Consider the following 57,671-nt stretch of genomic DNA (forward strand, 5'->3'; position numbering starts at 1 on the left):
GATACGGTGTATCTTGAGCCCATCGCGGCCCAGGGTAAGCTTTATGTCCTGACGGACGAGGCGCGCCTGATCGCCATCAGATAATTCCGGCCGGGGGCAGTCCTTCCGGCCTTAGCCGCTGCGGAGGGCTTTTGCCTTGCCATTGAAGCTCGCCATTGTCGGCCGGCCAAATGTCGGTAAATCGACGCTTTTCAACCGTCTGGTTGGAAAGAAGATTGCGCTTGTGGATGACCAGCCGGGCGTGACCCGCGACCGCAAGATGGCAGACGGGCGCCTCGCGTCCCTGCCTCTGTCGCTGATTGATACCGCCGGTTTCGACAATGTGAACGATGACAGTCTTGAGGCGCGGATGCGTGCCCAGACTGAAGCGGCCATCGCCGAGGCCGATCTGGTTCTCTTTCTGGTGGATGCCCGCGTGGGCGTGACCCCGGAAGACGAGACCTTTGCCGGCCTGCTGCGCAAGGCAAACATTCCCGTGGTTCTGGCGGCCAACAAGGCGGAAGGCCGCGCCGGGGAAGCGGGCGTATTCGATGCATTCCGTCTGGGCTTTGGAGAACCTGTCGGCCTGTCGGCTGAGCATGGCGAAGGCATGGCGGAGCTGTATGAATCAATCCGCAACGCGCTCGGCCCGGAAGCCTATGAGCGCGCGCTGGAAGAAGCCGAACCCGATTATGAGCGCGGCGCCGGGGAAGACATCCTCGAAAAGCTCGCCCATATCGACATCGAAGACACGACGCTTTCCGATGATGATCTCGTAGCGGCCATCGAAGCGGCAGACATCGACGCCGATGTCGCCGAAGCGCCGGTCCAGTCTGACCGCCCGATCCGCCTGGCCATCGTCGGGCGCCCCAATGCGGGCAAGTCGACGCTGATCAACCAGCTTCTCCAGTCAGACCGCATGCTGACGGGACCTGAAGCGGGCATCACGCGCGATTCCATCACCGTGAACTGGGAGTGGGAAGGCCGCCAGATCCGTCTGGTCGATACCGCAGGTCTGCGCCGGAAGAACAAGGTTCAGGAACGCCTCGAGCGGATGTCGACGGCGGAAACGATCCGGTCCCTGAAATATGCCGACATTGTTGCGCTCGTGATGGACGCGCATGAGGCGATGGAGAAGCAGGACCTGCAGATCGCGGACCTCGCGCTGCGCGAAGGCCGGGGCGTCGTGCTCGTCATCTCCAAATGGGATACGGTCGAAGATACGGACGGCGCCGCGCGCCATATCCGCGATCTGGCCAACCGGCTGATGCCAAATGCAGGCGGCGCGCCGGTCGTATTCCTCTCGGGTCTGACGGGTCGCAATATCGAGAAGCTGATGCCGGCGGTCGTGAAGGTCTACAAGGACTGGACCGCGCGCGCGAAGACCGGCGACCTCAATCGCTGGCTGCGTCACACGGTAGAGCATCACCCGCCGCCGAGCGTGCAGGGCAAGCGGATCAAGCCGCGCTACATGGCCCAGATGAAAGCCCGCCCGCCGACCTTCGTTCTGATTGCCTCACGCGGCGATCAGATGCCGGAGGGCTACAAGCGCTATCTGGTCAACGGCATCCGCGAGGCGTTCGACATGCATGGCGTGCCGATCCGGCTTTTCGTGCGGCAGGGCAAGAACCCGTATGCCGGCAAGGTGGGGGCTGATGGCCCGCCGCGCCACAAGCGCCGAAATAACTGACAACGATCCGCCGTCGGACGGATGATAATCGCTTATTTCGGTTGGAGCGGCGCGGTATCTGATATCATAGATAGGCGTCAAGACCTCGTGCCCTGAGTTCCTGAACCACTTTCCCAACATCCTGGGAGCGCTCTTTGGTAGTGATCAGAACGCGGTTTCCATCGGCGACCACGATAAGATTCTCGACGCCGACCAGTGCGACGAGGATCCCCTCAGCGGCATGTACAAGGCATTCACCCGACGCAACGCTGATCGCTTCAGGTGAGTTAGCGCGATCAGATACATCACCGATCATCGCCCAGGTGCCGATATCACTCCACGCACATTCGAGCGGCGCGTACACGGCGGCCCGGTGGGTCTTTTCCATTATGGCATAGTCGATCGATGTACTGCGAATGCTGGTAAAGTAGCCTGGATCGAGGAAAATTTTATTGCCGTCGTGTCGTGCCTTGCTGAGTGCCAGGCCAGAAATCTCCAGAATATCTGGTGCGTGGGCTTCCAGCTCGATGAGCAGGGTGTCCGCTTCAAAGAGAAAAATTCCCGCATTCCAGCTATAATCGCCAGCAGCCAGATAGCTGGCGGCCGTTGCTGAATCCGGCTTCTCGCGAAATGCAGCAACCGTTGAGACCGGCCCGTCCAGAGGTGAGCCAGCGTGAATATATCCAAAGCCCGTTTCCGGTCGGCTCACGGCGATACCAAAGGTTGTGATGTAGCCTTTCTGAGCCGTTTCTGCGGCTTTTCGGATAGCATTAATAAAGACAGATGGCTGACCGATATAATGATCGGATGGAAGAAGCAGGCCCAATCCACCGGGAAACTTTCCGGCGATGAAGCGCGCGGCCAAGGCGGCCACCGCGGCGGTATTCTTGCCCTCCGGCTCCAGCAGGATTGCGCAGGCCTCCACACCGATTTCAGCGAGTTGTGTTTCGATGAGTTCGATGTAAGCGGCATTACTGATTATGATCGGGGCAGCAAAGACCTCTTCGTCCTCTGCGGCGCGGAAACGCAGCACTGTTTCCTGAAAAACAGAATGATTCGAGACGAGTCGGTGAAACTGTTTGGGACAGGCCTTATCAGATGCCGGCCAAAGACGTGTGCCAGCACCGCCGCACATAATCACAGGGTGAATACTCATGCTTTACTCATCTAATCAAACTGAAGGCGGGATGGCGCATTTGCGCCCTTCATGCAACACTTTGCCTGAGCGCAATCAGCACCTGTTTCAGATGCCGCTGCCGGGGCCGTCCCAGACGCTGAGGAATCCGTGCGTCTCGAGATAAGTGAAAATCTCCTCAGCGGCGTCTTCCGCCGTGCGATCAGCCGTACTGATTCGGATTTCGGCATTGCGCGGGGGCTCATACGGGCTGTCGATACCGGTGAAGTTGCGGATCTCACCGGCGCGGGCCTTCTTGTAGAGGCCTTTGACATCCCGGCTTTCGGCAATTTCGATAGGCGTATCGACATGGATCTCGATGAACTCGCCCTCAGGCATCAGGCTGCGTGCCAGCTGGCGTTCGGCCCGGAAGGGAGAGATGAACGAGACCAGCGTGATAAGACCGGCATCTGACATAAGGCGGGCGACATTGGCGACGCGGCGGATGTTTTCCACGCGGTCGGCGTCGGTAAAGCCGAGGTCGCGGTTAAGGCCGTGGCGCACATTGTCCCCGTCGAGGATGAATGTGTGCCGGCCATAGGCGAAGAGGCGCTTCTGCAGGGCGTTGGCGATAGTGGATTTACCCGAGCCGGAAAGGCCTGTGAACCAGAGCACCGCCGGGCGTTGGCCCTTCTGCTCGGCGAGGGCATCGCGGCTGATGTCGATGGCTTGCCAATGGATGTTTGAGGCCCGGCGCAGCGCAAAGTCGATCAGGCCGAGGGCGACCGTATCATTGGACTGGCGGTCAATCAGGATGAAGCCGCCGGTCTCCCGGTTATCCTTATAGGGATCAAACGGGATCGGCTGGTCGAGGGAAAGGGTGGTCACCACGATCTGGTTAAGCTCGGCGGCGCGGGCGGGCGTTTCGGCGAGCGTGTTGACGTCAATGCCGTGCTTGGGCGCGTTGACCGTCGCCGTCACGGTTTTTGCTCCGGCCTTGAGGATGTAGCGGCGGCCCGGCAGCAGGGCCTGCTCGCTCATCCAGAGCAGGTGAACCTGGAACTGGTCGGAAACTTCCGCAGGCTGATCGGCGGAGACGATCATGTCGCCGCGGGAGGTGTCGATTTCGTCAGCAAAGGTCAGAGTCACGGATTGGCCCGCAACCGCTTCGTCCAGGTCGCCGCCTGCGGTCACGATCCGGGTGATCGTGGTTTCACGCCCGGAGGGAAGCGAGCGCACGCGATCCCCGGGGCGAACGGCGCCGCTGGAAATCTGGCCGGCAAAGCCGCGGAAATCGAGATTGGGCCGGTTGACCCACTGGACCGGCAGGCGGAACGGCCGCGCGGTATCTTCTGCTTCGATCTCGACCGTTTCGAGATATTCGATGAGGCTTGGACCCTCATACCAGGGCGTCTCGGGCGAGCGCTCAGTCATGTTGGTGCCCGCCAGCGCCGAGAGCGGAATAGGCTGGATATTGACCTTACCCGGAAGACCTTCGGCAAAAGTCCTGTAATCTGCCACGATGTCGTCGAACACATCCTGATTGTATCCGACAAGGTCCATCTTGTTCACGGCCAGGACGAGATGTTTGATCCCGAGAAGGCTGGCAATGAAGCTGTGGCGGCGCGTCTGGGTAAGGATGCCCTTGCGCGCGTCGATCATCAGGATGGCCGCGTCAGCGGTCGAGGCGCCGGTCGCCATATTGCGCGTATACTGTTCATGTCCCGGCGTATCGGCGACGATGAACTTGCGGTTGGGTGTTGCGAAGAAGCGGTAGGCGACATCAATCGTGATACCTTGCTCCCGCTCGGCCGCGAGGCCGTCCACGAGGAGGGCAAAGTCGATGCCTTCGCCTTGCGTGCCGACCTTTTTGGAATCGTTTTCCAGCGCGGCCAGCTGATCTTCGAAGATCATTTTCGAATCGTAGAGCAGGCGACCGATCAGCGTGGACTTGCCGTCATCGACTGAGCCGCAGGTGATGAACCGCAGGAGCGATTTGTTCTCGTGCGCCTCCAGATACGCGCCGATATCCGAAGCAATGAGATCGTCGTTGAGGCGCATCAGAAATAGCCTTCCTGCTTCTTCTTCTCCATGGAGGCGGTCTGATCCTTGTCGATGGCGCGGCCCTGGCGCTCGGACGTGGTGGTGAGGAGAATTTCCTGGATAACATCATCCAGTGTCGTGGCGGTGCTTTCCACCGCGCCGGTCAGCGGGTAGCAGCCAAGCGTCCGGAAACGGACGGATTTAACTTCCGCTTTCGCGGCGATCTCGGCGGGCACGCGGTCGTCATCGACCATGATCAGCGTGTCGTTCCAGGTGACCACGGGGCGCGGCGCGGCCAGATAGAGCGGGACGAGCTCGATGCCTTCGCGGCGAATGTACTGCCAGATGTCGAGCTCGGTCCAGTTGGACAGCGGGAAGGCGCGCAGGCTTTCGCCCTTGTGCATCCGGGTGTTGTAGAGGTTCCAGATTTCCGGGCGCTGGCGTTTGGGGTCCCAGCGGTGGCCGGCCGAGCGGAAGGAGATGACGCGCTCCTTGGCGCGGGACTTCTCTTCGTCGCGCCGGGCGCCGCCAAAGGCGGCGTCAAAGCCGTACTTGTCGAGCGCCTGTTTCAGCGCGGCGGTTTTCATCACATCTGTATGGTAGGCCGAGCCATGCGTGAAGGGGCCAACGCCTTCGCGCACGCCGTCCTCATTCATATGGACGAGCAGTTCCAGGCCCAGCTCTTTAACCTTGCGGTCGCGGAACGCGATCATCTCCCGGAACTTCCAGCCGGTATCGACATGCAGCAGCGGGAAGGGCGGCCTGGCCGGATAGAATGCCTTCATCGCCAGATGCAGCATCACGGCCGAATCCTTGCCGATCGAATACAGCATCACCGGCTTTTCGCATTCGGCCGCGACTTCCCGGAGGATGTGCAGGCTTTCGGCTTCCAGCCGGTCAAGATGGGTCAGGGTGGGCAAGGTGTACTGATCCTGTTCTGGCGTGTGAGCGCGTTCCGTAGCGGGCCTTGCCAGCAGAAGAAAGGCTCCGTGTCGGGTCCGCATTCACCCTTCAGTAAAGCTAAACGAAAGCCGAGCCGACGCCAGACCTGAATCCGCCGCAATTGGTGTCACAAATGCACATAAATCGTCATTGTGCAGCCTGACTCGCGAGGTTTATGGAGACGATCAGATTGTTGGCTGGGGCCAGAGAACCGGAGCACCGTTTAAATGTGTGGCATCGTCGCAATTGCAGGGAAAGATGAAGTCGCTGGCCGCCTGGTCGATGGCCTCAAGCGGCTCGAGTATCGCGGATATGACAGCGCAGGCATCGCGGTCGCTGCCGAAGGCGGCGTCGAGCGCCGCCGGGCCAAGGGCAAGATCGTCAACTTGCAGGAGCGCCTGACGGAAAACCCCCTGAAAGGGCTCACCGGAATCGCCCACACCCGCTGGGCCACACATGGCGCGCCAAACGAGACAAATGCCCACCCGCATATGTCAGGCTCGGTCGCCATCGTGCACAACGGCATCATCGAGAATTACCGCGAGCTGCGCGAGGACCTTGAGGGGCGGGGCCGCAAATTCGAGTCTGAAACCGACAGCGAAGTCATCGCCCAGCTGATCGATGCCTATATGGAAGAGGGCAAAGACCCGGTTGCCGCCTTTGAAGAGGCGCTGAAGCATTTCCATGGCGCATTCGCCATTGCCGCCATTTTCTCGAATGACCCGGAGCTGGTGATCGGCGCCCGCAAGGGCTCGCCCCTGGTGCTCGGCTATGGCGAGGACGAGATGTATCTCGGCTCCGACGCCATCGCGCTGGCCCCGCTGACGCGGGACGTTACCTATCTGGAGGAGGGCGACTGGGTTGTCCTTCGCCGCAACAGCTTTGACATCCGCAATGTGCGCGGCGAGCGGGTCAACCGCGCGCGCGTGACGTCGGCGGTCAATGATGCCCTGATCGAGCGCGGCGAGTATGATCACTTCATGCTCAAGGAAATCCATGAGCAGTCTGAATCGCTGGCGCGTTCGATTATGCCTTACATCAATCAGGCGACCCAGACAGTCAGCGTGCCCGAGGCAGCCGAGACGCTGTTTGCCGACGCTGACCGCGCCGTGGCCATTGCCTGCGGCACGGCATTCTATGCGGCCTTCACGGCGAAATACTGGTTTGAGCAGATCGCGCGCCTGGCCTTCGAGCCCGACATTGCCTCGGAGTTCCGCTATCGCCGCCCGGTGTTGCCGCAGAAGGGGTTTTCCCTGTTTGTCAGCCAGTCCGGCGAGACGGCCGATACGCTGGCCGCGCTGCGCTATTGCCGGGAAAACCGCACGCCGGCGATTGCGGTCGTGAACGTGCCGGAAAGCTCGATTGCGCGGGAAGCCGCCTCCATCGTGCCCACCCATGCCGGGCCGGAGATCGGCGTGGCCTCGACCAAGGCCTTTACCGCGCAATTGTCCGTACTCGCCGTTCTGGCGCTGTCGGCTGCCAAGGCGCGCGGGCATCTGCTGCCGGGTGACGAGATGAACTATGTCCGCAGCCTGCTGGCCCTGCCGCGCAAGGTGACCGAGGCGCTCGAATGCGCCGGTCAGGTCAGGGAGATTGCCAGGCATATCGCCGGCAAGCGCGACGTGCTGTTCCTGGGCCGGGGCCGGTATTATCCCCTCGCGCTGGAAGGCGCGCTGAAGCTGAAGGAAGTCTCCTATATCCATGCCGAAGGCTATGCGGCGGGCGAGCTGAAGCATGGCCCCATCGCGCTGATCGAGAAGGGGCTTCCGGTCGTCGTGGTGGCGCCGAAGGATGAGCTGTTCGAGAAGACGATTTCCAATGTCGAGGAAGTGCGCGCGCGCGGCGCAGAGATCATCCTGATCTCCGACGCGGCGGGCATCAAGGCGGCAGGCAAGCGGGCCGATCATGTGATCCTGCTGCCGGATGGCGACGATATTTCCCTGCCGATCCTTTCGGCCGTGCCGCTGCAATTGCTGGCCTATTATGTGGCCCTGACACGCGGAACCGATGTCGACCAGCCGCGCAATCTGGCCAAATCGGTGACGGTGGAATAGGGCTCGCTCCGCATTGAAGGCTTGCTGCGCTATGATATAGCGCAGCAATGACCTTGATTGTGACATCCGACGATGCACTTCCCGAAGTGCTCCATGTGCTGCCGGCCCGCCATACTGACGGGCGCGGCTGGTTCAGCGAGACCTATAACCGGTCTGCGTTCTTCGCAGCTGGTATCGATTTTGAGTTCGTTCAGGACAACCAGTCGAGGTCCGAGAAGGCCGGAACGGTTAGGGGACTTCATTTTCAAAAGCCGCCCCACGAACAGGTCAAGCTTGTGCGCTGTTTGCAGGGCCGGATCCTGGATCTTGTTGTAGACATCAGGCCCGGATCTCCGAGATTCGGGAAGTTCACCGCGGTAGAACTTTCTGCAATTAATGGCCGGCAACTGCTGATACCGGCTGGCTTTGCACACGGGTTTTGCTCGCTCGATGATGGCTGTGAGATATACTATAAAGTATCGGCCCATTATGCGCCGCAAAGTGATGCCGGAGTTGCATTTGACGATCCGGAAATCGGCATTCACTGGCCATTTCCAACGGACTCCCTCATCTTGTCTGATAAAGACCGGAGGCTGCCTGCACTTAAAGATTGTTCAGATTTGGTCTGGCCAGCTGCCGTGGGCCTGAACCGATGACAGCTCGCTCCGGGCCAATTCTTGTCATCGGCAGCAGCGGGCAGCTGGCCCAAAGCCTGCGCGCAATGGGCCGCGAGGATGTGGTGTGTGTGGGCCGGCCGGACGCGGATCTGGCAGACCCCATCAAGCTTGCCGATCTGGTGGCGAAGATGACGCCGCGCCTCGTGCTGAACGCGGGCGGCTATACCAAGGTTGACCCGGCCGAGACCCAGACAAGTGAAGCCTTTGCGCTGAACCGGGACGGCCCTGCCACGCTCGCCCGGCTTTGCGCGTCTGCGGACATTCCGTTGATCCACATTTCGACCGATTGTGTCTTTGATGGCCGCAAAGAGGCGCCGTACACGCCCGAAGACCTGGCGGAGCCGATAAATGCCTATGGCCGATCAAAGCTGGCCGGCGAAGAAGCCGTTGCCCTGTCCTGCCGGAAACACCTTATTGTGCGTGTGTCTTGGGTGTTCTCCGAACATGCAGACAACTTCGTCCGTACAATGCTGAAGATTGCGCGCCAGCGCGACGAGATTTCGGTTGTCCGCGACCAGATCGGATACCCGACTTACTGCCCTGATCTTGCGGCGGGGCTGCTTGAGATTGCCGGCCAGGTGCTTCAGCCCGGATTTGAGGATTGGGGCATCTACCATCTGGCGGGCGGCAGCGAGGTGGACCGGGCCAGTATGGCAGAAGCCATCTTTGCGGAAAGCCGCACAATTGGCGGGCCGGCGGCGCGGGTGTTGCCGGTTCTGACGCAGGATTATCCCACACCGGCCGAGCGGCCATTGAATGCGCGGCTGGACGCGGGCAAGGCTAACCGCGTATTCGGCGTGGCTTTGCCAAACTGGCAGATTGGTCTTCAGAAATCTGTCAGGGTTCTTGTGGCACAAGACAGCTGATTGCGGGCAGGACGGGCGAGGCAGAAAATGAACTCCATCGGTGACATCGAGCAGCGGATATTCCTGACCCTCAAGGAGAAAGGGCCCCAGATCGGCAAGGAGCTGGCGTTCGCGATGCCCGACGTGCCGGTGCTGGCCTTGTGGCAGGCCTGTTTCCGGAGCCAGTCTTTCCTGATCTCTCACTTTGCCAGCTATTACCTGCGATATGATATTACGCGGGAAGATCAGGTGCGGCTGAGCCCGTCGATCCTGCGGGATTTTCTTTCCTTCACCCTCTTTGGCCTGCCGGGGCAGCGCGAGCAGATGATCGAGCGACAGGGCTCGCTGTCGAACATGCACCGGGAAATAAGCCGCGAGAAAATTGCGGTTGCCCAAAGCGCGATGAAGGGCGTTTTCCTCAAGCTGACGCGGGAAATCCGCAGCCAGCTCTGCGCGTTCATTGCCGGTGATCTTGCCTATTTCCTGGCCCACAATGAGCCGCGCGAGCATGCCGCGTCCGGAGAGATGGTGAAGGGGTCGGATGTCGACATTGTCATCATCCTGTCGGACTTCCTGCCCGATGAGGTGAAGGAGACGATTGATGCGGAGATGATCCGGCTGAAATCCATCTACCTGCGCCATCCCGACCACAGGCAGGAAATCGACTTCATCACCAAGCGCCAGTCCGTGATGGAGCGCCAGTTTGGATACGCCGACATTCACGACAAGATTGCCAGCAAGATTGCTTATGAATCAATGTTTCTGGGCGGATCTCTGACGCTTTATATGGAAGTGCGCGATGCGATGTCGCGCCTTGGCGTCGACAAGCTGATCGAGGGGGATTTCGAGCATGCGCTGAAGGATCGCAAGAATGCGATGCGCAAGCTGTTGCATGTCGATGCCTCGACGATTGATGACGAGACCCGTTCGCTGTTTTACTTCTCGCAGGAGCGCGTGGAGTTTTCCTGAGCCGGATAAAGCCTTAGGATCTCGCTGAATGCCAGCAACAGATGATAAAGTGTGGATGCGGGCACTGTGTCTGTGATCGCCAGTCCTTGCTCTGAGATTGTATCATGCCACAGTCCGCGGGGGGCACCAGGTCCCAGATGATATTTGAAAAGGGTGTCGCAGGCGCTCTCCACCTTCTTCCAGGGATCTTCACCTGTAACTTCGGAAAGGCCGAGCCATCCTTTAATCCGTTCCGTGTTCGGCCAGGTTCGTGAGCCGGGATCAAGCACAGCGCCGTTGGTGGCTACAGCATTAAATGTGAGCCCGCTCGTTTGGCTGACGCCCAACTGTTCAGCCCCCGCCACAAGGCGGCGGATAAGGTCGCTGTGATCAGCTCCTGACTGCTTCTGATGTTGCGCCAGTATCCAGGCCCATTCGAATTGGTGGCCCGGCTCAAAACGAAAACAGCCTGTCGCCTCGCGAAGAGGCTCAAGGTCGGATGTAAAGAATTCGGGCAGGCAGTCGTACTCGCAACTGAAAAATTTGTCCGAAAACAGAGCGACGAGCTCTGAAGCGAGCGATGACAGCTGTTGGCTGGGCGCCACAGCATTAAGTTTCAAGACAGCTTCCAACAGATGCATATGAGGGTTTTGCTGACGGGGGAGCATGCCTGGAAGCGCATTGTGGTATCCCATTCCCGACGGATGCCGGAAATCGCGCTCGACGATCTCAAGAGTCTGGAGCGCCAGGCTAAGCGCTTGGGCACTGCCAGTTGCTTCATAATACCACGCCAGCCCAAAGAGACAGAAGCTGAAATCGTAGAGATCCGGCTGGAGGTCCAGCGGCTGGCCAGCGGAGGATAAGGTCCTGCACCAACCTTTTTCCGCGCCGAGCCAGATACGGCGCCTCAGAAAATCAAACATCTGGTCGGCTGCGGCAAGACTGTCCGGTACGCCCATCAGGTGAGCATGGCTGAAGGCGTAGAGTTGCCGACCGGTCACCCGGGTGCGCATCGGGGCGGCGAGGGGCTGTGGATCATCGTCCAGAGCGAAAACTTCGACCGGTCCGCCATGCGTTGAGTTGATCCCATGCCGGACCCACAATGGCATCGCCTCATCCAGAACCCAGCTCCGCACCTTTTCGACTGCAGAGGAGGCGGCTGTCCGATGGGGCACTTTAAAGGCTTCTATCATGGGGCGGGACCTCCCAGGCGCGTCGGCCAGGAGAAAGCTCTGGCCGCCATAGTCATTGTAAGCAGCCGCGTCCGAAGGGAATCGAGCCAAGCATGCTATCACCTGTTGTCTGCCCGATCACTGGCGATGGAACAACATTAAGAGTGCGTCAGATGCAGCCATCGTTGGACATAAGTTGAAACCAAGTGTGACTGGCCTAAAGCGCCCGTGCGCGCCAGACATCGGGCAGGGTCTGAGACTGGCCCGGGGATCAGGATACAAGAAACATGCAGTTCATTGACCTTCAGGCCCAGCGCCGCCGTATCGAGAGCCAGATCAATTCGGCCGTTCAGGCGGTGATCGAGAGCGGGCGGTATGTGCTTGGCCCGGAAGTGGGCGAAGTGGAGAAGCAGCTGGCGGCCTGGTGCGGGGCCAAACATGCCGTTTCCTGCGCCAACGGAACCGACGCGCTGGCGCTGGCGCTGATGGCGTGGGCGTTGAAACCGGGCGACGCAGTGTTCTGTCCGAGCTTTACCTTTGTGGCGACCGCGCAGGTTGTGCCCTGGCTGGGGGCAACGCCGGTGTTTGTCGACATCCATGCCGAGACTTACAATATGGACCCGGCGAGCCTTGAGGCGCAGATTGCGCGCGTGAAGGCGGAGGGCAGACTGACACCTAAGGTGGTGATTGCGGTGGACCTCTTTGGTCAGCCAGCGGATTATCCCGCCATCAAGGCGATCTGTGACCGGGAAGGGATGAAGCTTATTGCCGACACGGCGCAGGGCTATGGCTGCACGCTGAATGGCAAGCATCCTTCTGACTGGGCCGACATTGCCACGACGAGTTTCTTTCCCGCAAAGCCGCTGGGCTGTTATGGCGATGGCGGGGCGATTGTGACCAATGACAGCGCGCTGGCCGAGCTGATCGAGTCGCTGCGGGTTTATGGCAAGGTGACGCCGACCGATGCGGCGCAGCGGAACTTTCATCATGACCCGAAATACCTCTCGCTCCGGGTGGGGATGAATTCACGGCTGGATACAATCCAGGCAGCGATCCTGCTGGAGAAGCTGAAGATCTTTGCCGATGAAATCGAGAAGCGCGAAGCGGTTGCGCAGCGCTATTCGCAGGCGCTGCGCGGCAAGGTGCGCCGTGTGCCGGGCGTGATTGCGGGCGGGCAGAGTGTCTGGGCGCAATATGTGATCGAGCATGACCAGCGCGATGGCCTGCAGGCCCATCTGACCGCCAACGGCATTCCCAGCATGGTCTACTACCCCGTGCCAATCCATCAGCAGGACTTTGCGGCCCGCTTTGCGCCGCCGGACGGCACGTTGCCGGTGACCGAGACGGCGAGCCGGCATGTGCTGGCCCTGCCGATGCACCCTTATCTGTCTGCGGAAGACCAGGACCGGATTGTTGAAGCGATGCTCGGGTTCAACGGGTGATCAGGGCTGAGCTCTGCACGGTGAGGCCAGCGCAGACCCCCAATTGTATTCAGGTAGTTCGTCGCCCGACTGTGGGCCGAAATTGCGAGAGATCGTTGCTGATTGCACTGAATGCAAGATCGGTAGATCACTCGGTCGGAACCTGCCAAAAAAGGCTGCTGCCTCTTCAGGTTTAGTTCCGCCGACTCTTCAATAGAAGTTCGTGGGGCTCAACATCGAGTGCTTTGGCAATACTTGCGACGACATCCAGAGAGGCACTGTATACACTTCGTTCAAGCGCGCTCACATAGGTCCTGTCGATATTTGCAAGAGACGCTAATTCCTCCTGAGAGACCCCTCTCTGGCGACGGACCCTTCTGATGTTCTGAGCGAAGATATCCCGAATATCCATAGTCGAGATTCTTCGATGTCGAAGAGTATATAACCACGGAGTATACTCTACAAAATAATCGCATACTTTTAGATGGACGCTCAGTGCCGATACAGGTTTAGGACTTGAAAAGAGAAAGCACCTGAATTTTGGGAATGCTTCACAATTCAGACCTGTCTCATGAAAAGGGAAATCGCTTCGCCTATCATTCGATGTCTTGGCTGTGGTCCAATAGCGTCACTTTGAATTTTTTGAGAGCCTGAAACAGTCGGTAGAGCAGTGCAGGTGCGGGTGCAGCAATCCCATGGCTTTTCAGACGCGTTATGCAGGAACGCCCGGTTCTTGGGTTTGAACTCCGCCCGCGGAACCATTGATCCTCCTGAAACAATTTTAGGAGATGCAGATTCAAGATCTGGTTGAAGAAAATACAAGCACGGAGTATACTCTGCAAATCAAATTGAGGTGGCTGGCCGAAACTGTCAGGTCGAACCTGTCTCTGGAACGTTTGCGGAGTAGTGGCTGTGATTGAACAAAGGTCCGACGTGCCTCCAAAGTCAGCGAATTTGCAAAGCAAAGCTGCCGGAGACTATGCTGAAAAGACTCTAGAAGCAGGAACTTCGTCCGCCGTTTCCCCGCTCACCTATATCTTCCGCACACAGTATCGCCAGCTTCTGCGCTTCTGCCGCATACGGGTGCGTAATGATGCAGATGCCGAAGATATCGTGCAGGGCGCATTCCTGGCGGCGCGGAGGGCGTACCCTGACAAAGGGACAGACGAGCTGCGGCCGCTATTGTTCACGCTGGTGCGGAACACGGCGCTGAGCCACCTCCGGGCGCCCTGGAGCAAACGGCACCAGGGAGAGGATATCGGCGCGATAGGCGAGCAGCTGGCATGTCCGGCCAGCCCGAACCCGGAAAAACAGCTCATGGACGCGGAGCGGCTAGCCATTGCTGAAGCCGTGGTGTCGGGCATGAGCGCGCGGCGGCAGGCCGCGTTGCGGCTCCACCGGTATGAAGGTCTTTCCTATGAAGAGATTGCCCGGCGTCTGTCGATCTCCTCAACCGCCGTCAAAAAACATGTGGCGCGGGCCGTTGCCGAAATTGCCGCGCGCCTGGCCGAAGCCGAAGATCCGGCCGCTCACCACGGAGACGTGACAGAGAAGGGCACGCGGCCACGTCCGAAGCCGTAAATCGGCCGAGGCCGCCTGCGCTCAACCGTTTTCAGGCAGGACACCGCGGATCGGTTACACGCCGACCGGGGAAGTGCGTCCCGGGGGTGAAGAGTTGCCCTCAGCAAGGCAGAGCGGTGGGAAGGAGGGGCGTGAACTGCTCCGGCAGAGGGCGATGCACGAGCTTGCCTCTTCCCGGATGCCTTTCCTGACCTTAGGCAGGGAGAGGCGTGCGGGGGACAGGGCAGGGCCTGTCCCCCCAAATCGCTTAGTTGACGAGGCGTTTCAGTTCGCCGGCCAGGTCGGTTTTTTCCCAGGTGAAGGTGCCACCCTCGCCGGGGATGCGGCCGAAATGTCCGTAGGCGGCTGTTGGCCCGTAGATCGGGTTGGACAGCTTCAGATGCGTGCGGATGCCTTTGGGCGAGAGGTCGAAAAGCTCCCGCACGGCTTTGGCGATGCGGGCTTCGTCGGCCTGGCCGGTGCCGTGGGTGTCGACATAGATCGACAGCGGCTGGGCAACGCCGATCGCGTAGGACACCTGGATGGTGCAGCGCGTGGCGAGGCCCGCGGCAACGATGTTCTTGGCGAGGTAGCGCGTGGCATAGGCGGCCGAGCGGTCAACCTTGGACGGGTCTTTACCCGAGAACGCGCCGCCGCCATGGGGGGCTGCGCCGCCATAGGTGTCGACGATGATCTTGCGGCCGGTGAGACCACAGTCGCCATCGGGGCCGCCGATGACGAAGCTGCCGGTGGGGTTGACGTAGAATTTCTCTTCGGGCGGGAACCAGCCCTCGGGGAGGACGGCTTTTACCACCGGGCGGATGACCTCGCGCAGCTCTTCCTGGCTGACGCCGGCCTTGTGCTGGTGAGAAACAACGACCGCGTTGACGCCAACCGGACGGGAGCCTTCATACTGGAGCGTCACCTGGCTTTTGGCGTCGGGCTCAAGCTGCGGGTTCTTGCCTGAATGGCGCAGCTCCGCCAGTTTCTGGAGGATCTGGTGAGAGTAGACGAGCGTGGCGGGCATCAGCTCGGGCGTTTCATCGGTGGCATAGCCGAACATGATGCCCTGGTCGCCGGCGCCTTCTTCCTTGAAGAGGCCCTGACCTTCTTCAACGCCCTGGGCAATCTCGGCAGATTGTCCGTGGACGTGGTTTTCAACCGCCATCTTTTCCCAATGGAAGCCGTCCTGCTCATAGCCGATTTTTTTTACAACGGCGCGGGCCGCAGCGTTCATTTCGTCAGGCGTGACGACGGAGCCGTTATTGGTGCGCACTTCGCCGGCCAGGACCACGCGATTGGTCGTGCACAGCGTTTCGACGGCGACTTTCGAGGTCGGGTCCTTGCTCAGGAACAGATCGACAATCGCGTCGGAAATCTGGTCGGCAACCTTGTCGGGATGGCCTTCGGCGACGCTCTCGCTGGTGAACTCATGGGACTTCAGGGGCATTCTTGGCTCCTCTTGGAATGGCTTACCGGGCGAACACGACTGTGCGGCCGGAATTCAGGAAAATGCGGTGCTCGGCATGGGCTTTTACCGCCCGCAGAAGGGCAATGCCTTCGATGTGGCGGCCGGTTTCGACCATGTCTTCTGGCGTGAATGTGTGGTCGATGGTTTCGGTGGCCTGGGTGATGATCGGGCCTTCATCGAGATCGGCGGTGACATAATGGGCCGTAGCGCCGATGACTTTTACGCCGCGGGCATGCGCCTGGTGATAGGGCTGGGCGCCCTTGAAACCGGGCAGGAAGGAATGGTGGATGTTGATGACGCGGCCTTCAAGACGGCGGCAGGCCTCCTCGCTGAGCACCTGCATGTAGCGTGCAAGGACGACCAGTTCGGAGCGGGTCTCTTCAATGATACTGTAGAGGAGCGCTTCGGCGTCGGGCTTGGATGCGGCCGTGACCGGGACATGGAACCAGGGCAGGCCCCAATGGGCAAAAGCCGGCTTGAGGCTGTCATGATTGGAGACGATGCCGGTAATCTCGATGGGCAGTTCATGGCGCCGCGCCGCGTAGAGCAGCGTGTTGGCGCAATGGTCTGACTTCGAGACCAGCAGCAGGGTGCGCAGCTTTTCGTCCGACGAGCGGATCTGCCAGTCGGCTTCGATCTCTGCGGCGAGCGGCGCCATCGCGGCCTTCACGGCGTCGAGCGAACCGCCATTGCCCGGCGGGCTGAACACCAGCCGGGCAAAGAAACGGTTCGTCTGCGGATCACCGAAGGTGCGCGAGGTGACGATGAAGCAGCCATGCTCCTCCATGAGCCGTGCAAGGCTGGCCACGAGGCCAACCCTGTCCGGGCAACTCAGGGTAAGGATGAAGGTCTGCGACAAGGCTGTCCCCGCTGCCGGATCAGTAGCGGTAATGTTCCGGCTTGAACGGGCCGGTCTGTTCCACGCCGATATACGCGGCCTGTTCACCCGACAGCTTGGTCAGCTGGACGCCGAGCTTGTCGAGGTGGAGACGGGCGACTTTCTCGTCGAGGTGCTTGGGCAGGGTGTAGACCTTGTTGTCATATTCGTTGCCGCGCAGGTGAAGCTCGATCTGGGCGAGCGTCTGGTTGGTGAAGGAGGCCGACATCACGAAGGAGGGGTGGCCGGTGGCGTTGCCAAGGTTTACCAGGCGGCCTTCGGAGAGGAGGATGATGCGTTTCCCGTCCGGGAAGGTGATCATGTCGACCTGCGGCTTGATGTTGGTCCACTGGAAATTGCGCAGGCCTTCGACCTGAATTTCGTTGTCGAAGTGGCCGATATTGCAGACGATGGCCATGTCTTTCATGGCGCGCATGTGGTCGACGGTGAGGATGTCCTTGTTACCGGTCGCGGTGACGAAGATGTCAAATTTGGGCGCGGCTTCGTCCATGGTCAGGACTTCAAACCCGTCCATGGCGGCCTGCAGGGCGCAGATCGGATCGACTTCCGAAACGCCGACGCGGGCGCCCGAGCCGGCGAGCGAGGCGGCCGAGCCTTTGCCGACATCGCCATAGCCGGCGACGAAGGCTTTCTTGCCGGCCATCATGACGTCCGTGCCGCGGCGGATCGCGTCGACGAGCGACTCTTTACAGCCATACTTATTGTCGAACTTCGACTTGGTGACCGAGTCGTTGACGTTGATTGCCGGGAAAGGCAGTTCGCCGCGCTTTTCCAGCTGGTAGAGGCGGTTGACGCCTGTGGTGGTCTCTTCCGAGACGCCGCGGACGCCGGCCTTGGTTTTCTTGAACCAGCCGGGCGAGGCCGTCAGGCGCTTTTTGATCTGGGCAAAGAAATACTTCTCTTCTTCCGAGGTGGGCTTTTCGAGGAAGGAGGGATCGGATTCGGCCTTTTCGCCGAGGATCAGGTACATCGTGGCGTCGCCGCCATCATCGAGGATGAGGTTGGGGCCTTCGCCATCGGGCCATTGGAACATGCGGTCGGTGTAGTCCCAGTATTCTTCCAGCGTCTCGCCTTTGTAGGCGAAGACGGCGGTGCCGGCGTCCGCGATGGCTGCGGCGGCGTGGTCCTGCGTGGAGTAGATGTTGCAGGAAACCCAGCGCACCTGGGCGCCAAGGGCTTCGAGGGTCTGGATCAGCACGGCGGTCTGGATCGTCATGTGCAGGGAGCCGCAGATGCGGGCGCCTTTGAGCGGCTGGCTGGGGCCGAACTCTTCGCGGGCAGCCATCAGGCCCGGCATTTCGGTTTCGGCAATCGCGATCTCTTTCCGGCCGTACTCTGCCAGCGAGATGTCCTTCACGAAATAGTCCTGGGGGGCGGCTTTGGCGCTCATATCAACGATCCTTTATATGTTGGGCTGCGGTTAACATGGCCGGTGGGCACGCGCAAGGTTTTGCCGCTGCAAGCTGCGTTGAATTGGCCGGATGGTCTGTTGGGGCGCGACCCTATTCCCGGAAAGGCGCGGTGAGCAGGCTTTGCAGGTATTGGCCGTACTCATTGCGGTAGCCGGCGGCGAGCTTTTCGAGCTGCGCGTCGTCGATGAAGCGCTTGCGCCAGGCGACTTCCTCGGGGCAGGCGATCTTCATGCCCTGGCGCTTTTCGACCGTCTGCACGAACTGGGACGCCTGGATGAGGCCGTCAAAAGTGCCGGCGTCGAGCCAGGCGGTGCCGCGGGCGAGGCGATGGACGTTGAGGTTGCCGCGCTGGAGGTAAACTTCGTTGACCGAGGTGATTTCCAGCTCGCCGCGGGCGGAGGACTGGACGTCCTTTGCAATGTCGACCACGTCCTTGTCGTAGAAATAGAGGCCGGTGACCGCCCAGTTGCTTTTGGGGCGGGCGGGTTTTTCCTCGATGGAGATGGCTTTGCCGTCGGCGCCCATTTCAACGATGCCGAAGTCGGAGGGGTTGTTGACCTGGCAGGCGAGCACCGTGGCGCCGGTTTCAAGCTTTCCGAACTTTTCCAGCTCCCCGCCGAGGCCGGCGCCGTAGAACATGTTGTCCCCAAGGGCCAGCGCGCTGCTCTGGCCGTTCACGAAGCCGGCGCCGATGATGTAGGCCTCTGCAAGGCCGCGTGGCTCTGGCTGGGGGGCGTAGGTGAAGCTCATGCCCCAATCCTCGCCGGTGCCCAGCAGCCGCTGATAGGCTGTCAGGGAATCGGGCATGGCGATCACGAGGATTTCGCGAATGCCCGCAAGCATCAGCGTCGTGATCGGATGGTAGACCATCGGCTTGTCATAGATCGGCAGCAATTGTTTGGAGGTGCCGCGCGTGATCGGATAGAGGCGCGTACCTTTTCCGCCCGCCAGAATGATGCCCTTCATTGAATCTACAATCCTGTTTTACCCGCCGGCAGCACTGGCCGCGCAAGCTATCGCGGCGTGCGGGCATTGCAATCGCCTATGTGTGCATTCTGCAGCGTATCGGGAGGCGTGTCAGTCTTTTGCGGCCGGCTCGCCGGAGGCGGCGAGGAGGCCGAGCCGGTCTCCGGAATATACCGATTTGCGCAACGGCCCCCACCATTCGGGGTGATCGATATACCATTCGACCGTTTTCCGGATGCCGGTGTCGAAGGTTTCCTCCGCTTTCCAGCCGAGCTCGGTCTGAAGTTTGGCTGCGTCAATCGCATAGCGCTGATCGTGGCCGGGCCGGTCGGAAACAAATTCGATCAGCTCCCGGCGCGGCCGGTTTGCGGGCCGCAGTTCGTCGAGGAGGTCACAGATCGTGTGAACGACCTGGAGATTGGTGCGCTCGTTCAGCCCGCCGACATTATAGGTTTCGCCGGGCCGTCCCGTCGTGGCGATCCTCCACAGCGCGCGGGCATGATCTTCCACATGCAGCCAGTCGCGTATGTTCGATCCATCGCCATAGACCGGCAGCCTCTGTCCCTCGAGCGCGTTCAGAATGATCAGCGGAATGAGCTTTTCGGGAAAGTGATACGGGCCGTAATTGTTTGAGCAGTTCGACACAATGACCGGCAGGCCATAGGTGCGGTGCCAGGCCTTGGCCAGATGGTCTGACGCGGCCTTTGAGGCCGAATAGGGCGAGGACGGATCATAGGCTGTGGTCTCGCTGAAGAGACCGTCGGGCCCGAGCGAGCCGTACACTTCATCGGTGGACACATGAAGGAAGCGAAACCGGCTGCGCAGGTCGCCGGAGCGCTCTGCCTGCAAGGCGCGGGCGGCCTCAAGAAGATTGTAGGTACCGTTGATATTGGTCTGAATGAATTGCTGCGAGCCGGAAATGGAGCGGTCTACATGCGTTTCAGCGGCAAGGTGGAGGACATAATCGGGACGTTCGGCTAGGAATATGTCGCGCATCGCGGGGGCATTGCAGATGTCTTCGCGGATGAATGTGTAGCGCGGCGAGGCGGAGACCGGCGCGAGGGAGTCCAGATTGGCCGCGTAAGTGAGCTTGTCCACCACGGTTACACGGGCGTGCGTGGTATCAATAAGATGACGGACGAGCGCGGACCCGATGAAGCCGGCGCCGCCTGTTACTAGGACTTTCACAGGAGGACTGTTGGTCTGCATCTAGCTTCTGGAATACTGGAAATAGTCGGGAAGGTCCGACAGGTTGGGCTGCGCGGCGACTTTTTCGGACTGGATGGGGGCGTTCCCCTGGAGGGGCCAGTCAATGGCAATCGAGGGGGCGTTCCAGGCGAGGCAGCGATCAAGTGCGCGGTCAGCCATTTTTTGCCGATAAACCGACGCCAATGTGTCCCGGATGTTGGACAGCTTTGCCTGACCGGACGGAACTATCTGAACATGCAACCAGCGAAGCAAACTGCGTGCGTGCGGAAGCGGCTGGTTATCTTGGAGGATGGGACCGGATGGTCCGTTCTGATCGTAGGGGGCCTGACGGTAAACTTCGAAACGCCGAACCTTTACCAGAAAGATTTCCGGAATCGATTGGGAGAAGAGCATCTAAGTCCTTTCAGAGCGGAAGCCCATGGAAAGCCGTAAACTAGCATTCTTGCAGTCCGTTTGGCCGAGAGGTCGCCAAGCAGGGCGTAGTTGTCAAGTCGTCTAGCGGAAGGGCAGTTGTCATGCGCGCGGATTTGCGAACTAAGTCGCTGGCGCCGTGGATGCGGCTACATTCCGGGTTTTTGATCGCACGCTCATGTGGGGTTGCAAGATTTCTTTACCCACTTGCCTTGGGGCGATGATGTTCCGCCTGATTGACCTTCTGGGCACAGCTCCGAAGATTGATCTTTCGTTGCATTGGTCCAAAAAGCGATAACAAGGCCGTCCGTGACAAAAAAAGGAGCGAGAAGTTGGATTTGAATGCGCCGGGACTGGGCGACCGCCTTCTCTGGAGAATGAGGAATCTTGTGTTGCAACGCCCCGGCAACGGCGCTGATTGGGCGCCAGGAGAGCTGGTATATGTCGCGGGCCTTTTCAGCACGGCAAGTGGTATAGGCCAGTCTGCGCGCGCGTGCGCAGATGCGCTTGAGGTGTCCGGGGTTAATGTCATCAGGATCGATCTGAGCGCTGGGTTCGGCCAAGTGGACCTTCACGCGCCTATGGGAGCGTTGCTCAGCCATCGTCTGTCGCAATGCCCGCGCGGAGGCACGCTGATCGTTCATCTGAACGCCCCTGAGCTGGAGCGCGCCCTCTTTCTGTGCCGCAACTGGAGGGGGGCGGGCAGACGCCTAATCGCTGCATGGGTGTGGGAGCTGCCTATCGCGCCCGCCTCTTGGGACAAAGCAGTCGATTTGTTTGATGAGCTCTGGGTACCGAGCACTTTTACACAAGCCTCAATGAAATCTCTGTGCGGGAAGCCCATCCGCGTGGTGCCCTACTATCTCGGGGATCTGTCCGGATTCCGGGCTGCTACAGGAAGTCATCGAGGAGTTCGCTGTGTGGCATTTGCCGATGGCCGGTCTTCATTCGAGCGGAAGAACGTGCTCGGCGCGGTACGTGCTTTCCGGCAGGCGCACCTACCTGAAGGATCGATGCTAACAGTTAAGACACGGAATTTGTACTTATCCGAAGAATTCCGGCTACATATTAGCCAAGCAGTGGAAAGCGACGAGCGCATCAACATCATTGATGAATCCATGCCTAGGAGCACGCTTCTACAGCTGGTTGCTGACCATGATATATTGCTTTCGCTGCATAGGGCCGAAGGCTTCGGGCTGCCGATTGCTGAAGCGATGGCGATGGGCAAAGTTGTTATCGCAACGGGTTGGTCGGGCAATATGGATTTCATGGATGAAACCTGCTCAGTTCCGGTGCCATACGAACTGGTGGAAGTGGCGGATAAATACAACGTTTATACCGGACATACAGGCGCAGTCTGGGCCGACCCAGATGTTGGCGCTGCCGCTGCTGCACTGACACAGATTGCAGATGACCCTGCGCTACGCCTGCGGCTTGGGGAGACGGCAAGATCCAAAATGAAGAGCCTATCTTCAGGAGAGCACTATCTGGCTGCTCTGCGGCCAAATAAATCGTGATGGCAGGATGCCTTTTAGGGTTTCAGGCGATGGCTAGCTTTTTTATCACCATCATCTGTGCTTGGCGAAAATTAATCCGCCTGGGGATTAAATGCGAGTTTGCCGCACAGTTGACGGAGCGAGGTATCGTGGCGGTGAGGAAGCTTTCATTGGAGGCTGTGAACTCTAGTGAACTTATGAGCAGAAGACTCCCTCATTCTGAGAATGGATCGAAAATCCATGAAGCAAAATCCGTCAGCTAATCTATGCTATTATGTGTGAATGTCGGGGAATCTGGAAACCTCTGCGCGGATTGATTAATGAACGGCGGATCACCTGCATGACTAGTGCCCGAGTATTGATCAGCTTACCCTCAAAATGACACTAATGGACTTGGATTATCAGTCGTTTTCAACCCTGTGTCTCAGGCTTGACAAGGACTGAGTGGCCGCTGACAACGGCTCAAAATTGATCGGGATCAACCATGACGCGTAAGACCGCTTTCATCACAGGCATAACCGGGCAGGACGGGGCTTATCTGTCCGCGTTGCTGCTAAGTAAAGGCTACCGGGTGACCGGACTTGTTCGCAGGTCTTCAACGGCTGAAATCAACAACTTGCGCCTGCGCTGGCTTGGTATCGAGAACGATGTCGAATTGATCGACGGCGACCTGACGGATCTTTCTGGACTGTTGCGTTCTGTCAAAGAAATCCGGCCCGATGAAATTTACAACCTGGGTGCCCAGTCCTTTGTGAAATCGTCTTGGCAGCAGCCCATCCTGACGGGGCAGGTGACGGGGCTTGCGGTCACCAATATTCTTGAGGCTATGCGCATCGAAGCGCCGGAGGCGCGTCTCTATCAGGCATCGTCCTCCGAGATGTACGGCCTTATCCAAGAAGACATGCAGTCGGAGACGACACCATTCTATCCCCGGTCGCCTTACGCCGTCGCTAAGCTGTATGGGCATTGGATCACCGTGAACTATCGCGAGAGCTTCGGTTTGCACGCTTCCAGCGGTATCTTGTTCAACCACGAAAGCCCGCTGCGCGGAATCGAGTTCGTGACACGAAAAGTGACTGATGGAGTTGCCCGAATCAAACTTGGCCTCTCCAGCGAGCTTCGCCTTGGAAACATCGATGCCAAGCGCGATTGGGGCCACGCAAAGGATTATGTTCGGGCAATGTGGTTGATGTTGCAGCAGGAAACGCCAGACGATTACGTGGTGGCCACCGGTGTAACCACGACCGTTCGTGATATGTGCCTTATCGCGTTCGATCATGTTGGCCTTGAGATTGACAAGCACTTAGTGATCGACCCCGCACTTTTTCGTCCGGCCGAGGTGGACGTGTTGCTTGGCAATCCGGCCAAGGCAAAGGCAAAATTGGGGTGGGAGCCGGAAATTTCGCTTGAAAAGCTCATCCGTGAGATGGTCGATGCGGATATGGAACGGCTGAAGCCGTAAACGGTTCAGGCTGACAGAAAGGCATCTGCGAAATGACAGGTCGCCGTATCCTCATCACAGGCGCAAATGGCTTTGTCGGCGGATATATGATCCGCGAACTTGTCGCAGCAGGTTATCAGCATTCAGAGTTGCACACATTAACAGTTTCGGGAGCTGAGCAGTCTCTGAGAATAGGGCAGGCTCATCGGTGCGATCTCAGGGATAGCGCTTCGATCCACCGTCTGCTGCAGGAGGTGCAGCCTACAGGAATTGTGCACCTTGCTGCGATTGCTCTGCCTTCTCAAGCCAAGGCTGATCCCTCTGCGGCCTGGGCTGTGAATTTTGAAGCTGTGCGCCAGTTGGGGGAGGCGGTTCTGGCTTGTTCGCCACATGCCGTTCTCGTATTTGCAGGCAGCTCCGAAAGCTATGGTGCAAGCTTCAATACTGTTGCCGGGGCAGTCAATGAGGGGACCGCGCTGCGCCCTCTGACACCCTATGCAGCGACCAAGGCGGCGGCGGATGTTGCGTTGGGGCAGATGCGTAATGACGGCCTGAACGCAGTACGTTTCCGGGCCTTCAATCACACGGGGCCAGGCCAATCGCCGGACTATGTCGTTGCAAGTTTTGCCGCTCAGATTGCCCAGATAATTGCGGGTGATCATCCCCCGGTTATTCGCGTAGGCAATCTTGATGCAATGCGGGATTTCGTGGATGTTCGAGATGTTGTGCGCGGCTACAGGCTTGCTCTTGAGACGGAGCTTGATCCGGTCTCTGAGGGAGTATTCAATCTCGCATCGGGCACGCCTCGTTCCATCCGCTCGATACTCAACACGTTAATAGACATTGCTGGCGTAGACATTGCAATCGAGACAGATCCGGCAAAGTTGCGCAAGAATGACGTACCGCGGACATGGGGAGATGCTAACCGGGCTCGCACGGAGCTGGGCTGGGTCCCATATCTTGCCTTCGAACAGACCTTGGTCGATACCCTCTCCAGTGCGGGTGCCAAAATTTCCGGCTGCACCTAGACGTTGGTTTGGAACGTTGGGAAATTTTCGGTCGTTTTCTTCCAGAGTCGGTTAGAGAGGTAGCAAGTTGGAGCAACAGATTCAGTCGGCTTGGAACTATCGGCATTTCATCCTGGCGGCCATCCGAGCAGAGTTCAAGGGACGAGTCGCGCGATCAAAGATAGGTGCGCTGTGGTTTGTTCTGCATCCTCTGGCCATCGCCCTGATCTACGCTCTTGTTTTGTCGGAAGTGCTGAGCGCGAAATTGGCGGGCACTGAGCGAGAAGGCGCTTACGGGATTTATCTTCTTGCCGGGATCTCAGTTTGGACGATTTTCTCGGAAGTGACCAATCGATGCCTGAACATATTCATCGAATACTCCAGCGCCATCAAGAAAATAAACTTTCCGAAGATTGCGCTACCGTTGATCGTGCTCGGCGGCGCGCTTTTTTCACACCTCTTACTATTGAGCGCGGTTGGCCTAATTGCGTCTTTCTACGGGTTCTCGATACAATTGGCCTGGCTTTACTTGCCGATCCCTTTGGTGCTCGCTTGCCTTATGGCGGGAGGATTAGGGGTCTGCTTGGGCGTGCTGAACGTGTTTTCGAGAGACGTGTCGCATGTAATGTCAGTCGCGATGAATATGTGGTTCTGGCTAACGCCGATTGTTTACGCAACCAACATGCTGCCTGAATATATGCAGAGTTTTATAGCGCTTAACCCTATGACCGGGGTCGTTGCGGCGTATCAGGACATCATCGTGTTTGGCCGCGCGCCCGAGTGGCAGACACTGCTGTATCCGCTGATTGCCGGAGTGCTGTTCAGTGCCCTGTCTCTTTTCATTTTCAGGCGGGCAAGCTCCGAACTGGTGGACGCACTATGACAGCTCCGGATGTGGTCCTGCGAATTGAAAATGTGTCCAAACACTATAGGTCCTACAAATCCAGCGCTGGCCGAATTGGCGGCTGGCTGGGCATGTCGCGCACGCCCGCTAGTCACGGTGTAGCGCTCGACTCAATAAACCTGTCCTTGCACCGGGGCGAGGCTATCGCACTGATCGGTCAAAATGGCGCGGGCAAAAGCACGCTGCTAAAGATAATCACCGGTACGGTTCGCCCAACAGTGGGCGCTGTGCATGTTGGTGGTCGCATCAGTGCGATCCTAGAGCTTGGCCTGGGGTTTAATCCAGAATTCTCCGGCCGCGAGAATATAATGAACTCTGGCGGGCTGCTTGGCTTCACGTCGAGCCAGCTCCGGGAACTGATGCCGGAAATTGAGTCATTCGCTGAGATTGGTCCCTATTTCGATGCGCCGGTGCGGACCTATTCCAGCGGGATGCAAGCACGTTTGGCGTTTGCGCTTGCGACCGCAGTTCGTCCTGAAATCCTCATTGTCGATGAGGTGCTCTCAGTCGGTGACGCTTATTTTCAGCATAAAAGTTTCGCCCGGATTAGACAATTCCGGGATGCCGGTACGACACTCATTCTAGTCTCGCACAGCCTCGGTGATGTGCGTGAGTTGTGCAATCGAGTCGTTCTTATTGATAAGGGGCGCATCCTTCGCGATGGCCTACCGGATGAAGTTATAGATTATTACAATGGCATGATTGCCGAGCGCGAGAATGCTAAGCTCAGCATAGAGCAAAGACGCAGCAGTCAAGGGTGGAGTGTTACTCGCTCAGGTGATTTTCGAGCGGTTGTCACTGACATATCACTTTATTCGGCTGAAAGCGGCGATGAAGTCACGACTGCGCGAACAGGAGAGATGCTTCAGCTAAAGGTAAATGTTCAGATCAATGATGATTTACCGACACTAGTGTTTGGTCTGATGATTAGAGATCGAACTGGGCATGTTGTTTGGGGTAGTAATACTTGGCACACACGGCAGGTTTTGTCGGATATCAAGTGTGGTTCTAACCTATCCTTCACGCTCGATTTCCCTTGTATATTGGGTCCGGGCTCGTATTCAATTTCGCCCGCGTTGGTGAACTCAGACACCCATCTCGATCAAAATTTCGAATGGACCGACAACCTATTTGTATTCAACGTAATTAATGCGGACAAGGATTACTTTGTGGGAACCACGCTACTCGATGCGAAATTCGGAGTAGAGTATATCAGTAAAATACAATGATTTCACATGCTCAACAGTTTGAAGATATAATACTTTGGCGTGCGTTCAAGGACGTGCTGAACGGCACTTATATAGATATTGGCGCCAACGATCCAATCGTAGACTCTGTTTCTTTGCTTTTTTACGAACGGGGTTGGCGGGGGGTGCACGTCGAACCTATGCCGAATTACGCTCGGCGTCTGCGCGAGATGCGTCCAGACGAAGTTGTTTTTGAAGTTGCTGTTGGCAATAGCCGAGAGCCAATTACGCTTTTCCTTTTTGAGGGTACAGGGCTTAGTACCGGCGTTGCAGAATATGCGAGGCGTCATGAGGATGGCGGGCGTAGCGTTCAAACGGTTCAAGTTCCCTGTATTCCGTTGTCGGATCTTTTCGATCGAATTGATCAGCCCACTATCCACTGGTTGAAGGTGGATGTAGAGGGCATGGAAGCGTCCGTCTTGCAAAGTTGGGCAGACCATCCAGCTCGCCCTTGGGTGGTGGTCGTCGAATCTACCGTGCCAAACTCACCGGAGCCTAATTATGATGGCTGGGAAGATGAGTTATTTCGGCGGGAATATAAGTTTGCATATTTTGATGGGTTAAGTCGGTTCTACGTACACGAGAATCGTTGCTCGCTATTAGATGCGTTCAAGGTGCCCCCAAATGTCTTCGACAACTTTTTTCTAAGTGATACATCGCCTTTTTCTGGGCTTCTTGCGTCCAAACTTCGACAATCGGAGCAGGATGCGGCTTCCAAAGCGACGGCTCTTGGCGTTCTCCAGGGAGAGCTTGAGAATAAAGCATCAGAAATTGGTATTATACGTGCTGAGCTTAACGCTAAAGCCATCGCTCAAGGTGTGCTGCAGGGCGAGATTGAACAGAAGACATCTGAAGTAGTTCTACTGCTTGCAGAACTCGCGGACAGAACGGCAGCGCTCAGAGCCGAGCAAGCCCTCCAAGAGCAACGGGCAGTAACCATTATTCAGCTTGAAGAAGAGCAACATCGCTTGACGTCCCATATTGCTTGGCAGGGCGCGCAGCTTGACGCTGTATGGCGATCTACTTCGTGGAAAGTCACCGCTCCGCTGCGAGCGGCGCGGCGAGTCTATCGTCAGTGCACGACAAGACCAAGAGCTCTGATTAAGTCCGCTCTTCGCCGCGGCCTGATAGCCGGCGTTGGTGCTTCGCGACGAGCACCCTTTCTGAAGAAATCTCTTTCGAGACTCATAAAACTTGTTCCTCCGCTAGAGCGCCGTCTCATGCAGATCGTCGCCGTTCGCCGGGCGGGCTCCCAGTATGGACCTGAGTCTGAAAGGGCAACGTCTTCTCAGCAACCCATTCCCCCATGGTCGGGATCGATGGAAGACGATGTCGCCATCGCATTAGAGGTTCTAGAGCTCAATATTCGCGGGTAGGTCTGACTGTGGTATTATCGCGTGTATTTCACAGATGAGGCTGTTCCCTGGAGAAGTGCCTCACTGACATTTGGATTTTGGCCAAGTCTATTTGCCTGGACGAATGGTAAGGCTGGTCGCGCGGATTGTGGTATTTTCATCCACCCTGATGCGCACTTCTAGATCTTTGACGGAATCCAGCAGGGTAAAGTCAATCGATCCAATCAGATTGCCGGACTCTGAAGCGGATATCACGATACGCTTCTCTGCATGAACGGATTTTCCGAGGTCGGATACGACGTCAACATGCACCGTTGCTGCCTGGTCCGCGGCGAAGGATATTTCCGCAGTATATTGGCCGGCCTCTATATTGATATAGGGGCCGAATAAAAGGTATCCGGACACACCAGTGGTAGTAGTCACGCCGTCCATATCAAATTGGCCAACCATGGTGCCGAAGCCCATGTCGGGGCGGATGTTCAAGCGCGCACAGACTTCCTGCGGGCATGCTGTCATCTGCGCTGCCTCTGTCTTGGAGATACGCCGGATAACAATGCCCCTCGGAATCTCTGATACTAGGAAGGCATCGTCCGCCATAAGGAGTGTTCGGAGCGTATTGATTTCCTTGATGCGAGAAAGTGCCGGCGGCCAGGAATGCACGCTCCAGAGAAGGTCATGTTGGAGAACCACAACGGCATCTATGTTAGTGCTTGAAAAGAGAGCGGTCAGGTTATCCGGGGCAGAGCTGGAGAATATGGTTCGGCTGGCAACATGCAGGCTCTGGGGCCAAACTTTTTTGGCTTCTTCCCAATTTTTGTCTCCTCCAATATTGAAGGATTGAAAACCGTTCGTTGAGGCGAGAAAATTGACCCCGAAATCATTTCCATAGGGAAGGAAAGCGACGAGTTGCCCTTCAAGTTCCTTTCGGAAAAAGCTCGTATCCTCGGCAAAGGTATTAAATTGATGACGGGCTTGCGAGTAGTCATGCATAGCTTTTATGGGGTTTGGGAGTTGAACAAGGATCAGCAAGAGCGGTATGAAATAGTACTGCATGCTGACTTTGCTTCGATTGGTCGCCGTGCGCTGTTCATTCCCCAGCCAAAGAGTGACAATAATCCAGAGACTAAGCTGGGTCAGAACAACCCAGCGATAGCTGGCGCGCATGTTCTTGAAGCCTGGTACCCGTTCTGAAAGGACTTGTGTCCCGGTGGGTGTGCCTGCCGCTTCTGCATGCATTAGCCTCGACTCATCTTCCGCTCTCGTCGCGCCGATTTTAAATGTGGGCCCGAGAGACATGTACAGGCTGAAGGCCGCGACGATTAGCAAGCCGCATTTCAACGATGATCGATGGAGGCGTGCGACTGCAAAGGAAGATATCAGAATGAGCGGCAACAGAAATGTGCCGCGATGCGCAGAAGCATCTCCGTAGTGTAGGTTGTCCGGCCGGTCTGCAGAAAGATTTAGAATATCCCAGAGCCAAGTCACATTGGCCGTGGGCTGAAGAAAGTATGTGAGATCGGCCCCCCAGGCACGAAAAAATTCCATTTTCGGAGGAGGATAGCTGCCTTGGCCGATATACTGAGTATAGAGAACGTACGACATGGCAAACGCTACCATTGCCAGAGGAGTGAAAACCAGAAGGGATTTCCTCCGGTTCTCGCGATTTAGTACTATCTCGCCAAAACTGACGCCTCCGTACAGAATGGCGAACATCACAAAAGTATATCCGTCAGTGAAAACGGCAATAATACAGATAAAGAACAGGAAAGCGTAATCGCTCAGTTTGAATTCATTGCTCTGTATGAATTTAATTGCCGCATATGCATATGTCGGCATCAACACCATGCCGATAGACAGCATGGAATATGGCACATGGGTCCACAATATGGGCATTGTGCACCAAGTTAGCGCGAGCAGGACAGCCAGCTTGGGATTTACGCCTAAGTACTTTGCGAGCTGAATGGCAAAATAATACGCAACTAAAAGCCAGGCGGCAAAAACCAGCGAATAGGCATCAATTTGAGGAACGCCCATCTTGATGAGGATGGCACAGGGCAGTGCGCCTGAAAGGCCAAATGGTATGGGTGAGGAAAGCGGGTATCCGAAATCCGTTGCGTAAAGTGATATCGGAAAGTCGTTTGCGAAAGCTGACGAGAAGCCTGTCAACCAGATGGCTTGCCCCATAGTTGGGGCCATCACACCCGGAAGGGCACCGAAAATGCAAACTATGATTCCAAACCCGCAGATCATCATGAAGTGATCTGTGGAAAGCCTAGAGCGCAATGAGGAGAAGAACGCACTATCGGTCAATGGGATTTTCCTTGTTGGCGCTGCCTGTCGGGAAAGCGGGGCGCTTCAAGTGCTTCATCAATTGAAAAAGTGATCCAAAAGCGGCGAAGAAGAATATCACGTCGCCAAATATGTTGGATATTCGGGACATAAGTACAGCTAGAACTATTTCACTACCTTCAAACTGAGGGCCAAGCATGAATATGAGCGCTGCCTCCCTCACTCCGAGACCGGCTGGTGAGCCCGGAGTAAGAAAGCCTGCTACCCATGCTACGACAAAGGCTGCGGCCAAGAGCAGAATATGATCCACGCTTAGTCTGGTGGAATAGGAGATCGCAGCGAAAAGAATTGCGAACCCAAACCCGCTCAGCAAAAAATAGGCAGTATGGAGAGCAAAGCCCGTCGCAATCTTTTTTCCGAAAATGCGGGCGAGGATTAGAAGCGCAAACAGCTGTAATATTACCCAGAAGGCAAATGCCAGCGTTGGAGGTGTCTTCAAGAATGTAATGAGGATCAAAACTGATCCGAACAGTGTTGCGGAGAGCGCGAGTGATATGATTTCAATGAAGGTCGCTTTTGCCAAACTTGACTGTTCAAAATGCAATTGAGCGCCGACAGCCTGTCTGCCCGCCAGATGCAGGATATTTCCGGGAACATATTTCGCGATCTGGCTGATGCCATACAATATAGCGGTATAAGAAAACGCCCGTGCACTCTGACGCAAGAACTTATGATATGCTATCGTGAGCGCTAAGTTGCCCATTACATACAACGCCGCGCACCCCGCTGCGACTAGGTAAACTGTAAGACTTAAGTTGAGAACCTCGGGTGCCCGCACATATTGAGCTAACTGCATCGCGAGAAAAACGAGACCGGCCAGACCAAGGATAAAACCGACCACGCTAACTGCGGCTTTTAATTTGCGGCGCACTCTGTGTTACCTAGGCTTACATAGCAAAGCCGTCCAGGGAAGTGGCTTCCGAACCTCGAGAATGTGGAACCGCTCAGAAACGAAGTTTTTAATGCCGGTTGCCGACCAATGTTGGATGTGGCCGGGTGTGTTTCCTAAGTCACGAATGTAGGACAGACGGGCCATGTTAAGGGCGCGCCAAATGGGCTCGCGTGGCACACTGACTACCAAATGCCCTTTTGTTATTGAATGCAATATATCAAGAGCTTTCCTCGGGTCTTCCAGATGTTCGAGGACCTCGCAGCATACGACGAGGTCCGCGGCGTCGTGCTCCGCAGTCAGGTCATATATGCTTCTTTGCTGGAAAATATCCGGTGCCTGCCCGGCGCGCTGCGCATTTGATCGGGCGATCTTGATAACCTCTCCAGAGAAGTCCGTTCCTTTTACCTGCCTGCCATCCTTCTGCCAGCGAAGGGACCAGAAACCTTCGCCACAACCTACTTCATGAATGGAGCCTATGGTGTCGACAGCCGTGAGATCGGCGATAGCCTCTTCAAATCCCGTCATCATCCAACGAACGATGGGGTTTTTGGAGGCATATTTGTCAAAGTTATTGCCAGCGACTATTCCGTCTTCGGTCAAACCTTTTGAAATTTCTAGGCTCATCATCCGGTTTCCTTGCGGCTATACTTGCCTGTCCCTGTCATCAGCACGCCGTAACTGGGTACGAATGTCTTCGGACAATTTGCGATTGGCAGCTAATAGATCCGCCATAAATGCAGTTAGGACTGTTTGATACCCCATAATCAGAAGCACGGCAGCCAAAATCAGAGACTGCACATTACCTTGACCCTGCCCATTTATATAGGCCCATACGAAACGCAGCCCGATCAAGGTTCCGATTACAAGGAGGAGACCGCCAATTGCTCCAAAGAAGCGGAAAGGCCTATAAATCACGAAAATACGAACGATCGTGAAAATGGATCGTCTGACATAACTGGCGATACCCTTCACCAGACGAGATGGCCGAAGGTCTCCGTTTACTCGAACGGGTACTGACAGGATGGCCATGTTCTTTTGGCCTGCTTGAATGATGGTTTCTAACGTATATGTGTAGTCGCTGAACACAACGATTTCTTCCGCCGCCTGACGACTGAATGCTCTGAATCCGCTTGGGGCGTCTCCAATTTTTGTGTCGCTTGCCAAGCGAACAGCTAAGCTTCCAATTTTTTGAAGGGCTTTTTTGATTGGAGAGAAGTGTTGAATTTCTTCAATTGGCCTAGCTCCAATCACAATGTCTGCCTGTTGTTGGAGAATGGGGGTTGTCAGCTTCTCAATATCGTCAGCACAATATTGATTATCCGCGTCTGTGTTGACAATCACATCAGCGCCCGCTTTCAAACTAGCGTTGATGCCAGTCATAAATGCTCTTGCTAGGCCTCTATTCTGTGTATGCTTTGCAATGTGATGCACGCCCAATTCCTTGGCCACAACAATAGTTGCGTCTGAGCTCCCGTCATCAATTATCAGAACTTCCACCGTGTCAAAGCCTGGAACCTGCTTTGGGAGTGCATTCAACGTAACCGCTAAAGTTTCGGCTTCGTTGAGGCAAGGTATTTGTATTATAAGCTTCATTTAGCTTAGCCATCTCTTGATTCTGCAGCACCGTATGGCGCTAAACGCTGTGGCTGTTATTGCACCTGCTCGCTGCGTCATCAACTCTCTGATACCGCGTCATCCAACCTTAGTTAACCTTGACCCAGCCCCCTGAATTCCGGCCATGATTTTGCAGACCATCTCGATTAGAGAGAATGACACATGCGCAAGAGCAGATTTACAGACGAGCAGATCATCGCGATGATCCGGGAGCACGAGAGCAGCTGAAGACGGCAGACATTTGCCGTAAGTACGGGCTGTCGGATGCGACCTTTTAAAAGTTGAAGGCAAAATTTGGAGGGACGACGGTGTGGGGCACCCAGCGGTTGCGAACGCTGGAGACCCAGAACAGCAAGCTGAAGCGCCTGCTGGCCGAGGCGATGCCGGACAATGCAGCGCTGAAGGATCTTGCCTCAAAAAATTTCTGACGCCCCATGTCAAACCCAAGGCCGTGCAGCACCTGATGGATGTGCACGAGCTGAGCGAATGCCGGATCTGCAAGCTGGCTGAGCTGCATGCGGGAGCGTCTTCGGGCGCTCGCTGCGACGCGTCGCCGGTTTGGTTTCCGTCGGCTGGGCAATCTGCTCGACCGCGAGGGCCTGGGTGCTAACCACAAGAAGGTCTTCCGGATCTACCAAGAGGAAGGTCTCGCCGTGAAACGCCAGCGCGGCCGGAAGCGCGCGGTCGGCACCCGCAGCCCGATGCGCATCCCGAACCAGAGATGGGGCCCCGATCGACTTCGTCTCAGCCGCACTGAGCGATGGCAGGGGGGGGCGTGGTCGATGACTTCACACGTGAGGCCCTGGCAACGGTTGTCGATGTTTCGCTGTCGGGCATCCGCGTCGCCCGGGACCTCTCCCGTCTGATCGACCAGCGCGGGCGTCCTCAAGATGATCGTCTCCGACAACAGCACGGAGCAGACCAGTCACGCGATCCTGATATGGGTGAAGGAGGCCCGCATCGAATGGCACTACATTGCACCCGTAAAGCCTACGCAGAATGCGTTTGTGGAATCGTTCAATGGCCGGCTGCGGAACGAATGTCTCAACGTGCACCTGTTCGACCGTCTCAGTGAGGCGCCCAGCATTATCGAAGCCTGGCGGACCGATTGCAATACCGTCCGCCCACATACATCCCTCGGTGGTCTCGTTCCGGCGATGTTCACCGACCAGGCGCGGCGAGCCCCGCCCGCTTCGCCTGAGCTCCGCTCAGCGGGCCTTGACCGCCCACCTCCAACCAGAAAGAAAGGCGAACAGAGACTACAATTAAGCGGCCCGGATCAGGGGGCTGGGTCACGGGTGAAAAAATCAATTTGGTTTTTCTGGGGGGATAGAAGAACATGACCGCAATCGAAAAGCGTGTTCCGGAGTCGGTTCTTGCCATCGTTTGGGCACTATTTCTTTCGATTACTACCTATTATCGAGCGGATGGCTCAATTTACCCACTGATACAAGCGGACGAAGGCGTCAACGTTGCTTTGGCCGCAGCATTTGCAGGGTTTGAAAACGACCTTGCTACGGATCGAAGCCTCGGCTACGCAATTTTGCTATCTCCCGCATTCTGGTTCTCAGAAGAACCAAATGAGATTTGGAGAAACATACGCATCATCAACGCGTGTTTGTTAGGAGTCGCTGCGGTTCTTTTGCATCGACTCTCCATGCTACTCTTTCCAGTTGATCTAAAAGTTTATCGTTTGGCGGCAGTCGTTGTAACTTCGCTTTATCCGATGGGCGTGACGCTTTCCACATATGCGTTCGCTCAAACCGCGCTTGCCCCACTCTTTCTGCTGACATGTATATTTGTCATAAAAGTGTTGGCTAGCTCAATATCCGTCTTTTCGATTGGGCTGGGATTGATTGCTGGAATCATTTTCTGGCAGCACCCCACCGGCGCCCTGGTTGTGATTTCGACTCTATGTTTTGCGACATACATTGGAGTTGCTTTGAATCGATGGAAGTCTGCGCTTTGGATCGTCATCGGCCTGACAATTAGTCTTGGGACATACAAATTTGCTTTGAAGCCATTTGCTGAAAGAATGACGTCATCGGTCGGCAGAGCAGAGGTGGCTGGCTATGGAAGTTCGCTACGGTTGCTCGATCCGCTGAAAACCGCTGAAGGCTGGTCGTATGTTTTCCAAATCTCAAACGGGCATTTGTATTACTTAATAACTGCCTCTTTAGGGCTCGCGGCAGTTGGCGTGGTCCTTTCAGGAATATGTGTTTCGCGTTTCCGCTGGACAAGCAAAGTAACACGCGAGCTTAAAAAGCAGGTTGGCTATAACGGGTTCCTGTTGGTTGTGCTTCTAGGTGTAGCGTTTGTATCCGTATTGAACTTCGCGGTAGTTGGCAGTGCTATGCGAGCAGATCAGTTAATGTATGGTCGATATTTGGAACCGTATATTTTGCCATTTGTGCTTTCCGGAATCCTTGGTTTTCGTCAAAAATATATATTGGCAGTGTTAATCGCGGCCAGCGCGAGCGGGCTGTATTTAGCTACGTACATTGATACCAAAGCTCATTTTGCACCGTTCAATGTTTCAGCCCTATGGCAATACTTCAGTCTAAAACAGAACGGATTTTCGATGTGGTTGGCGACCGGATTGGGTCTCGTCGCAATTGTTGCATATGCCCCTCGAAGAATAGGTGTGTTGCTCACTGCAAGCATCTTTCTATTCGCTAGTCATGAGCAAGTAGCCTGGAGAGAGAGGGCGACGTCGAATGTGCCAAAGAGGTTGGAGCCTGCTCTTTGGATCAGAGAGAACGTCAAATCGAATACTTGCATTGGATTTGATCGAGAGGATCTTAGAAGAGGTCGCCACTTAACGACTTGGTTTGATAGCCATTTTATATTCTATGATAGAAATTTTCAGGCAATGTATTTCGACACTTGGGTCGAGAATTGCCCTGATGGTCTGTTTTTCTCGTCCAATCATGAGTTGGATAAGGAACATACACAACTGGTCAGATTTGGCCGTCCAGGTCCCAACATGCCTTCACTCTGGTGGCGAAGGGACAAAATTCGTAGTGACGGATACCCCTTCTCTCCTTCATCATCATCGTCATCAGAGTTAACACGAATTCTTGGGCAAGGTTGGTATAATAACGAGCTGAAGCACATATGGTCTGCCGAATTGGCTGATTTGACAGTGCCTGTGCCGGAGCGATGCGCGACTGCTCAATGCGTCATCGAATTGGATCTGAATCCATTCGCGCCCACTGAACTCAGGCCTGTTGAAGTAATAATAAGCTGGAACCAACGTCAAAGTTTGCAAACCGCGACTTGGGTCTTTAGGAAACCCAATGAACATTTAATTCAGATTCCGTTAGATTCAGAAGACTACTTTGAAAGGCTGAAGATAATGGTGCCGCAAGCGGTTCGCCCTTCTGATTTTGGTAATAGCAAAGACGCCCGCAGACTGGGGGTCGCACTCCGCGAAGTGCGACTAATAGTACTTCCAAACCAAGATGCGACGAATAAACTTGATTGAGATTGAAAGTAGCTCAGTTCTTTCACATTTATACGGGTATGCGCGATCTGTTTGTACAGGCTTTGTAAGCAGACTCCCATAAGCTAAGAGCTTGATCTCTTCCAACAGAGTATTTCTTCAGTGTGCGCCCTATTTAGAGTTCGGCTTTGACAGTGTGGGCACTGAATTCGCCGCTGTGTGGATTACGCTCTAGCCAATTGGGGTGTCGGTCATCCTCAATCATACTTAGAATCGTCCGGCTACATTCTAGCCAAGAAATAATAGGGATTCCCTCCCTTTGGCCGGGGCGTCCTTTGGAGATGTTCGCAAACCACCCCTCCATGGCATTGGCAAGCGGCAAGGGGGCATCATCCACGAAGTAGGTAGCGTAATCCCCGCAAATTTCGCGAAACACCGGAATATCTCTAACGAGGAGCGGTTTGTTGTAACGCGCTGCTTCGATGATTGGTAAGCCAAATCCTTCACCCTCAGAGGCCATGATGAGCCCTTGGCAAGCCTGATACAGGCTCACGAGTTGTTTATCATCGGCGTGTTGCAGCCAAGTGAACCGTGACTCGGTTTTGGCGAGGTGTGTTAGGCGAGCTATAAGTCCGTCAACCATCCACCCCGCACCCCCGACGACGACAAGCCGCATGGTTTCACCTTTGGCCCATGCGTGCTGGAGGGCATCAAGGACCTTTTGGTGACCCTTTCGCGGCTCTACGGTACCAACCATCAACACGAAAGGTTGCTCATTCGAGTCCGAATGTTCCCAGTTCTCGACGGCATGCGGGATATCGCTGCCGAGATGGGACCAGCCAATAGAAAATTCCTGGCTTATACCATACTTGGTATCCGCCAGTTCTCGTTGGAGGTCGTGCGCCACGGCCCGAGAAATACAAATAGCTCCATCGCTTTCGGCAATGCAATACATCCACTCTGATTGGGCTGTATGGACGAAATCAGGAAACCATTGCGGGCTTACGATTGGCAAGAGGTCATATACAAAGAAAATAATCCGTACACCCTTAGACTTCAGGCGGGCACGTTCAGCTCGATGTGCTTTGGATATTTCTGGTTGCCAGTCCAGAATGAAAAGTACATCTCCAGGGTTTGGGTGAATTTCTGACTCGGTGATACATCCGCCCGGAATGCCGTATTCCGCGCAAACATAAACGGAAGCTGTGCGGTAGGTTTGATGAGTGGTCGCAAAGACAGGCTCGACACGAAAGCCGGGTGGGGGCGAGCGAAGCAGTTGATCAAGGATAGAGCGGCTCGTTCTCTCCACTCCGGTTAGCTTCTTCGTGGCTACTATGGCGCTTATGTCCACATACAGGGTTTTCTGATGAGAGAGCATCCGATGGTTTATTGCTGATGAAAAGGCGATTTCGCGTAGAGCGTCGGGAAAGTCACTAGCGAGACTGCCAGTGTATTTTTGAAGATCTTTCAAAGTCAGTCCGTACATTCGACCGTTGCCAGCGTAAAAACTTTCAAGGGCAGATTTCATCTCATCAGCCACAAAGGCAGGCGAGTGACATTTCTCAATATACTCTGCGGCCTTCTTGCCGAGTTCCTTCCTTTGGTCAGGAGACTGCCACAGCTGTGTCAGAACTTCGGATAGATGTTCAGGGGTAACTACCTCAGGCGTCTGCAGCACGATGTCCTCGGGAAGTTCGTTCATGGCGCCGAGCTTGTTGACAACCAGTGGTATCCCGGCCGCGAGACAGTCAAAAACTGCGGCCGACGTTTCGCCCCGCGTCACCTTGCGGAGCTGAATGGCAACATCAGTATTCCGCAGTGCTTCCCGATAACTGGTCGCATCCACGAATCCAGTAATCCGTACGCTCTGTTCAAGCCCGAGATCAGCGATGCGGCCATTTAATCGCCGTCCAAATTCGCCGCCCTCATTTTCCCCGATGAAGATCAGTTCGCAATCGTTCCTCTTCGACATCGGTGACAGCGCCCAGGATTCGACGAGTTCGATCGGGCATTTCACATCGTCGATAAATCCAAAGGTCGAAATGCGAAACTTACGCTGCTTGCTCGACCTGACGGAAGCCTCGCAACTCAGGGCAGCCTTAGGAAAATTAACTTTGCGCCAGCGAGAGCCATAAGCTTCACCATAAATTTCCTCCGCGATGTGCCGGGCAGTCTGGGAATGAGTTATAATCCCGAGAGCTCGAGAGATAATTTCGCGAGAGGCGGGCCAAGAATTTATGGCCGCGTCATCGGAAATTTGTGCTCTTGAAATGACCGGCGTCCACCCATGTGAACTGTAGAGCGCCCGCCAGAAGCCATACGACCAACCCAGATGATTTTCCGCATGCCGCAGAAAGCTGCCGAAAAACTGATCGTGTAGGACAACAACGCCTGGGTATCGCCTCAGCAAGTCGAACATGTGCGTATGAAAGGGCGAATTTCCGAAATGATAGAGTATCCGGTCATAGCTTTGTGCATTTGCTGAAAAGTCTTTGGTCGAAATGACCCTCAGGCCGCCAGCAAGGTCTGTCGATGCCGCATCTGGCTGTTCTACCACACATACGATGTCATAGTGTTGCGACAGTGCGGGAATAAGTTCTGCGCTATAGTCGGCTATGCCCGTTCTTTCCGGGGGCAGTGGTGAAATGTAAGCAAGCGATGGGCGCTTGGTCGTTATCTGTGCAACTCTCAATGGGCGGTCAAGGCAAGTCAGCGCTTCAAGTGTCCGCTGAGCGCTGTTCGACCAGGAATATTTCTCCAGTGTCTGTTTGCCTGCTGCATTCAGTTCGGCGCGGAAGCCTTCATCCAAAAGCGCTTTTTTCATCATTGAGGCGAGCGCTGCAGTGTCGTGCGGGTCAAAGAGACCAGGGCTTACTGCTGCAATCTCGCGAATGCCGGGAGCATCTGCGCCAATCACTGGTGTTTCACATTTCATAGCTTCCAGCAGGGGGAGACCAAATCCTTCGTGCAAGGAGGGAAATACTACCAGCTTTGCGCAGGTGTAAAAACTCACAAGCGCTGCTTCTGGTACAAAGCCCACTGTAACGATGCGATCGATAGAAAGGTTGGAATCACTTGCCCATCGAAATATTTTTTCCTTATCCGCTGGTTCGATATGACCAAGGATGAGTATCTTATACTCGCGCTGAACACTATGAGGTAGAAAGGAAAAAGCTTCTATCAGTCGCCGGAGGTTTTTCCGCTCGTCTAGTCCGCCTGGGTAGAGGATGTATTTGCCTAAGCGGCGCCCGGCGCCCTGTAGGGCGTCCTGACGTCTCACGTTCTCGAAGGCGGCGCCGACGCCAGCGTGTATCACATTGAGCTTACTCTCCGGGGGCTTTATGACGGATATCACCTCTTCCCTGGTAGATTCGGAAATGCACAGGAACTGATCGGCCCTAGAAAACTGCTCGAGTTTATCCTCGTAAAACGCTCGATAGACCGGATCCCTAAGATATACGGCTCGGTTTAGAGCAGGGATCAGATCATACGCGATAACACTGCATGGCTGAGAGGACGACGTATGGCCTATGCTGGTCACAGCATCATCAACGAAGCCTTCGAAATGACTTGAGACGAGAAGGCAATCTCCGGAGAGTGATTGCAAGAACCGCTCTCTCATGATTTCGCTTGCTCGACGGCGAATGGATCGCTCAGGGCTCCAACCGACAACTTCTGGAAGACCGCGCCATTCCAAGATGTGATCATTGCCCAAAATGGGGCCGAATTGCTTGCGGATGTCGTCGGCGCCCTCCGCAAGCATACCGTTTACGCACAGAATTAATTCATGCTGCTTAGCTTGGTTTGCCAGGCTGGCTACAAGCGACCGTGTGTAGTTGCCAATTCCGCGTAATCTGCTCGCGGATTGAGCGCCTTGCATGTCAATTACAATTCGCATGATCATTCACCGCCATGATGACGTTTTGTTTCTGCGCAAGAGCTTAAATGTTGTCAGCGTCACAGGCGCGACCCGCGATAAAAGGTATCGCTCGTTTAAGCTGCTCAGGTGCTTTGGAGTGCAAGTCAAGGGCAACAATCACCTTTCCGATAGTGGTCCTGTGGCTCAAGGAGTCCCCTTTTGTCTCAATAATCGTCTGAGCTTCGCCACCGCTAGTTTGCCCTCCATTGTTTAGATCTTGAAGACAAGTCAGACCGAAACCTAGATCATAAATTAGCGCAACCGAGAACCGTCGGTTTGCGGTACCTCAAGAGTCCGCCGGTCTCAGATTGCCCTGAAGCCATAGATTCCGGTCGAGGCGCCGGGTTTAATCATTCTCCTTTAGGTGGATATTAGTGTGGCTTGGAGAGATGTGGTCGAGGGAAATATTTGGCGTTGAGAAGAATGTCCTCAACCTCTAGCCTTCATAGGCTCAGTTGAATTGGTTCTGATCAGAAGGCGGCTGCCCGTCGATAGGTATTCATTTGGCTTGGAGGCGTTCCTCCAAATGTGCGCTTAGTTAGCGGGCGGCTCTAAGCTTAAAAGTTGTGTCGGCAAGGCTTGTTCCTGTTCGCAGGGGCGCACATGAGCCCTGCGCGAGCTTAGTCGACAGGGATTCCACGCCATTCGACGGAGTAGGGGCCATAGGCCCAGATGGCGGTCGCTCTGCTTCCATTTCCCAGGGCGGGAAGCTTGCCAGCTTCCCGATAGGCCGTCGCCTATACCCCGAACCATTGGAACAAAACGAGGCGTGAAGGAATTCCGTGCAAGGACATACAGCGTAAGTACAATATGCCCCGGAAGGCTCAATAGCATGAGCGGCAACGGCATGTTTTTGAAATAGGTCCAGAGGCGGTTGCGCGTTCCGTAATATGTGGAAAATGTGCTTTGTCGGCCGGTGATGCCGCTGCCGGCGTGGTGGACAACCGCGTCATGGACGAAAAGACAGTCATGGCCGGCGAGTTGGAGCCGGAAGCCCAAATCCACGTCCTCACAGTAACAGAAAAATCGCTCGTCAAATCCGCCCATCTGACGGAACAGCTCTGAATCATACATGGCAGATGCGCCGCAGGCGCTGAAACACCAGCCAGTGTTTGGTAATTCGCTGGCAGGACGGCCGAAGCCGCCGCGCCAAGGTATGCCAAAAAAGAAATAGGCGTCGCCTGCGCCGTCCATCAAGGCGCCGTCATTGAGGTCCAGCTGCGCTGACGCGAATGTCTTGCAGCTAGGATTGGCTCTCGTAGCCGCCTCCAGCTTTTCCAGCCAATCCGGTTCTGCCACTGTATCGGGATTGAGTAGCACCAGCCATTTGCCGCGCGCGCCTTCGGCCGCCCGATTATTACCAGCCGCGAAACCAAGGTTCTGGCCGCTGCGGATCAACCGACCCGCAGGCACACCCGACAGGTCCAACATATCCGCAGAGCCATCCGCCGACGCATTGTCCAGAACAATCAGTTCGAAATCCTGGAAGGTCTGACGGCCAAGAGAATTGACCGCCTCCTGAAGGAAGGCGCCACCATTGTAGTTGATGATGATAACAGAGATTTCGGGTGGATTCATGCGCGCTGCCTGTGGGAATCAACCGTTTGCGGCTGAGTGAATGGATTTCAGTGTAGAAAGAAGCGCTTCAGCCCCGGAAAGTGCCAGACAGCTCGGACCATCACACAGCGCTTTGTCCGGATCGGTATGGAATTCCAGAAAAACGCCGTCTGCGCCTGCGGCGATGGCTGACTTTGCGATGATCGCCACGCCGTCCCTCCGGCCGCCCGTGGAAGCGCCAGCGGTCCTCGGATCGGCGCCGGGCAGCTGCACGGCGTGGGTCGCATCGATCGTTACGGGACAGCCAAGCTTTTTCATCTCGGGAATGGCCAGCATGTCGACCACAAGATTGTTGTAGCCAAAGCTGACGCCGCGTTCGCACATGATTACGCCGGTTTCCGGTGCCACTTCGGCGATCTTCGTGAGGATATTCTTAGCGTCCCACGGCGCCATGAACTGCGCCTTCTTGGCCTGGATCAGGGCTTTTTCTCTCGCAGCGGCCCTGGCGGTGGCGATGACGAGGTCGGTCTGTCGAACCAGAAAGGCCGGCAGCTGGATAATGTCGGCAACGGCGGCAACCGGTTCGGCCTGGGCGGGTTCATGCAGATCTGTGACGACCGGCACCCCGAGCTTCGCCTTGACCGAGGAGAGGATTTTCAGGCCCGTTTCCAGACCCGGCCCTCTATAGGATGTGATAGAGGAGCGGTTGGCCTTGTCGAAACTGGCCTTGAACACGTAGGGCAGCCCAAGAGAGACGCAGATGCGCTTCAACTCAGTTCCGACTTCCAGTGCCAGTCCCTCATCTTCCAGAACGTTCAGTCCTGCCATCACGGCGAGCGGACCCTTTCCGCCAATGGTCCAGCCGGACGGCGTGTGAGTGAGTGCTGCCATGATATCGCTCCGGAATGCCCTAAGGGGGCTAGTTAGCGGAATTCATCGCGTCCGCGAACCAGTTTCCTCACCCCCGAAAACAAAGAAGCCGCCCTGTCGAAGGGCGGCTTCCGTGAGCCCCGTGGGGCCCGTCAGGTCGTGGCGTGTTTCAGCGCCTAACCTGCATCTCTAGGCGCGGGCTGGAGGCTGCTCCAGCCAGACACCGTAGGATGCAGACCCAACGGCCTCACCTGGTTTCTCACTCGACATTGGATCACCTCCTTTCAGGCGTGCGGCATGCACGTGCTTTTGCCCTGGACCATCCAGTGCAGGATCAAGCTAGGCATGAAATGCGCAAATGTGAAGTTAACATCGCCGTGAGGCGGGAAATTGCGGCGGGCTCGTCAGCGCGCGTCCATCGGACAATCCTGAATTTTACATATTATAGTACATTGTACAGACGGCAGATCTTCCTCGACTATCGGGTCAGTTCCAACTCATACACAGGAAGAAGAGCATGTTCCGTCAATCAAAACGCCAGGCAGCCTTCGGTGGTGCGCGCATAGACTTGCCTGACAATGGCGAGATCGCGCCGGATGCTGCCTCAGCCCTCTGTTCTGAATGGCTTGCCCGGCACTGCGAGCAGGAACAGCTGACGATGCGCTGCCAGGCTCTGGAAACGCATCTTTTTCGCGATCACAACTGGTGCGATCTGAGTGAGGCGCAACGGGCATCTCTGCCTGAGGCCGCTGAGTTTGACGCCATGAATGACCAGATTATAGCGCTTCACGATTTCAATCGCGAGCAACTCAAAGCGGTGACAGATCTGGCGGCAACAACCGGGCCCGGGCTGGTGAGCAAACTCTCCGTTGCCCTGGCGATCGTCCTCCCCGATGAAAACGAGGACGCTCATGCCCTTCTCCGGAGTATTCTGAAGGACCTTGAGGCTGCCGGGATTGAACCGGGCAGGGCGCGCGGCTGAGGCCGCGTCGCGGTTCCGTTCGGGCCCCCGGCCTTGCGCAGGCGGGTTGAGGGGAGGACCGGGATCTGAGGGCGGTGAGATCAGACAAAAAAAGCCGCCGCGTATGTATCGCGGCGGCTCTGAAGAAAGGCCTGGAGAGGGGTAGCCTTATTTCTTTGCGGCGGTGTTGCACTCAGCCAGTTCTTCGGCGGTCAGCTCTGTCGTGGCGTTGCGCAGGGCAGTGACCTGGCCGACTTCCTTGGCGATCTTTTTGCAAACGCGAACGGTCGGGTTCTTGCGCTTCAGGTCGCCGGTGCAGACGGTGCCGTCGCAGGACCAGACAACGCTTTCAGCGATGACGCGCTTTTCAGAGACAGGCTCTGCGGTTTCGAAGGTGTAGCTGGCGAAAGCAGGCAGGGCGAAGCCTGCGAGAGCCAGAGCGGCGATGGCGGAACGGAGCATGGGAGGCTGCCTTTGTTCGGGGTTGATGCTGCAATTTTTTTCGGTGAGGCTTTGTTGCCTTATTTTTAGGCTATCGAACGCTGAACATTTCGTCAAGTGTTCAGACCGCTGAATTCAAGATTTTGGAGAACTATTCGTTCCGTTTGCTGCGCCGCAGCACATTCTCCCTGCGTCATTGCCCCGGCGGCACAAATTGCCGATGCGGCAGGCAGGGTTAAGGTGATCGGGAACCGCCGCAGGAAACGAGGAAACCACCCATGGATTTCAACATCCCACAGGACATCGCCGACTATCTGGTCGTGCTCGATAAATTCATCGAAGACGAAATCAAGCCACTTCAGGCACAAGACGACAATGAGCGCTTCTTCGATCATCGCCGGGAATGGGCGCGGACTGACTTTGAAAATGAGGGCCTGCCTCGCCCGGAATGGGAAGCGCTGCTGCGCGAAGCCAAGAAGCGCGCCGACAAGGCGGGCCACCTTCGCTATGCTCTCCCCAAGGAATTTGGCGGCCAGGATGGCACCAATCTCGGCATGGCCATCATCCGCGAACATTTCGCCCGCCAGGGCCTTGGCCTGCACAACGACCTGCAGAATGAGCACTCGATCGTGGGTAACTTCCCGCAGATCCTGATGCTGCGCGACTTTGCGCGGCCAGATCAGAAACACCTCGCCACGGCGGCGCTGGAAGGCAAGTTCATCGCCTGCTTCGGCCTGACCGAGCCCCATCACGGCTCTGACGCGACGCATATGGAAACCCGCGCCGTGCGCCACAAGAAAGACGGCAAGGATGGCTGGCTGATCAATGGCGAGAAAATGTGGATCACCGGCATGCATGTGGCCACCCACATCATGCTGTTCTGCCGCACCAGCGGGAAAGATGGCGACGCGAAGGGCATCACCTGCCTGATCATCCCGGCGCGCGACCCTGGCGTGATCATTGAAGAGTATATGTGGACCTTCAACATGCCGACGGACCACCCGCGCCTCACCATCAAGGATGTGTGGGTGCCCGAAGACGCCGTGTTCGGCCCGCCCGAAGGCGGCCTGGCGCTCGCCCAGCATTTCGTTCACGAAAACCGTATCCGTCAGGCCGCTTCCTCCTGCGGCGCGGCGCTCTACTGCATCAATGAGAGCGTGAAGTATGCGCTCGAGCGCAAGCCCTTCGGCAAGCCGCTGGCCACCAACCAGGCCATCCAGTTCCCGCTGGTAGAGCTGGCGACACAGGCTGAAATGCTCCGCCTTCTGATCTTCAAGACCGCTTGGGAAATGGACCAGATGTCCAAGCCGGAAGTGGCGATCAAGCTCTCCGACAAGGTGTCGATGTGTAACTATTACGCCAACCGTCTTGTCTGCGAAGCAGCCGACCGGGCGATGCAGGTGCATGGCGGCATTGGCTATTCGCGCCACAAGCCTTTCGAGCACATATACCGTCACCACCGCCGTTACCGGATCACCGAAGGTTCCGAAGAGATCCAGATCCGCAAAGTGGCCGGCCACATGTTCGGCTTCATGGGCCCGAACAAGCACGGCCAGCCCAAAGGCGAAACCGACGCAAAGGGCAAGAGCACAGAGCCGACGGATTTTGCGGTTCGGTAGATCTGGAACTTCAAGCTCGATATGAAGAAAGCCGGGCTTTTCCAGCCCGGCTTTCTTTAAAGCCGCTCAAACGCCGCCGTGAAGTGGCGCATCATCGGGGGCTCTTTCACAATGCGCAGGCCTTTGAGCGTGTCCTTCGTCGCGGCAACGTCTTCAAGCACTTCCACTACATAGTCCGCATGGCTCTGCGTGTAGACGCGGCGGGGCATGGCGAGGCGCACGAGGTCCATGGCGCCGGGCGCTTCGGTACCATCGGGCTTGCGGCCGAACATGACGGTGCCGATCTCGCAGGCCCGGATGCCGCCGGTTTCATACATCGCGCAGGTCAGCGCCTGGCCAGGATACTCCAGCGGCGGAATATGCGGGAGGAAAGCGCGTGCGTCGATGAACACGGCGTGGCCGCCCGCTGGTTTCACGACCGGCACGCCCATCGCGTCCAGCCGTTCGGCGATGTAAGCGTTCGTCCGTACCCGGTAGCGCAGATAGTCCTCATCAATGATTTCCTTCAGGCCCTGGGCAATGGCGTCCAGATCGCGCCCCGCCAGGCCGCCATAAGTGGGGAAGCCTTCAGTCTGGATCAGCAGCGTGCGGGCGCGCTCGGCGAGCGCGTCATTGTTCAGCGCCAGCCAGCCGCCGATATTGGCGAAGGCGTCCTTCTTGGCGCTCATCGTCATGCCATCGGCCAGGGCAAACGTCTCGCGCACAATCTCCTTGATTGAGCGGTCCTTCTGACCCTCCTCGCGCAGCTTGATGAACCAGGCATTCTCGGCAAAGCGGCAGCCGTCAATATAGAACGCCTTGCCATGGGCTTTGGCGAGCCTGGCCGCGCCGCGGATGTTTTCGAGGCTGACAGGCTGCCCGCCCCCGGCATTGTTGGTGATGGTCATCATCACGGCCGGAATGCGGCCGCCCTCTTCGGTCAGCACACGCTCCAGCGCGGCGAGATCCATATTGCCCTTGAACGGATGGTCGAGCGAAGGCACGCGGCCCTCCGCAATCGGCAGGTCAAGCGCCTCTGCGCCCATCGCTTCGATATTCCCGCGCGTTGTATCGAAATGGGTATTGGAGGGGATGAGGTCGCCTGTTTTGGCGATCAGGCTAAAGAGCAGGTGTTCGGCCGCCCGGCCCTGGTGAGCGGGGATGATGTGGGTGAAATCCATCAGGTCTTTCACCGCCGCCTCGAAGCGGTAGAAGCTGGGCGCCCCGGCATAGCTTTCGTCTCCCGTCATCACAGCGCCCCACTGGGCCGCGCTCATGGCCGAGGTGCCACTGTCCGTCAGCAAATCGATGATCACATCATCCGAATGCAGCTTGAACAGGTTAAAGCCCGCCGCCTCCAACAGGCGCGCGCGTTCCTCTCGGGTTGTCATGCGGATCGGCTCAACCGATTTGATGCGGAAAGGTTCGATAATGGTCTTCATAGGGCTCACTCCCGGCTGAAACGGTCCTGGGAGTGGGGCCTTGATGGCATGCCCCGCGCACAGGAACCTCTGCGCTGCGGTTGCCCCTCCGGAATCCTCGCTGGAAATCCGGAAGACGGCCGCGCTCAGCGCCTGTTGCGATGGGCGGCATTTATCATGGGCCAGGGCGGCCTGCAAAGTGCCAAAGGTGAAATAAGGTTAACAGCACGTTCACCATTTCGGGGCACGACTATCGGTCTGATTTGCTCTCAGGATGAGACCATGACCCTGCTTGAACGCGTTATCCGCGCGCATCGCTGCCGCTCCACCCATCATTTCATTGCATTTGATGCGCTCTCCCTGCTTGAGGGAGACGAGGCCGAGGGCTGGAAATCGCTGATGCTGGTGCATCATGAGCATCTCCTGAAAGGTGCCAAGGCGCCAGACGACACCTTCAAGGACTTCAAGAACCATGTCCTCCATGTGGGCGAGGGCGAATGGGGCGGCGCGCGCGCGAAAGCGGCCGAATGGTATGCCATCGCGGTCGACCTCCTCCGCCGCAAGCGCTGGAGCGATGCGGCCTGGGCGCTCGGCGTTCTCAGCCATTACTATGCAGACCCGATCCAGCCCTTCCACACTGGCCAGACGGAAGCCGAAGGCGTCATCCACCGCGCGGTGGAGTGGAGCATCGCCAGGTCCCGCCCGGAGATCGACGCCCGCATTGCCGAGCAGGGCTATCCGGACGTTGAAATTCCCGAAGGGATGGGCTTTGTCTCCGACATGGTGCGCGAGGGCGCGCTGCGGTCCCATGCCTATTATGATGTGTTCATCGGCCATTATGACCTGGAGGCTGGCGTTGCCGACCCGCCGTCCGGCCTTGATGAAACCATGCGCACGGCCATTGTCGAACTGGTCTCTTACGCCACCGCCGGTTTTGCCGCGATCATGATGCGGGCCATTGAGGAGGCGGCTGTCTCTCCGCCCAAGGTGAACCTGACGCTGCAGGGCTATATCGAAACACTGGACATCCCCCTGCGCTGGATCACGGCAAAACTCGAAGACATGGGCGACCGTCGCCAGGTCGAGAAGATGTACAAGGAATATCAAAAGACCGGAAAGGTCATCCGTACCCTGCCGGAAGATGACAAGCTGATCCGTGAAATGCACGCGAAAGAAGTGCGCCGGATTTCCCTGAAAGAGCTGAATGCCGAGCCCGCCGGTCCGATCGGAACATTGCGGGATTCCTGGCCGGGCATCCCTGAAGAAACTCTCGAGCTTTCCGAAGACGATCTGATCGAAGAAGAAGACGGTCTCGAAGAAGAAGTCGAAGCAGTTGAGGCCGAAGAATCCGAAGCCATCGAAGCAGACGCGGAGGAGGCTTACGAGGACGAGGAAGACGAATACGCCGCAGAAGACGATGACGCCGAAGACGAGGAAGATGACGCGTACCTCGACGAAGCCGAAGATGTGATCCAAGCGGAAGACGCGTTTGAGGAAGAGGACGAAACGGAAGAGGAATATGAGGGAGCAGCTGATGAGGACGACGAGTCCGATGATGAAGACGATGCGCCTCCCGCCATTGTCGCGCCCGCAACGCCCCCTCGCCGGAGCGCGGGCCTGACCTTTGAATCCCCCGTCGTCGATGCCCCGTCCATCGGCCCGAAAACAGCGGCCCATCTTGCCAGGGCCGGTATCGAAACAGTCGGCGATCTGATCATATGCGATCCCGATGAAACCGCTGAGCTTCTCGGTGTACGCCACATTACGGTAGACGCTGTCGAAACCTGGCAGATGCAGGCAACCCTGATGATCGAAGTGCCTGGCCTTCGGGTCCATGATGCCCAGCTGCTGGTGGGCGCGGGCATTTCCTCGCGCGAGGATCTGGCCAGCGCTTCGGCCGCGACCGTGTTCGAACTCGCCATGGAATTCCTGCAGACATCGGCGGGTTCCCGCGTCCTGCGGCCCGGCGAGACGCTGGAGGAAGATGAAGTGGAAGAGTGGATCGAACTGGCGCAGGAAACCGCCTGATCAAGATTACGTTCCGCGAGGTTTCAGGCCGCCCGCCTCATAGATCGCATCAATCATCGTCATATTGGCCACAGCATCCGTGCCGCCTGTGAGGGGCGCGGCGCGTCCGGTGATCACATCGATCACATGCGCCAGCTGGTAATCATAGGTCGTCTCTCCGTCCACGGTATAACGAGTGACCTTCCTGCCACGCTGGAAGGAGATCGAATTGCCGAAAGTCGGATGGATCGGGTTCACCGCGCGCAGTATGGCGTCGCTGCCTTTCAGGGCGATCAGCGCCTTGTATGGCTGGCCCGGCTTCATGCTGGTGCGCAGGCGTGCTGGAATGCCGCCTGGAAATTCCAGCACCGCCTCCGTCACAAGGTCCACGCCCGGCGTGCCTTCTTCCATGCGAGCTGAGACAAGGCGTGGCTCACTGCCGGCAATCGTGCGCAGCCAGTGGAGGGGATAGCAGCCGAGATCCATCAGCGCGCCCCCGCCCAGGTCCGGCCGGTGGCGCAGCTCCTCGGGCGAATAGGGAATCCGCACCGAAAACTCCGCCTTCATCGCACACAGCTTGCCAATGGCCCCGCTGCGCACCTTCTCCAGAATGTCCTCGAACATCGGATGAAACCGATAGTGAAATGCCTCGATCAGATGCCTGCCACTGCGCTGGGCCGCGTCCGCCATGGCGCGCGCTTCCCCGGCATTCATCGCAAACGGCTTTTCACACAGCACGTGTTTGCCCGCTTTCAGCGCCGCGATGGAAAGGTCTGCGTGCCGGTTCGGGGGCAGGGCGTTGTAGATGAGGTCAATATCTGGCCGCGCGATCAACGCTTCATAGCTTTCCACAACTTCCGGAATGCCGTGGGCATCGGCATAGGCGCGGGCCTTGATGGCATCGCGCGCCGCCACCGCCAGAATGGTGCAATCCGCCCGGCGTTTCACCTGTGGGATCAAGGCCTTGGGCGCGATTTTCGCTGCCCCCAGAATGCCAATCCTGATCATGCCAGAGCCCTCCATGTCGGGTAACAGGTAAACAAACCGACGCGCTTTGTTTACCCCGGCCTAACGCCGCTTAACGTCTTTCTTGAGGAGTGACCCAAAAAGATTCACCTGATTCAGAAATCAGAAACCACACCTGCGCTTAGTGGGGCTTCCACGAGGCCGTTGGACCCTAGGAGTGCCTTTGCCCATGATGAATGATCTGATAGCGCACATCGCTAAAGCCAACGGCCTCGCGGAACCCCTCGCCAGACAGGCGCTGGGCATTCTCCTGAATGGCGCAGACCGGCAGGGCGCCCCGCTCGCTGCGGCTGTGTTCCGTACCCTTCCTGGCACGCGCGCGCTCGCTGCGCGGTCTGGTTCCGAAACGGGCGCTCCGACGGGCGAAATCGCCCGCCTTATCGAGCTCACGCCCGGCGGCCGCCGCCGTGTGGTCGAGCATATGTTCGCATCCCTGCGCAATGCCGGCCTTGATCACGCGGCTGCCAGCCGCCTTCTGCCAACCATCGGCAGCTGGATGCAGGACATGTACGGGATCGAAGGGCTTGGCCAGCTTGGCGCGCTGATTGCCCATGATGCCGAGACCAGCGCCGCTGCCGCAGCCCGCGCAGCCTGACGTAAGGCCAGCCTTTTCATTTCCGGCGCAGCCCGCTAAAGCCCCGTCAGGACTGACAAGGGCAATCGATCATGACTACTGAGACCCTTCGCGCGGATGAAGCCATCGCTGTCCGCCTGATGCAGGCGATCCGGGCCGATGCCGAGATCCAATGTGCGCCAGACGCGCTCGATCTCGTATCGGTAACACTCGACCTTTCGGCGACGGCGGACACGCCAGAGGCGCTGGTCTACAAGCCTCGCATTGACCGCAAGACCCGTACAATCCTGTTCACCAGCGGCTCGGCAGACGGCTCAAAGGGCGCCGTCATGACCGCAACCGTCGTCTATCGTATCCGCCCGGCAGACTGAACGGATTACTCTGCGGCGGGAAGGACTTCGCTGGGTGACTTGCGGTCTTCATTTGCGGCCAGTCCGCTTGGCGGCGGTGTGCGCGAGCCCCCGTCCCGGCGCGAACGCAACCAGGCCAGCAGCTTTTTGGCGCGGCGTTTCATGCGGTAAGGCACCAGCAGCCAGGTCGGGGTGACGAGCAGGATCATGATGGTCGAGAAGCCAAGACCGAAGACAACTGCGGTGGCGAGCTGAACCCACCATTCGGCCGTTGCCCCGCCAAAATTGATCGCCCCGTCCGAGAACACCACCGTCATCTGAAGCACCATCGGAAGCAGACCGCAGACGGTCGTTCCCGTGGTCAGCAGAATAGGCCGGATACGCTGAGCGGCTGTTGCCAGCGCGGCCTCTTCGGGCGCGCGGCCATCCGAAAGAAGACGGTTATAAGTGTCGATCAGCACGATATTGTTGTTCACGACAATACCCGCGAGCGCCACGATTCCCGTTCCGATCATCAGGATACTGACATAGGGGAGGACAAGATTGATACCGACCAGAACGCCGGCGGTCGAAATAATGACTGCGGTCAGAGTCAGGATCACCTGCCAGAAATTATTGTACTGCCAGAGCAGGATCACGGCCATCATGAAGAGTGCCGCAGCCGCCGCGCCGCCAAAGAAGGCGGCTGCATCGGCGGTGTCTTCATCGGCGCCTTCAAAGCGCACTTCCACACCCGCAGGCATGTCCTGAGCGTCAATCCACTCTTTCAGTTCTGCAACGATTGCCGCGCCTGCGCCCTGTTCCTGAGCATTGGCGCGTACCGCGATCACCCGCTTGCCATCCCGGCGTTCGATCGTGCTGACGCGCGGCGCCGCTTCCCGGTCGACAAACAAGGACAGCGGAACATTGCCTTGAGGCGTCGTGATCCGCAGGCTGTCCAGAGCTGACGCTGACCGGTCATCCTCCGGAAAGCGTACCCGGATGTCGAGTTCGTCATTGGAATCATCCGGACGGTAGCGGCCCACCAGAATACCGTTGGTCACCAGCTGCACCGCTGCGCCAACCTGCGCAACATCCACCCCGAACTTGCCGGCTTCCGCGCGGTCGACCGTCAATTGATATTCCACGCCGGGCAATGGACGGGAATCGTCGATCTCCCGCACATCATCGCGCGCTTCCAGCCATCCGCGGATCATGTCCGCCGACTGATAAAGCTCATCATTGCCAAGTCCCAGAAGCGCAACCTGAATATCCTTGCCGCCGGGCGGGCCCTGTTCCCGTGCACTGATCTGGAAGCGCAGCGCGGGCACGTTCGACAGACGCTCACGCACGACCTCAAGCGTTTCGCGGCCATTGTAGGGGCCGTCCGCAGTTGTTTTCAGGTCCATGAGGATCTGGCCGATCGTGTCGGCGGGCATGCCGCCCGAGGCATCCATCATCCCGCCATTGCCGGACACTCCGGAACGCGTCGACAGGGCCGTGATGCCATCAAGGTCGGCGATCGCGGCTTCAGCGCGCTTGACCAGGTCTGCCTGTTCACTGGCAGACAGCGCCCCTTGGGCCTGCACGAAAACATAAGCCTGTTCCGGCTCGATATCGAGGAAGAGTTCGGATTTGTGCTGCTCGGATCCAAACCACATGAAAATCAGCACAACACTGCCAAATGCGACCGCCGTCGTGATCAACGGGCGGCGAATGGTTGCGCCAACGATGCCGACATAAGCGCCCAGCCAGCCTTTTGCCTTGCGGGGGTCGGCGTCTGCGGCAAGCGCGGCGAGATCCTCATCTGTGCCGCCGGGACGCGCGCCAAAAGTAGCGCCCATAACGGGCAGAAAAATCAGTGCAGAGATCAGGGATGCGGTCAGAACAAAGATCAGCGTGATCGGCAGATACGCCATGAACTTGCCGGGCATGGAGTTCCAGAAAAGAAACGGAACGAATGCGGCCAGTGTGGTCAGTGCCGAACTGACAACCGGCCAGAACATGCGCTTTCCCGCCATGGCATAGGCCTGGCGCCGGTCCAGCCCTTCAGCCATCTTGCGGTCAGCATATTCGGTAACAATGATGCCGCCATCGACCAGCATGCCGACCGCGATCACCAGGCCGAACATCACCATCATGTTGATGGTGAAACCAAACGCGCCGAGCAGAAGGAACGCCATCAGGAAGGTTGCCGGTATGGAAATCCCGACCAGCGCCGCAGACCGGACCCCGAGCGCGGCGACAACAATGATCATCACGAGCAGCACGGCGGTCATGATCGAGCTTTGCAGCTGTCCCAGCTGCGTGCCGATCATTTCCGAAGTATCGGACGTAACAACTGCTTCAACGGTTGGCGGCCAGCTTTCCTGTTCAATGGCGATGGCCTCCCGAACATTGTTCGCTGTATCGAGAATATTCGCGCCGCTGCGTTTGACGACTTCGATCAGAAGCGAGCGCTCCCCATTGAAGGTCGCATAGCCCGTTGGGTCTTTGAAGGTGCGGCGCACGTCTGCCACGTCGCCCAGCGTGATAACGGCGTTGTCTGTCTGCTTCACCGGAAGCGCCAGCGCGTCCCCGGCCGTGCGGATAATGCCCGGAACCTTGACAGCAAAGCTGCCCTGGCCCGTCTCGATGGAGCCCGCCGCGACCAGCCGGTTGTTGGCCGAGACGACCGACATGATCTCCTGATAGGAGATATTGTAAGTCTCCAGCTTTACCGGATCGACGACGATTTCCAGCAGCTCTTCGCGCTTGCCCAGCACGCGGACTTCCAGAACATTGCCATCGCTTTCCAGCCGGTCTTTCAGATCTTCGGCAATTCGCGCCATGCCGCGTTCGGGCGCTTCGCCATAGAGGTTGACGACCAGCACGGGAAACTGGGAAGCGTTGAATTCGGTAACAATCGGTTCGCGCGCGTCCTCGGGGAAATAGCGCTTGGCCATATCCACCTTGTCTTTGACGTCCAGAACGGCCTGATCAATGTCGGCATCGATCTCGAATTCGAGAACCAGTTGGGCCGCGCCCTCGGTGCCATAGGAATTGAAGGTTTTCAGCCCTTCAAGGGACTGGATTTCCTGCTCGATCGGGCGGACCAGAAGGCGTTCGGAATCTTCCGGTGTCACGCCAGCCAGAGGAACGGTGATGGCCACGAAGGGGATCGGAATATCCGGGTCCGCTTCCTTGGGCATGTTGATATAGGTGATCGTGCCTGCAAACAGCACACAAACCAGGATGGTCAGGATCATCCGGGTCCGGCCGATTGCCCAATCGACGACGCCTGTCATGGACGGGCTCCCTCGGCCGGAACCGGTTTGATGGTCACGCCGTCATTGAGATAATCCTGGCCCATTGAAATGAGGAGGACGCGCTCGGGCAGGCCGGTTACCCAGGCGCCTTGCGGTGTTTCGTCAATCACCTGAACCGGCGCGAACGCGACGACATTGTCATCCACGACATGGCGCACGCCAAGCTGGCCGCCATCGGACAGTGTCAGGAGCGACGGCTTGATCAGGGTGGCCTGCACATCGCCGGCAGGAAGGGTCATCGAGGCGGTGATGCCGGCGGCCACGATGGCGTCACCGGTTTCAAGTTCCGCTTCAATCAGGAAAGTACGCGTCTGTTCGTTTGCCGTGCGCGCCACGAACCGCAGTTTTGCCGGAAACGTCCGCCCGTCAGCCAGCAGCACGTCAGCGGCCATGTCCTTCTGGAGAAGGCCCGCCTGCGCTTCGGTCACTTCAGCGGCCACGATCACGGGATCAAGATCCACCAGCAAGCCACAGGCGCCGCCTGGCGAAAGGTAATCGCCTGCCTCGGCCATCCGGCGCTCAAACACGCCGGCGAACGGCGCGCGGATTTGTGTGCGGCCCAGTTCCACCTTTGCGGCGTTCACGGCCGCTTCAGCCGCGTCCAGCGTGGCCTTGGCCGATGCTTCCCGGTTGGCCGGTGTCAGCCCCTTTTCCGCGAGTTTGACCGCAGCTTCATAATCCACCCTTGCCGAGTCGCGGCCAGCTTCGGCTTCCTGAACGCGCGCGCTGCGCGCTTCGACATCAAGGCCGCAAAGCAGGGTTCCGGCTTTCACGAATGTTCCTTCACGGACCGGTGTGGAGACAACGGTGCCGGACGTACCAGATTTCAGTGTCACGGATTTGTCAGGCGCGGTACGTCCTTTGGCGGCGACACGGATGGTATGAAGCTGGCTTTGCGCCTCAACAACCAGCGCCTGCGGCGTTTCCGACCTGGTAGACGCTTCAGCGACGGACTGTTCCGTGCTGATACTTCCGCGCATCACGCTGCGGACTCCGAAGTAGGCGAGAATAACCGCCAGAATAATGGCTGCGATCAGGACGGAACGGTTCACGGGAGAGATCTTTCCTGGGAGGACGGTCGTAAAATAGGGCATCCTGACGCAAGAGTCAGGGTTCGTGCTAAAAGATTTCTAGCACACGAGGCGTTTCCAGCCTGCAAAGGACGGGAACACTTTGGTTAATTGCTTGATCTGACTGATTAATTCTTGCGAATATTACAGGGCAGACAGCGGAGGCTTTCGATCCGCCCAGGGGCGGGCGGCTTCCAGTTCGAGTGCCAGCTCGAACATTAGGGCGTCATCTCCCCGACGGCCGGAGAACATCGCCCCGATCGGCAGGCCCGCAGGTGACCAGGCCAGAGGCACGCTCATGGACGCGGCGCCCGCCACGTTCATCGGCGAGGTGTAGGCAACAAACTTCAGCACGCTGTCCATTACCGCGTCGAAATCGCCGTCCGGGGCCTGTTCGCCAACCGGAACCGCCGGACTGCCCGTTACGGGCGTCAGCAGGATGTCCAGATCGTTGAAGAAGCTGTGATACTCTTCCTCGAAGCCAAGCAGGTATCCCACGATGCCGGGCAGGTCGGTCAGGCGCGAGGCCGCCAGGTTTGCCAGTCCCAGCGTCCAGGGCTCCACGATGTCGGGACCAATCGGCTTGCCCGACGCTTCACTCACCTGACGCGCGAAATCCGCTGCGCCCGCAGCCCAATAGGTAATGAAGGCATCCGTGAACTTCGGCCCGTCCATCGGAATGGTGTAATCGATCACCGTATGGCCAAGGTCACGGCAGAGCTGCGCCACGTCTTCAAGCGCGGCGCGCGTATCGGGATGAAGCTCCGTCCCGCCAATCGGTTCGGGCGCAAAGCCGATCCGCAACCGCCGTGTCAGGGGCTGAATTTCCCCCAGCGCCGGATAGGTGCCATCGAGCGCTTCTGCCGCGCGAAACAGCGCAATGGAATCGCGCACACTGAGGGTCACGGCATGGTTCACCGAGATTTGCAATGGCGGGGGTATTGCGCCCGGTTCGCTGTAAGGCAGCCGGTCGCGAGACGGCTTCATGCCAAACACCCCGCAGGTCGATGCCGGTATACGGATTGATCCGCCCCCGTCGCTGGCATGCGCAAACGCCACCACGCGGGCCGCCACCAATGCCGCCGCGCCGCCCGAAGAACCGCCAGGTATGCGGCTCAGATCCCAGGGGTTGCGGGTTGGTCCATTGGAGAGAGGTTCGGTAGAAGAGATGAGCCCGGCTTCCGGCGTGGCCGATTTTCCGAGCGACACAATGCCGGCACCCCGCCATTTGGCGGCAAAGGGATTGTCCGCAGTGGCCAGTTGTTTCGGCAGCCCGCGGCTGCCCTTGAGTGTCGGCGCGCCGCGCCAGTCGATCAGATCCTTGATGAAGCTCGGCACGCCGGCAAACGGGCCGGAGAGCACACCGCTCGCATCCGACCGTGCCAGCTCGAAGGTCTCGGTGACAATACCGTTGATCGCCTCTTCTACGGCTCTGGCGCGCGCGATGGCTGCCTCCACTTCGGCCAGCGCCGTGGTTTCCCCCGCTTCAATTGCTGCCGCTATGGCAACCCCGTCCCGGAATCCTGCGGGCGCAACCGCGCTGTCTGCCGCCGGTTCAGTGTCCGAAGCCCTGGGGTTGCAGGCGGCGAGGGCAACGGTGGCGGCGCCCCCGGCAAGGGCGGCACGGCGTGTCAGTCTGGTCATCAACGAAGCTCTCCGAACTCAGGCCTTTCAAGGCCGATGAAGTACGTATCGTGGCGGGCAAGGGGCTCGCGCGCAAGTCTCGGGTGAAACCGGTGCTGGCACAGACAGGGCGCCTCGGTCTAAACGACAGAAAGCCCCGCCCTTTCCGCAGGACCCGAAGCGATGACCGAGTTTGAACCACCCGAGCGGGACCGCGCCGACAAGGTACTGTTGGCGCTCGGTCATTTCGAGAGCCGCGCAGGCGCGCAGGCCGCCATCGCCGCCGGACGGGTCAAGGCGGATGGGCAGGTGATCCGCAAACCCTCGGAGATGATTTCCCGCAGCGCCGCCATCGAGGCCGAAGCGGCGCACCCCTACGTCTCGCGCGGCGGGCTGAAACTCGTCCATGCCCTGGATGTCTTCAGCATCGATGTCGCGGGAAAGGTC

Annotated in this window: 46 protein-coding genes and 1 pseudogene (2 of these 47 running past the window's edge); 22 read left to right on the forward strand and 25 right to left on the reverse strand. The window is 57.5% G+C overall.

Features of this window, described 5'->3' with window-relative positions:
* Both HNE_RS03855 and der read left to right on the forward strand, forming a co-directional pair.
* Positions 1–84: the end of a PQQ-binding-like beta-propeller repeat protein gene (locus HNE_RS03855; RefSeq protein ID WP_011645801.1), read on the forward strand. Its footprint begins 1,266 nt before the window's first position; 84 of the gene's 1,350 nt are visible here — the last part of the coding sequence; its start codon lies beyond the left edge, outside the window; the stop codon is at positions 82–84.
* Between the two features lie 52 nt (positions 85–136).
* On the forward strand, positions 137–1,669 hold the full coding sequence (gene der, locus HNE_RS03860; protein WP_011645802.1) for a ribosome biogenesis GTPase Der: 1,533 nt from the start codon (positions 137–139) through the stop codon (positions 1,667–1,669).
* 64 nt (positions 1,670–1,733) lie between these two features.
* Here the strand turns inward: der and HNE_RS03865 are convergent, their stop codons facing one another.
* The 3 genes from HNE_RS03865 to cysD all read right to left on the reverse strand — a co-directional run bounded on the left by HNE_RS03865 (position 1,734) and on the right by cysD (position 5,809).
* On the reverse strand, positions 1,734–2,804 hold the full coding sequence (locus tag HNE_RS03865) for a mannose-1-phosphate guanylyltransferase (protein ID WP_011645803.1): 1,071 nt from the start codon (positions 2,802–2,804) through the stop codon (positions 1,734–1,736).
* Positions 2,805–2,891: 87 nt separating this feature from the next.
* Positions 2,892–4,823 (reverse strand): sulfate adenylyltransferase subunit CysN, encoded by a 1,932-nt coding sequence (cysN, locus tag HNE_RS03870; RefSeq protein WP_011645804.1) that lies wholly within the window; start codon positions 4,821–4,823, stop codon positions 2,892–2,894.
* A complete protein-coding gene (gene cysD / locus HNE_RS03875; protein WP_011645805.1) occupies positions 4,823–5,809 on the reverse strand; it encodes a sulfate adenylyltransferase subunit CysD in 987 nt (328 codons plus the stop codon). Before cysD ends, cysN begins: the two co-directional genes overlap by 1 nt.
* A gap of 165 nt (positions 5,810–5,974) precedes the next feature.
* Here cysD and glmS point away from each other — a divergent pair, with 165 nt between their 5' ends.
* From glmS to HNE_RS03895, 4 genes are read left to right on the forward strand one after another with little or no spacing between them, the layout of a single operon-like run.
* A complete protein-coding gene (glmS, locus tag HNE_RS03880) occupies positions 5,975–7,801 on the forward strand; it encodes a glutamine--fructose-6-phosphate transaminase (isomerizing) (RefSeq protein ID WP_011645806.1) in 1,827 nt (608 codons plus the stop codon).
* 53 nt (positions 7,802–7,854) lie between these two features.
* The gene (rfbC, locus tag HNE_RS03885; RefSeq protein WP_011645807.1) at positions 7,855–8,436 is read left to right on the forward strand and encodes a dTDP-4-dehydrorhamnose 3,5-epimerase; all 582 of its coding nucleotides are present in this window, start codon (positions 7,855–7,857) and stop codon (positions 8,434–8,436) included.
* Positions 8,433–9,323, forward strand: coding sequence for a dTDP-4-dehydrorhamnose reductase (rfbD, locus tag HNE_RS03890; RefSeq protein ID WP_011645808.1), 891 nt, complete (start codon positions 8,433–8,435; stop codon positions 9,321–9,323). The genes rfbC and rfbD overlap by 4 nt, the downstream gene beginning before the upstream one ends.
* Before the next feature lie 27 nt (positions 9,324–9,350).
* On the forward strand, positions 9,351–10,271 hold the full coding sequence (locus tag HNE_RS03895) for a hypothetical protein (protein WP_035590106.1): 921 nt from the start codon (positions 9,351–9,353) through the stop codon (positions 10,269–10,271).
* Here HNE_RS03895 and HNE_RS17780 read toward each other — a convergent pair.
* On the reverse strand, positions 10,238–11,443 hold the full coding sequence (locus HNE_RS17780) for an AGE family epimerase/isomerase (protein ID WP_011645810.1): 1,206 nt from the start codon (positions 11,441–11,443) through the stop codon (positions 10,238–10,240). The two genes, HNE_RS03895 and HNE_RS17780, sit on opposite strands and share 34 nt — an antisense overlap.
* Positions 11,444–11,709: 266 nt before the next feature.
* Between HNE_RS17780 and HNE_RS03905 the strand changes: the two genes are divergently transcribed.
* Positions 11,710–12,864 carry a DegT/DnrJ/EryC1/StrS family aminotransferase gene (locus tag HNE_RS03905; RefSeq protein WP_011645811.1) on the forward strand — a complete coding sequence of 385 codons (1,155 nt, stop codon included), beginning with the start codon at positions 11,710–11,712 and terminating at the stop codon, positions 12,862–12,864.
* Between the two features lie 172 nt (positions 12,865–13,036).
* Here HNE_RS03905 and HNE_RS03910 read toward each other — a convergent pair whose 3' ends face one another.
* Complete coding sequence (locus HNE_RS03910; RefSeq protein WP_011645812.1) at positions 13,037–13,255, reverse strand: helix-turn-helix domain-containing protein; 219 nt, start codon at positions 13,253–13,255, stop codon at positions 13,037–13,039.
* A gap of 542 nt (positions 13,256–13,797) precedes the next feature.
* Between HNE_RS03910 and HNE_RS03915 the strand changes: the two genes are divergently transcribed.
* The gene (locus tag HNE_RS03915) at positions 13,798–14,424 is read left to right on the forward strand and encodes an RNA polymerase sigma factor (protein WP_035590104.1); all 627 of its coding nucleotides are present in this window, start codon (positions 13,798–13,800) and stop codon (positions 14,422–14,424) included.
* Between the two features lie 247 nt (positions 14,425–14,671).
* Here HNE_RS03915 and metK read toward each other — a convergent pair whose 3' ends face one another.
* From metK to HNE_RS18680, 7 genes are all read right to left on the reverse strand, one after another.
* The gene (gene metK, locus HNE_RS03920) at positions 14,672–15,853 is read right to left on the reverse strand and encodes a methionine adenosyltransferase (protein WP_011645814.1); all 1,182 of its coding nucleotides are present in this window, start codon (positions 15,851–15,853) and stop codon (positions 14,672–14,674) included.
* Between the two features lie 22 nt (positions 15,854–15,875).
* Entirely contained in the window at positions 15,876–16,733 is an 858-nt protein-coding gene (gene purU / locus HNE_RS03925; RefSeq protein WP_011645815.1) for a formyltetrahydrofolate deformylase, read from the reverse strand.
* 19 nt (positions 16,734–16,752) lie between these two features.
* Positions 16,753–18,162, reverse strand: a complete 1,410-nt coding sequence (gene ahcY / locus HNE_RS03930) for an adenosylhomocysteinase (RefSeq protein WP_011645816.1) — start codon at positions 18,160–18,162, stop codon at positions 16,753–16,755.
* A 112-nt stretch (positions 18,163–18,274) separates the two neighbouring features.
* Positions 18,275–19,150: a glucose-1-phosphate thymidylyltransferase RfbA gene (gene rfbA, locus HNE_RS03935; protein ID WP_011645817.1), complete on the reverse strand. Its 876-nt coding sequence runs from the start codon at positions 19,148–19,150 to the stop codon at positions 18,275–18,277.
* A 111-nt stretch (positions 19,151–19,261) separates the two neighbouring features.
* Positions 19,262–20,338 carry a dTDP-glucose 4,6-dehydratase gene (gene rfbB / locus HNE_RS03940; RefSeq protein WP_035590300.1) on the reverse strand — a complete coding sequence of 359 codons (1,077 nt, stop codon included), beginning with the start codon at positions 20,336–20,338 and terminating at the stop codon, positions 19,262–19,264.
* A 21-nt stretch (positions 20,339–20,359) separates the two neighbouring features.
* A complete protein-coding gene (locus HNE_RS18675; RefSeq protein WP_156950301.1) occupies positions 20,360–20,518 on the reverse strand; it encodes a hypothetical protein in 159 nt (52 codons plus the stop codon).
* 428 nt (positions 20,519–20,946) lie between these two features.
* A complete protein-coding gene (locus HNE_RS18680; protein WP_160162603.1) occupies positions 20,947–21,414 on the reverse strand; it encodes a hypothetical protein in 468 nt (155 codons plus the stop codon).
* A 276-nt stretch (positions 21,415–21,690) separates the two neighbouring features.
* Between HNE_RS18680 and HNE_RS18685 the strand changes: the two genes are divergently transcribed.
* The 6 genes from HNE_RS18685 (at position 21,691) to HNE_RS18310 (ending at position 28,241) form a co-directional block, all read left to right on the forward strand.
* On the forward strand, positions 21,691–22,287 hold the full coding sequence (locus HNE_RS18685) for a glycosyltransferase (RefSeq protein ID WP_160162604.1): 597 nt from the start codon (positions 21,691–21,693) through the stop codon (positions 22,285–22,287).
* Positions 22,288–22,750: 463 nt separating this feature from the next.
* Complete coding sequence (gene gmd / locus HNE_RS03955; RefSeq protein ID WP_011645821.1) at positions 22,751–23,728, forward strand: GDP-mannose 4,6-dehydratase; 978 nt, start codon at positions 22,751–22,753, stop codon at positions 23,726–23,728.
* Positions 23,729–23,760: 32 nt separating this feature from the next.
* Positions 23,761–24,735, forward strand: a complete 975-nt coding sequence (locus HNE_RS03960) for a GDP-mannose 4,6-dehydratase (protein ID WP_011645822.1) — start codon at positions 23,761–23,763, stop codon at positions 24,733–24,735.
* A 67-nt stretch (positions 24,736–24,802) separates the two neighbouring features.
* Positions 24,803–25,597: an ABC transporter permease gene (locus HNE_RS03965; protein ID WP_011645823.1), complete on the forward strand. Its 795-nt coding sequence runs from the start codon at positions 24,803–24,805 to the stop codon at positions 25,595–25,597.
* A complete protein-coding gene (locus tag HNE_RS03970; protein ID WP_011645824.1) occupies positions 25,594–26,847 on the forward strand; it encodes an ABC transporter ATP-binding protein in 1,254 nt (417 codons plus the stop codon). The genes HNE_RS03965 and HNE_RS03970 overlap by 4 nt, the downstream gene beginning before the upstream one ends.
* Positions 26,844–28,241: an FkbM family methyltransferase gene (locus HNE_RS18310; protein ID WP_011645825.1), complete on the forward strand. Its 1,398-nt coding sequence runs from the start codon at positions 26,844–26,846 to the stop codon at positions 28,239–28,241. The genes HNE_RS03970 and HNE_RS18310 overlap by 4 nt, the downstream gene beginning before the upstream one ends.
* A gap of 87 nt (positions 28,242–28,328) precedes the next feature.
* On the opposite strand, the gene HNE_RS03980 is transcribed toward HNE_RS18310, so the two are convergent.
* The 4 genes from HNE_RS03980 to HNE_RS03995 are packed head-to-tail and all read right to left on the reverse strand — an operon-like array spanning position 28,329 to position 33,054.
* A complete protein-coding gene (locus HNE_RS03980) occupies positions 28,329–30,530 on the reverse strand; it encodes a hypothetical protein (protein WP_035590092.1) in 2,202 nt (733 codons plus the stop codon).
* Entirely contained in the window at positions 30,520–31,440 is a 921-nt protein-coding gene (locus HNE_RS03985; RefSeq protein ID WP_011645827.1) for a hypothetical protein, read from the reverse strand. The genes HNE_RS03980 and HNE_RS03985 overlap by 11 nt, the downstream gene beginning before the upstream one ends.
* A gap of 6 nt (positions 31,441–31,446) precedes the next feature.
* Entirely contained in the window at positions 31,447–32,085 is a 639-nt protein-coding gene (locus HNE_RS03990; protein ID WP_011645828.1) for a class I SAM-dependent methyltransferase, read from the reverse strand.
* An 18-nt stretch (positions 32,086–32,103) separates the two neighbouring features.
* Positions 32,104–33,054: a glycosyltransferase family 2 protein gene (locus tag HNE_RS03995; protein WP_011645829.1), complete on the reverse strand. Its 951-nt coding sequence runs from the start codon at positions 33,052–33,054 to the stop codon at positions 32,104–32,106.
* A 183-nt stretch (positions 33,055–33,237) separates the two neighbouring features.
* Here HNE_RS03995 and HNE_RS04005 point away from each other — a divergent pair.
* Positions 33,238–34,418 (forward strand): annotated as a pseudogene (locus tag HNE_RS04005) (IS3 family transposase).
* On the forward strand, positions 34,415–36,562 hold the full coding sequence (locus HNE_RS18520) for a hypothetical protein (protein ID WP_011645830.1): 2,148 nt from the start codon (positions 34,415–34,417) through the stop codon (positions 36,560–36,562). The pseudogene HNE_RS04005 and the gene HNE_RS18520 overlap by 4 nt, the downstream one beginning before the upstream one ends.
* A 133-nt stretch (positions 36,563–36,695) precedes the next feature.
* Here HNE_RS18520 and HNE_RS04010 read toward each other — a convergent pair whose 3' ends face one another.
* From HNE_RS04010 to kdsA, 3 genes are all read right to left on the reverse strand, one after another.
* A complete protein-coding gene (locus HNE_RS04010) occupies positions 36,696–40,424 on the reverse strand; it encodes a glycosyltransferase (RefSeq protein ID WP_035590085.1) in 3,729 nt (1,242 codons plus the stop codon).
* 549 nt (positions 40,425–40,973) lie between these two features.
* A complete protein-coding gene (locus HNE_RS04015) occupies positions 40,974–42,017 on the reverse strand; it encodes a glycosyltransferase family 2 protein (RefSeq protein WP_011645832.1) in 1,044 nt (347 codons plus the stop codon).
* Positions 42,018–42,035: 18 nt separating this feature from the next.
* Complete coding sequence (kdsA, locus tag HNE_RS04020) at positions 42,036–42,887, reverse strand: 3-deoxy-8-phosphooctulonate synthase (protein WP_011645833.1); 852 nt, start codon at positions 42,885–42,887, stop codon at positions 42,036–42,038.
* Between the two features lie 496 nt (positions 42,888–43,383).
* On the opposite strand from kdsA, the gene HNE_RS04025 reads away from it, so the two are divergent.
* Positions 43,384–43,848 carry a hypothetical protein gene (locus HNE_RS04025; RefSeq protein ID WP_011645834.1) on the forward strand — a complete coding sequence of 155 codons (465 nt, stop codon included), beginning with the start codon at positions 43,384–43,386 and terminating at the stop codon, positions 43,846–43,848.
* A 147-nt stretch (positions 43,849–43,995) separates the two neighbouring features.
* Here the strand turns inward: HNE_RS04025 and HNE_RS04030 are convergent, their stop codons facing one another.
* Entirely contained in the window at positions 43,996–44,289 is a 294-nt protein-coding gene (locus HNE_RS04030; protein ID WP_049755022.1) for a CC_3452 family protein, read from the reverse strand.
* Between the two features lie 257 nt (positions 44,290–44,546).
* On the opposite strand from HNE_RS04030, the gene HNE_RS04035 reads away from it, so the two are divergent.
* Positions 44,547–45,887 (forward strand): acyl-CoA dehydrogenase family protein, encoded by a 1,341-nt coding sequence (locus HNE_RS04035; RefSeq protein ID WP_011645836.1) that lies wholly within the window; start codon positions 44,547–44,549, stop codon positions 45,885–45,887.
* A gap of 56 nt (positions 45,888–45,943) precedes the next feature.
* Here HNE_RS04035 and HNE_RS04040 read toward each other — a convergent pair whose 3' ends face one another.
* A complete protein-coding gene (locus HNE_RS04040; protein ID WP_011645837.1) occupies positions 45,944–47,308 on the reverse strand; it encodes a tryptophanase in 1,365 nt (454 codons plus the stop codon).
* Between the two features lie 261 nt (positions 47,309–47,569).
* Here HNE_RS04040 and HNE_RS04045 point away from each other — a divergent pair, with 261 nt between their 5' ends.
* Complete coding sequence (locus HNE_RS04045) at positions 47,570–49,315, forward strand: DUF4332 domain-containing protein (protein ID WP_035590084.1); 1,746 nt, start codon at positions 47,570–47,572, stop codon at positions 49,313–49,315.
* Between the two features lie 6 nt (positions 49,316–49,321).
* On the opposite strand, the gene HNE_RS04050 is transcribed toward HNE_RS04045, so the two are convergent.
* Positions 49,322–50,302 (reverse strand): Gfo/Idh/MocA family protein, encoded by a 981-nt coding sequence (locus HNE_RS04050; RefSeq protein ID WP_011645839.1) that lies wholly within the window; start codon positions 50,300–50,302, stop codon positions 49,322–49,324.
* 187 nt (positions 50,303–50,489) lie between these two features.
* On the opposite strand from HNE_RS04050, the gene HNE_RS04055 reads away from it, so the two are divergent.
* Together HNE_RS04055 and HNE_RS04060 are read left to right on the forward strand one after the other, a co-directional pair.
* Positions 50,490–50,915, forward strand: coding sequence for a hypothetical protein (locus HNE_RS04055; protein WP_011645840.1), 426 nt, complete (start codon positions 50,490–50,492; stop codon positions 50,913–50,915).
* Between the two features lie 71 nt (positions 50,916–50,986).
* The gene (locus HNE_RS04060) at positions 50,987–51,265 is read left to right on the forward strand and encodes a hypothetical protein (protein ID WP_011645841.1); all 279 of its coding nucleotides are present in this window, start codon (positions 50,987–50,989) and stop codon (positions 51,263–51,265) included.
* A gap of 5 nt (positions 51,266–51,270) precedes the next feature.
* Here HNE_RS04060 and HNE_RS04065 read toward each other — a convergent pair whose 3' ends face one another.
* The 3 genes from HNE_RS04065 to HNE_RS04075 form a co-directional block, all read right to left on the reverse strand.
* Positions 51,271–54,510, reverse strand: coding sequence for an efflux RND transporter permease subunit (locus tag HNE_RS04065; RefSeq protein ID WP_011645842.1), 3,240 nt, complete (start codon positions 54,508–54,510; stop codon positions 51,271–51,273).
* Complete coding sequence (locus HNE_RS04070) at positions 54,507–55,583, reverse strand: efflux RND transporter periplasmic adaptor subunit (protein ID WP_035590083.1); 1,077 nt, start codon at positions 55,581–55,583, stop codon at positions 54,507–54,509. The genes HNE_RS04065 and HNE_RS04070 overlap by 4 nt, the downstream gene beginning before the upstream one ends.
* Before the next feature lie 162 nt (positions 55,584–55,745).
* Complete coding sequence (locus HNE_RS04075) at positions 55,746–57,245, reverse strand: amidase family protein (protein ID WP_011645844.1); 1,500 nt, start codon at positions 57,243–57,245, stop codon at positions 55,746–55,748.
* Positions 57,246–57,407: 162 nt separating this feature from the next.
* Here HNE_RS04075 and HNE_RS04080 point away from each other — a divergent pair, with 162 nt between their 5' ends.
* Positions 57,408–57,671: the beginning of a TlyA family RNA methyltransferase gene (locus HNE_RS04080; protein WP_011645845.1), read on the forward strand. It continues 486 nt past the right edge of the window; 264 of the gene's 750 nt are visible here — the first part of the coding sequence; the start codon lies at positions 57,408–57,410; its stop codon lies off the right edge, out of view.

This window comes from Hyphomonas neptunium ATCC 15444 (genome assembly GCF_000013025.1).
GTDB classification, from domain to species: Bacteria; Pseudomonadota; Alphaproteobacteria; order Caulobacterales; family Hyphomonadaceae; genus Hyphomonas; species Hyphomonas neptunia.

What these genes read in the sequence shown, in the direction of transcription:
- HNE_RS03995 (WP_011645829.1), bottom strand. Translation starts at nt 33,054, where the DNA reads ATGAAGCTTATAATACAAATACCTTGCCTCAACGAAGCCGAAACTTTA.
- kdsA (WP_011645833.1), bottom strand. Translation starts at nt 42,887, where the DNA reads ATGGCAGCACTCACTCACACGCCGTCCGGCTGGACCATTGGCGGAAAG.
- HNE_RS04055 (WP_011645840.1), top strand. Translation starts at nt 50,490, where the DNA reads ATGATGAATGATCTGATAGCGCACATCGCTAAAGCCAACGGCCTCGCG.
- cysN (WP_011645804.1), bottom strand. Translation starts at nt 4,823, where the DNA reads ATGCGCCTCAACGACGATCTCATTGCTTCGGATATCGGCGCGTATCTG.
- HNE_RS04010 (WP_035590085.1), bottom strand. Translation starts at nt 40,424, where the DNA reads ATGATCATGCGAATTGTAATTGACATGCAAGGCGCTCAATCCGCGAGC.
- HNE_RS04015 (WP_011645832.1), bottom strand. Translation starts at nt 42,017, where the DNA reads ATGAATCCACCCGAAATCTCTGTTATCATCATCAACTACAATGGTGGC.
- glmS (WP_011645806.1), top strand. Translation starts at nt 5,975, where the DNA reads ATGTGTGGCATCGTCGCAATTGCAGGGAAAGATGAAGTCGCTGGCCGC.
- HNE_RS17780 (WP_011645810.1), bottom strand. Translation starts at nt 11,443, where the DNA reads ATGATAGAAGCCTTTAAAGTGCCCCATCGGACAGCCGCCTCCTCTGCA.
- HNE_RS04050 (WP_011645839.1), bottom strand. Translation starts at nt 50,302, where the DNA reads ATGATCAGGATTGGCATTCTGGGGGCAGCGAAAATCGCGCCCAAGGCC.
- HNE_RS18310 (WP_011645825.1), top strand. Translation starts at nt 26,844, where the DNA reads ATGATTTCACATGCTCAACAGTTTGAAGATATAATACTTTGGCGTGCG.
- HNE_RS04035 (WP_011645836.1), top strand. Translation starts at nt 44,547, where the DNA reads ATGGATTTCAACATCCCACAGGACATCGCCGACTATCTGGTCGTGCTC.
- HNE_RS03910 (WP_011645812.1), bottom strand. Translation starts at nt 13,255, where the DNA reads ATGGATATTCGGGATATCTTCGCTCAGAACATCAGAAGGGTCCGTCGC.
- HNE_RS18680 (WP_160162603.1), bottom strand. Translation starts at nt 21,414, where the DNA reads ATGAACGATCAGCGTGCCTCCGCGCGGGCATTGCGACAGACGATGGCT.
- gmd (WP_011645821.1), top strand. Translation starts at nt 22,751, where the DNA reads ATGACGCGTAAGACCGCTTTCATCACAGGCATAACCGGGCAGGACGGG.
- metK (WP_011645814.1), bottom strand. Translation starts at nt 15,853, where the DNA reads ATGCCCCTGAAGTCCCATGAGTTCACCAGCGAGAGCGTCGCCGAAGGC.
- HNE_RS04040 (WP_011645837.1), bottom strand. Translation starts at nt 47,308, where the DNA reads ATGAAGACCATTATCGAACCTTTCCGCATCAAATCGGTTGAGCCGATC.
- rfbD (WP_011645808.1), top strand. Translation starts at nt 8,433, where the DNA reads ATGACAGCTCGCTCCGGGCCAATTCTTGTCATCGGCAGCAGCGGGCAG.
- cysD (WP_011645805.1), bottom strand. Translation starts at nt 5,809, where the DNA reads ATGCGGACCCGACACGGAGCCTTTCTTCTGCTGGCAAGGCCCGCTACG.
- ahcY (WP_011645816.1), bottom strand. Translation starts at nt 18,162, where the DNA reads ATGAGCGCCAAAGCCGCCCCCCAGGACTATTTCGTGAAGGACATCTCG.
- HNE_RS03865 (WP_011645803.1), bottom strand. Translation starts at nt 2,804, where the DNA reads ATGAGTATTCACCCTGTGATTATGTGCGGCGGTGCTGGCACACGTCTT.
- HNE_RS04025 (WP_011645834.1), top strand. Translation starts at nt 43,384, where the DNA reads ATGTTCCGTCAATCAAAACGCCAGGCAGCCTTCGGTGGTGCGCGCATA.
- HNE_RS03895 (WP_035590106.1), top strand. Translation starts at nt 9,351, where the DNA reads ATGAACTCCATCGGTGACATCGAGCAGCGGATATTCCTGACCCTCAAG.
- HNE_RS03970 (WP_011645824.1), top strand. Translation starts at nt 25,594, where the DNA reads ATGACAGCTCCGGATGTGGTCCTGCGAATTGAAAATGTGTCCAAACAC.
- HNE_RS04045 (WP_035590084.1), top strand. Translation starts at nt 47,570, where the DNA reads ATGACCCTGCTTGAACGCGTTATCCGCGCGCATCGCTGCCGCTCCACC.
- rfbA (WP_011645817.1), bottom strand. Translation starts at nt 19,150, where the DNA reads ATGAAGGGCATCATTCTGGCGGGCGGAAAAGGTACGCGCCTCTATCCG.
- HNE_RS04065 (WP_011645842.1), bottom strand. Translation starts at nt 54,510, where the DNA reads ATGACAGGCGTCGTCGATTGGGCAATCGGCCGGACCCGGATGATCCTG.
- HNE_RS03960 (WP_011645822.1), top strand. Translation starts at nt 23,761, where the DNA reads ATGACAGGTCGCCGTATCCTCATCACAGGCGCAAATGGCTTTGTCGGC.
- HNE_RS04075 (WP_011645844.1), bottom strand. Translation starts at nt 57,245, where the DNA reads ATGACCAGACTGACACGCCGTGCCGCCCTTGCCGGGGGCGCCGCCACC.
- HNE_RS04030 (WP_049755022.1), bottom strand. Translation starts at nt 44,289, where the DNA reads ATGCTCCGTTCCGCCATCGCCGCTCTGGCTCTCGCAGGCTTCGCCCTG.
- HNE_RS18675 (WP_156950301.1), bottom strand. Translation starts at nt 20,518, where the DNA reads ATGGCTGACCGCGCACTTGATCGCTGCCTCGCCTGGAACGCCCCCTCG.
- HNE_RS03905 (WP_011645811.1), top strand. Translation starts at nt 11,710, where the DNA reads ATGCAGTTCATTGACCTTCAGGCCCAGCGCCGCCGTATCGAGAGCCAG.
- HNE_RS18520 (WP_011645830.1), top strand. Translation starts at nt 34,415, where the DNA reads ATGACCGCAATCGAAAAGCGTGTTCCGGAGTCGGTTCTTGCCATCGTT.
- HNE_RS03990 (WP_011645828.1), bottom strand. Translation starts at nt 32,085, where the DNA reads ATGAGCCTAGAAATTTCAAAAGGTTTGACCGAAGACGGAATAGTCGCT.
- HNE_RS04060 (WP_011645841.1), top strand. Translation starts at nt 50,987, where the DNA reads ATGACTACTGAGACCCTTCGCGCGGATGAAGCCATCGCTGTCCGCCTG.